Raw genomic sequence first — 55,361 nt, 5'->3', positions numbered from 1 at the left:
TAAACGATTTGATCGATTCAGATTAAAGGTGTTATTACACCATCAATATAAAAATATAGATGTTCGGGTCGCATAAATTAGGAGTGAGCTAAATGCTCACCCCAACATTTGACTTAGAACCCATTAATACGAACACGAACAATTAATTTGTTTTACTACTCGCATCAATAAAGGCTTTAAATAATTTTTGAGAATGTTCTTCTTGTGTAACTGCCATTTCTTCAGGGTGCCACTGAACCCCTATACAAAATGGATAATCTTTTAACTCTATCGCTTCAATAATTCCATCCGTTGCCTTTGCGGTAATGGAAAAAGATTCTGGAACGTCTTTAACTGATTGGTGATGGAACGAATTTACTGCTATTTTTTCTTTACCTATGATTTGGTGCAAATGACTATTTGACTTTATTTCAATATAGTGGGATGGTACATATCTACTTGCCCTTTGTTGATGAAGGATGGGCGTAGATTCATATTGGGAATTGATATCTTGATAAAGATTTCCTCCCATTGCGATATTCAACAATTGGATTCCACGACAAATACCGAAAATCGGTATTTTTCTTTCTAAAGCGACTTTAGTAAGTGTCATCTCCATTTGATCCCTTTCTAACATCACATGCCCTAAGTTTAAATGAGGCTCCTCATGAAAATAATGAGGGTGAACATCTACCCCACCCGTTAGTAATAAGCCATCGATTTTTGTAATAAATTGGGCCGCATCTTTTTCTACACCAAAGGGTAGCACAAATGGAATGCCACCTGCGTTTAAAATCGACTTCACATACGCTTCATTTATACAATACTGTCCATTGCTCTCCGTCATTGTCACACCAATAATCGGTTTCATCTAAGCACCTCCAGAATCAATCTATTACAAATAAAACTGTTATAGAATATTCTAGATAGGGTTAATTATCTCCTTTAAAAGGATTTATCTTTTCTGTTAAAGTACCTTCAAAATAAATAGATTAATTTACATTTAGACTTTGAACGAACATATAAATAGCGCCTACAAAAACACGCGGGCGCTATTAGATGATTAAGTAAAAGTGTAGCTATCAGCTATGTTTTAAACTATTAAAAAATCTAAGTTAAACTCTTAATATAATGGATTTTTTAAAAAAGTTTCTAAATCCATTTTTAAATTTTGCTTTACATCTTCATTTTCACAGTAGGTCGCATATGTTTTATAATATTTTATTAGCCCTTCATACATGGCTTTCATAAATGCTTTCTTTGGTAAGATAAAATCTTTACGAAATTCTAAGTCGTTAGGAAAAACTGATAATTCAAGTTGGGAGGGATTTTTTTTATCAGTGTTTAAAGAGATTGCTATTATTTCACCTTCAGGATGAAATACGTTAGCATATCCTTTTTCAAATGTTTCTTTTAATAAACTTTGGTAAGTTGCCCAAACATGGTCAATTAAAGAAAATATTGTTTGGCCAAAAATTTCACGACCGTTATATGTTACTTGAACGAACCCTCTAAATGGATATGGTGATTCTTCTATACTTGGGTTCATTAGCTTTCGAAGAATTTCTTCATTCTCCGGTTCATCAAATACATAGAAATTTTTCTCAATTTCATTTATTGGTTGTGGATCACTAAGCCAAGTGTCATAGCTTACCCAGGTTTTTACATTAAACAAGCATAATTCTCCTTCCTAATAAGGATTAACATAAGTTTTTTTAGGATAAATCTGTGTAACCCTTTTTGTGGTTCCATTAACCCCAATAACATAAGTTATATTATTATAAGTATAGTTAAATTGTTTAAATCCACTAGATGGTAACTTACTAGCATTTTGTTTTAAACCATTTAAAATATTTGTATCTAAACGTTGTATTGTCATTCCTTGATAAAAAAATGTTTGACTTGTTTTTCCCGGTGCCCAACTTCCATTCCAATGATTCATTGAATGGCGTTCTAAAAAATGTTTCATATCTGTTTTGGTAACACTGTAAGTTCTACCATTTGCTTTCACACTCTTTGTAGTATAATTCTTAACTGCATTTGCCGCAGCATTTTTAGGAGCAGGTACTAAAGTTTTAATAGTTTTACCTGCTGAATTTTTAAAATTGCTCTTGATACACCACTTACTATTGCTCTTGTAGCAATAACAGCAATTAATACACATAAAGGTCCACACATAGGTTGAATGTCTGGGATATTAGAAAATTCCGTTTCTTCTAATGCTAGTTCAGGATATATAATGTTATGTTTTGGTTTTTGTACCTCTAATTCTGATTCGACAAACTTAGTATTAATATCAATTGCTTCAATAGAATTATCCTTTATTTCTCCATCTGAAAATGTATTTGCACTGGAGTGGATAGGTCCGATTAAACTAAATATAAGGGTTATTACAGTTAATATGGAAATACTTTTTTTAAAGTTCATTTCATTAATCTCCCATTGATTATTAGTAGTATTAATGACATGTCAATTTTTTACACTCGAGCTATTTTTAGTCTAACATCCATTTACTGACATTATAACATTTATACAAAATTTACCATTAAAAAACCAAAATTATATCAAATTAGAACACGTTCTCATGGTTCCAATTTATATTTAAGTTAAAGAACTAAAGTATATTAAGCTGTTTCTTTTAAACTATAAAACCAGATTTTCAGAGCAAGCTTTAGTTTGGAGTAATCTTTAACTATAGTGGAACTAACTAACAATTATATTTTATTAACCGTACTAAATTCAAAATTGAACTATTATAATTCTTTATTTTAAATTTAACCATTATTCTTTCAAAAGGAGAATAATATACCACTTAACAATCAAGTCCCCATAGAAATAAACAGTAATAGCGGAAATAGCAATTGCCGGACCAAAAGGAAACGGAGTCTTTTTACCCTCTGCTCTTACTTTTAACGTTATAATCCCTATAATTAGTCCAATTATTGAAGCTAAAAACAATGTTAAAATCGTATTCTTCCATCCTAGAACAAGTCCAATTAAAAAGAAAAGTTTAATATCTCCCCCACCTATACCACCTTTTGACACAAATGCGATGAAGTAAAGCATCCCAAAACCTATAATGGCACCTACAACACTATCCCACCATGGATCAAGAGGCACTAATATTCTGCCTAAAATTAAAAAAGGTAAAAAGAAAAGGAGTATTTTATCAGGGATAATCATGTAAACAATGTCGGAAACAACAATAATGATTAATAGAGAGATAAATAGGAGAACTACTGCTAATTCCGAAGTAAAACCGATTTTGTATGTAGCCATCGTGAAGAGAATGCCAGTTAAAAGTTCAATCCATAAATAGAGCGGAGAAATTTTCGTACCACATGTCCGACATCTCCCTCTTAAACATAAGTATGAAACTACAGGTATTAAGTCGAGGGGTGTTAATCGCCGTTTACATTTTGAACAATGGGAAGGTGGTTCGACGATTGATTCATTTTTCGGGACTCTTAATCCTACTACATTGAAAAAGGAACCTAAAACAAGCCCGATGATGAATGGGAATACTACAAAACTAATTTCCATTTACAACACCTCTAAAACTTGTTGAATCAATATATGTTATAGCTGTTAATAATTTTAAAGTATATTTCATAAAATTGGAATTTTTGTTAATATGAAGATGATCGGAAGGAGGTAATTTTAATGCTAGTAGAAGTGGAATTTCCAAGCTTATTAACTATTGGTTTTACCTTTGTTCTATTCATTTTTGCATTATCTACTATCATGTTGTGGGTTAAAAACAGAAAAAATAGTATAGCATATGCTTTTATTTTATTACACTTATTGTTATTATCAATTAGTTTTTATTTCTTTATGAATGGCTTTAATTTAGAAATCGATCAATATCATCCAATGGCTTCAGAAGAAAACTCTGCTCAAATTGGAATGGCAAGTATCTTTTGGGCGATCAGTATGATTAGCCTATTAATCGCCATATTTCAATTTACACGTTATACGAAAAATCGTTAATTGAAACCAAAAACTTTCCCCTCTGTGACCACCCTTTACGAAGAAATTTTATATTAATTTCCTTCATAATTCAAAAACCCGGTATACATCAATGCATACCGGGTAGAGAAAATGACGATTAGTACATTTTCATATATTGTTCGCGTTCCCAAGGGTGAACAGCTGTACGGAACATATCAAATTCGATTTCTTTTGCTTCTCTAAAGTTCGCATAAATATGTTCACCTAGTGCACGTTTCACAACTTCATCGTTTTCTAATGCAACAAGTGCATCACTTAGTGAAGCTGGTAAGTTGTCAATACCATTTGCTTTACGCTCTTCTTCACTCATAATATAGATGTTACGGTTGATTGCAGCTGGTGGTGTCATTTTTTGACGAATACCTTCTAAACCAGATTCTAAAATTACAGCTAATGCTAAATAAGGGTTAGCAGAAGGGTCTACTGAACGTAATTCGATACGAGTCGATAAACCACGAGAAGCTGGTACACGAATTAAAGGTGAACGGTTTTGAGCTGACCAAGCTACGTAACATGGTGCTTCATAACCAGGTACTAAACGTTTATAAGAGTTTACAGTTGGATTTGTAATCGCTGTAAATCCTTGTACGTGAGCTAATACACCTGCCATGAATTGCATCGCCGTTTCAGATAAACCGATTTCAGCTTTTTCATCGAAGAACGCGTTTTCTTTTCCTCTGAATAAAGAAACGTTACAGTGCATACCAGAACCGTTTACACCGTAAAGTGGTTTTGGCATAAATGTCGCATGTAAACCGTGTTTACGAGCGATTGTTTTTACAACCAATTTGAATGTTTGGATGTTATCACATGCTTCTACAACATTTGCATATTTGAAGTCAATTTCGTGTTGTCCTGGAGCCACTTCATGGTGAGAAGCTTCAATTTCAAAGCCCATTTCTTCTAATTCTAATACGATATCACGACGGCAGTTCTCACCAAGGTCTGTTGGTGCTAAGTCGAAGTATCCACCATCATCATTTAATTCTAATGTTGGTTCACCTTTTTGATCTAATTTGAATAGGAAGAATTCTGGTTCTGGCCCTAAGTTAAAGCTAGTGAATCCTAGCTCTTCCATATTCGCTAATACACGTTTTAAGTTTGAACGTGGGTCACCAGCAAATGGTGTTCCATCTGGATTTACGATATCACAGATGAATCGTGCCACTTTCCCTTTTTCAGCAGTCCATGGGAATACCATGAATGTATCAAGATCAGGATATAAATACATATCTGATTCTTCAATTCGAACAAAACCTTCAATAGAAGAACCATCAAACATCATTTTGTTATCTAATGCTTTGTCTAATTGACTTACTGGAATTTCAACGTTTTTAATTGTTCCTAGAATGTCCGTAAATTGTAGACGAATATATTTTACTTCTTTTTCTTCTACAAGACGCTTAATATCATCTCTTGTATATTTTGCCACAGTATTCCACACTCCTACTTTTCCCTTATTTAGCAATTTTATTTTTTATAATTCACGCGTTTTTTTATTGATAGAAACGCGATAAATCCCCTTGTCGTAAAGAAGTTTTTTGATGACGTCCTGCCATACGCATTTCTTCGCGTAATATACGACGTAACTCTGAATCTGAAATTTCTTCTTTTGCTTTTACAGCTTGAACCGCAGGATTATTTTTCATTTCAAATACTTTCTTAATACCTGCCATGTTCACGCCTTGCTCTAACATATCTTTTATATCTAGAAGCGTATCGACATCATTTAAAGAAAACATTCTTCGATTCCCTTCCGTACGGTGTGGCTGAATTAAATCGTGTTCTTCATAGTAGCGAATTTGACGCGCTGACAGTTCGGTTAACTGCATAACCGTACCAATCGGTAAAAGCGGCATCGATCTTCGTAATTCACTTGATCTTCTTTCACTTCCCATTTAATTCACCTCCCTTACTACATATCATACCTTCAGTAAGGTAGCTTGTCAATTCTACGTTAGAAAAACTAACATTATAGAGAAAACAGGCAAAACTTCTTTCATTTTAGTTAGAATTTGCTTAAAATTGATTATTTTTAGTTTCTTTATAATGACACGAACTGTTAAAAAGAATGAAAAAATAGGTTAAAATACATAAAAATTTTTTTCATCATGTAAGTCATTTTAAAAAAATAGCCATAAAAAAAATGCAGAAACTATTGATATCAACGGTTTCTGCAGAATAACGTACCATTCTACATAAAAATGTGAGGTTTTTCTTAATAGCGGAATTTTTTAGAGGATAGTCCGATTTCAATGACAACATAAAGGAAATTTAAATATAACCTAAGGGCGAATAGAATAATTTCACTTTCCCGAATATAATGACTGCGCATTACATCAATTTCGTACACTGTGTAAAGTGCGAAAGCTAATACAAAAATACCCGCAACGACAAGGAAGAACGTACTGCTTACTGGAATGAATATATATATAAATCCAAAGACTACGAACACAATGAGAACAGTAAAAAAGTAAATTAGCACATCGGAAATAACGATGACAAATCGCATTCCGATTAAAGCAATTAATAAAAAAATAAGAATAGTACCTATAAATACCGAGACGACAAGTGCTGCACCAAGCCATTCAATTAAAATCACAAGAAATAAGAAATGGAGAACCCCCATTAAAAAGGGAATAATAAAAATAATGACACTCCCAAGCCGCATTATAAACGTAAAAACAATCATTCCAATACAAATAATTGATAAAAGAATAACGACTGATATCGGTAATAAAAGAGCAAACAATACGCCGACGACGGTAAGAATCCACATCAATATAAAAAGTTTTAAAATGAGGTCGTAGTTCCGATTTCTACTAATTTGCCCCATACACAACCCCAATCATGGAAAGTTTTATTAACACTATATTTTTCAAACGGAAAGTATATTAATAAATTCCTTAAAGTTTCCTCCTTATTTTAAGTGTTAAAATCAAAAAAATATCATCTACAGAATACTTCCTCTATTTCCAACTAAAAAAGACGACTTAAAATAAGCCGCCTTTCATTTATTATTTTAATTTTTGTACCGCACTACAAACAGCATATTTCACATGTTCGTAAGTAAGTCCACCTTGAATATAAGCTGTATATGGCGGTCGAATGGGTCCGTCTGCTGTTAACTCAATACTGGACCCTTGTACAAAGGTACCGGCTGCCATAATGACATCATCTTCATATCCTGGCATATAAGCTGGAACTGGTGCAAAGTGGGCATTAATTGGTGAAGCTGCTTGAATCTCCTGACAAAACGCTACCATTTGATCGGCCGTTTGGAAGGAAACTGATTGAATTAAATCCGTACGTTTCGCTGTAAAGTGAGGATACGTCGTCATGCCAATTTCCTCTAGCATTGCTGAAGTAAAGACAGCTCCTTTTAAACTTTGTGCTACTACATGTGGCGCTAAAAAGAATCCTTGGTAAAAGTCAGCTAACGTATTTAAAGAAGCACCTGCTTCTGCTCCAATACCTGGTGAAGTCATTCGATAAGCACATTTCTCTACTAAATCTGCACGACCTGCAATATACCCACCAATTTTTGCAAGACCGCCACCTGGATTTTTAATTAATGATCCTGCCATTAAATCCGCTCCTACTTCCGTAGGCTCCATTGCTTCTACAAATTCTCCATAGCAGTTGTCCACAAAAATGACCACATCAGACTTGATTTCGCGAATTTTTTGACACAATTCTTGAATTTCTTCTATTGTAAAGGAAGGACGTGTAGCATAACCTTTCGAACGTTGAATCGCGACCATTTTTGTTTTGTCACCAATCGCAGCTCCCACTCCTTCCCAATCGATAAATTGATCCTCAATTAAATCAACATGGGAATAACCGATGCCAAAATCCTTAAGGGAGCCTGTGTCTTTGTCTCCCCCATCGACAATCGATTGAAGGGTATCATACGGTTTTCCTGTAATGTAGACTAATTCATCTCCAGGTCTTAACACACCAAATAAACTTAACGTAATGGCGTGAGTACCTGAAATAATTTGACCCCGAACAATGGCAGCTTCTGCTCCAAATGTTTCTGCATAGACCCTTTCTAAATTATCCCGGCCTTCATCGTCATAGCCATAACCAGTCGATGGATGCAAATGAAAGTCACTTACTTGATGTTTTCGAAAAGCGGCCAATACTTTTTGTTGGTTATAAAATGCCATTTCATCGATTTTTTTATGAAATGGCTGTATTTTATCTTCCACTTTTTTTGCTAATTGCAACGTCTCTGGCTGCAATGTTGAAATAAATGCCATGTTTAAAACTCCGTTTCTTTTTACTGCAATAACTAAATATCCTATATCATCTTATCAATTCTCGGAAGCATTTCAACTATTTTAGAACGGATAGTAGAAAGAAACGTTCAATAACACCCTTTATAAAGTTTGTTTTCTATTAACCAAAAAATAAATCGAGGATATTGGAAGTAGTGGAAACCTGTTTATTATAAAATTCCGAATATCCACAGTTATTACAATAAACAACGATAAATTCATTCTTTTGGACATCAAACATTTTCGATAATCCTGTTCCCGTCATTGCTACTTCCTTTTTCCCTGCATCTTGACTACCACATTTTATACATCCATTTTTAGTCATGTATCGATTCCCCTTTCAAATTTAATTGATATACGACAATAAATGGAAATGGTTTCATATGTACTTTTATTTTACCTTTAAAAAGCTGGTTTCATGCTATCTCCATCCCAACCAATCATCCTATAATTCGAGGAAAAAAGATTTTCTTTAAATTAAAAATTTTCCCTTTACTATCCTCTATGAAACTGCTATTCTCAATGTTGCATGTTAAGTTAAGGAGGCAATTTTATGGCATGGGAAGTATTTAGTATCATTGGGACCATTGCCTTTGCAATTTCTGGTGCGATTGTAGCCATGGAAGAAGAATATGATCTTTTTGGTGTGTATTTACTAGGGATTGTCACAGCATTTGGTGGAGGAGCTGTTCGAAATTTATTAATTGGTTTGCCAGTTTCTACCCTTTGGAGCCAAGAAATGATGTTTCAAATTGCCATTGCAGCAATTACTATCTTTTTCCTTGTTCCACATCATTTAATTAAACATTGGAATCGTTGGGGCAATTTTACGGATGCAATCGGGTTGTCTGCCTTTGCCATTCAAGGCGCAATTTATGCCGTATCATTAGAACTTCCGATTAGTGCCGTCATTGTTGCAGCCGTTTTAACTGGTTCCGGTGGTGGAATTATTCGAGATTTATTAGCACGGAGAAAACCATTAGTACTTCGTGATGAAATATACGCTGTATGGGCAGCAGGTGCAGGTTTAATGATCGGGTTAGAATTAGTTGAAGGAGATCTTTTCCTATACGCTTTATTTGTCGTCATTACAACTTTACGTATACTATCTTATATGAAGCATTGGAGACTTCCAGTAAGGACTTTAAAAAAGACTGAAGAAAGCCCAACTTTTAAACTTTCAACAAATAACAAAGCACATAGATAATCTATTTAAATAAACGACCCCGTAAACTCAAGTGCACAGTTTACGGGGTTTATTTATTTAACATTGAAAAATTGGAATACCTATTATTTAAATTCTAATTCACCATCGTAGGCCATCATACCGCCTTCTAAGTTAACCACTTTGAAACCTTGGGATTCTAAATACTCCCCAGCATTGGCACTACGGACGCCACCTTTACAAACCATAATATATTCCTTTGATTTATCTAATTCAGGTGCACGTTCTGGAATAGAGCCTAGTGGAATATGAATTGCCCCTGGAATCATTCCATGTTCTACTTCAAAATCTTCGCGTACATCGATAATATTTAAATCTTCATTTGCATCTAATAAATCGATTAACTCATCCGTTGTCATTGTTTTCATCATTGAAACCTCCAAATTTAAAACTATTGTCATTATAATGAAAAATTAGGTTCCCCGCAATTTACTGGATTGTGATATGTAACTTGAATAAGAAAAAAACCGGCAAGTAATTAACTGCCGATTTTGTTACGATTGTCCTTCTCCTTCTGGCGTAAGTGAAACATGCTTAGAAGGTGTGAAAGTTGATATTGCGTGTTTATAAATTAGATGTTGTTTTCCGTCCACTTCTAATAAAACGGTAAAATTATCATAAGACTTCACTAACCCTTTTAGTTGGAAGCCATTTAATAAAAATACTGTAACAAATGTGTTGTTTTTCCGTAAATTATTTAGAAAAGTATCTTGAAGATTGATTGATTTCACGCCCAATACACCTCATCTATTTCTATTTTGGATAGTCATATAGTAATGTATTCGGCAACTCGACATTATTTTCCTTCTTCATTATTGAAAAATTTAGAATATTTTTCAATGGCATGCCAATCTGTTCCAATCCATTGAACATCCATTTTATTTCGGAAGTATGTTAATTGACGTTTGGCGTAGCGTCTCGAATTTTGTTTTAATTGTTCGATTGCCTCTGCTAACGTTATTCGCCCGTCCAAATAATCATAGAGCTCTTTATATCCAATAGCCTGAACAGATTGTACATTTCGGATTCCACGTTCCCACAATCCACGAACCTCTTCAAGCAACCCATTTTCCATCATAAGGTCAACCCTTAAATTAATGCGTTCATATAATTTTTCTCGATCCATGTCTATTCCAATGATTAAATGATTGTATAAAGGAATTGTCCCCCGATTATGTTCTTCGCTTGCCTTAGAAACACCGTGAAGTTCGATCATTTCTAATGCTCGAATAACACGGCGAGTGTTATTCGGATGGATTGTTTTCGCTGTTTCTGGATCTAGCTCGGCTAACTTAGCATGCATAGCATCGGGTCCAATTTCCATCAACTGATCATAATATTTTTTCCGCGCTTCTTCATCGACTTCTTCTTTCGTAAATTGAAAATCGTAAAGAACCGCTTGTACATAAAGGCCTGTTCCACCAACGATAATCGGTAACTTTCCACGCCCTTGTATTTCAGCGATTTTTTCTCGAACTAACGATTGATATTCCGCAACGGAAAAACTTTCTGTCGGCTCTTTAAAGCTCAATAAATGATGGGGAACACCTTCCATCTCTTCTTCCGTAACTTTGGCCGTCCCAATATCGAGTCCTTTATATATTTGCATCGAATCTCCGTTTATAATTTCGCCATTAAATGCCTTTGCCATTTTAATACTTAAAGCTGTTTTTCCTGAAGCAGTTGGGCCAACAATGGCCACTACTTCGATTGTGTCTTCCTTCATCTACTTAACCACCGTGTTATCACATGAAACACATGTTCATTATTTTTTTCCTTTAAAATTTCATGTCGCATCCCCTCAAAGAGATAGACGACAACATCCGTTAAACCAGCATTTTTAAGTTCCTTAGCAACTTTGAATACACCAGAACCACTACTACCAACGGGATCTTCACTTCCGCTTATTAAAAGTATCGGTAAGTCCTTTCGGATGTTCATGAGTTCCTTTTTCCGATGAATTAACAATAATCCATCGGTTAAGTCTACAAAAAATTGATTGGTCGGCACAAAGCCACAGTAAGGGTCTTGAATATATTTTTCTACTTCCTCATCATTATTACAAAGCCAATCATAAAGAGTTTTCGCATTCAATACATTCCGATTAAAACTACCGAAACTTAAATCATTCATTAATTGACTAGGCATATTTTTTCCCTTTACGACACAAAGGGATTTCGCAAGGGCATTTCCCAGTTTATGCACCGTAGTCGTCATTCCGGTACCACATAAAATGCATTTATCAATCATGCCGCTATAGAGCTGAATAAAACGACGAGCGATAAAAGACCCCATACTATGTCCAAAAAGTATCGTTTCTTGAACATTTTGGCCAACACTATAATGCTGAATGACTTCGAATACATCTTCGACTACACGATTGAACCCATTATCATCGCCAAAATAGCCAAGTTGTCCATTTAATTCAGCCGTTTGCCCATGACCGCGATGATCATGGGCTGTAACGAAATAACCTTGAGCTGCTAATGCTAAAGCAAAGGATTCATATCGACCTCCATGCTCTGCCATTCCATGCAAAATATGAAAATGTCCCTTCGGTTTGTTCTTCGGTTCAAATTTACGGACAAAAATTTTATGTCCATCATCCATTTGAAGAACTTCTGTTAGCTTTTCCAATCAAGTTTCACCCTATTTCATTGGATTTTTCGCATCTTCAATATATTGTTCTAGTTGCATTTTATAAAAGACTTTTTCACTGTCCGAATAGCCTAAAATGTTGCTCATAATTTCAATAATTTGTTCCCGATATTGCTCCACTAATTCAATATTGAAGAATAGATAGCCCGTTCTACGAATAAAGAAATCACTTGGTGTCATCGCCATTTCATAATAAATAGAATAAAGCAGTTCCGCATAGAGAGAAAGGGGAATTGTTATTTCACTCGTATTGACAGATTTCGCATATTGGAACACTTCATCGACATTTGTACCGTATCTTTCAACTAACTTTTTCGCTTCATCAAAAGGAATACCTAACTCAATTCCTGTTCTCGATTTGTTCGCTACATAATCTTTGAAATTGAAAGAATTTAAACCTTTTGCTCCCGATATTGATAATTCCTTCGTAACACATTCGGATGCATGTTTAAATTTATGGATTTTCACGATTTTATCGACAATTGTTTCGGCCATTTGTCGATAGCCCGTTAATTTCCCTCCCGCAACAGTTAAAAGACCACTTGGAGCGACCCAAATTTCATCTTTACGGGAAATTTCAGACGGATCCTTTCCTTCTTGGGAAATTAAAGGACGTACTCCAGCCCAAGTCGATTCGATGTCACTTGTATTAATTGTTACTTTCGGGAATATATAATGAATGGACTTAATTAAATACTCAATATCTTCTTTCGTTGCAACTGGCTGTACTAAATCATCTTCGAAAAATGTATCCGTCGTTCCTACATAAGTCTTACCATCTCGAGGAATGGCAAAAACCATACGGCCATCTTCTGTATCAAAATATACTGCTTGTTGTAATGGCAGTTTAGATTGATCGATTACAATATGAACCCCTTTAGTATGACGAATATTTTTCTTATTATGGATTTTATCCATTTTTCGCACTTCGTCTACCCATGGACCTGTCGCATTTACAATTTGGTGAGCATGGATTGTAATGCGTTCGCCCGTTATTTCATCTCGTACATTTGCCCCAACTATTTTTTTCTTTTTATATTCAAAATCCGTTACCCGTGCGTAGTTAAGACATACACATTGGTATTCTACTGCTTTTTTCAATACTTCCATCGTTAGTCGGGCATCATCTGTTTTATACTCAACGTAATATCCTGCACCGAGTAATCCTTCCGTTTTCAATAAAGGTACTTTATCAAGGGCTTCTTTTGATGAAAGCATTTTGCGGCGTTCTTCTTTACGTACTTGGGCTAACCGATCGTAAAGGGTAAGGGCAGCTCTAGTCGTCATTTTCCCTAAAGTTCCTTCTTTATAAAGCGGAAGCAACATCCACTCTGGACGTGTAACATGGACTCCATTTTCATAAACGATTTCCCGCTCACGGCCCACTTCCGCCACAAGTCCGACTTCCAATTGTTTTAAATATCTTAATCCTCCATGGACAAGCTTTGTAGAACGACTGGAAGTACCTGCTGCAAAATCTTGCATCTCTACAAGGGCAACAGACAGTCCACGGGAAGCAGCATCTAAGGCGATGCCTGCTCCTGTAATGCCACCGCCAATAACAAGAACATCAAAAGAATAACGATTTAATGTATTTAATATGTTCGAACGCTCTTTAAATGAAAACATGATGAATTCCCCTTTACAAAAGATTTGTTGATAAAACATATTTAATGATTTATAAAACTTGTATTTTATTCGATTATAACTAAATAGTATCCAATGTGAAATAACGCCTATTCACTATCTTGAAATAATCCGTTACTACATAACCCGTTTAAACATTTTCTCGACTTCATAAGTAGAAAAATGAATCATAACCGGTCGACCGTGGGGACATGTAAAAGGATTATCGGCTTTCCGTAAATCATTTAATAATACGACCATTTGCTCTTTCGTCAAATAGTAATTGGCTTTAATAGACTTCTTACAGCTCATCATAATGGCCGCATCTTCCCGAAGTTTTTTCACATCAGCTTTCCGTGTTTTTAACACTTGTTCAATCAATTCTTCAATAATTTCCTGCTCAAAGCCCTTTGGGAACCAAGTCGGGTGCTCCCGTACGACAAAGGAAGACTGTCCAAAGTCTTCTAAAAAGACACCGACTTCTTGCAAGGCTTGTAAATTTTCTTTTAAAATGATTGCTTCGTCTGCTGAATAATGGAAAGTTAAAGGAAGTAACAAAGATTGTCGTTCGTTTGGATTCACTTCCCCAACCTTTTCCCGGAAATATTCATATTTAATTCGCTCTTGGGCTGCATGCTGATCAATTAAATAAAAGCCATCTTCCATTTGGGCAACAATATAAGTACCGTGAATTTGCCCGACGATTTCCAGCTCTGGGAATGGTTCTTTCTTTTCCACTACTTCCTCATTAGAAGGTGGAGCTGATAGTTGTTCCTCTTGTTGAATCGGTGGTACTTCCCATTGTTCCTCAATTTCCGTCGGCTTCTCTACGAACAAGTCCTCTTCCGATTCTTCTTCATTTTGAAGAGGTTGTGTACTTTCTTTGACAATTGATTGTTCCCCATTCAGTTTGTCCACAATCGCGTTGATTTTAGCCTCATCAAAGGTAGGAGAAGGAGCCGGTTTCCAAAGATTCATTTGCTCAGTAGGAATGCGTACTGGTTTTTCTTTCTTTTCAGCAACCGGTACATGAATAGCCGAACGAATCGCTTTATTAATCGCCTCTTGAATGAGTGGTAGTAGCTCTTGTTCTTTACTTAATCGGATTTGTAATTTCGCCGGATGAACATTGACGTCCGTTAAATAGGGATCCCCTTCAATGTACAATACAACTAGCGGATAACGTTCAATCGGTAAATACGTATGATAGGCATCAACAATCGTTTTTTGCACTAAATAATGTTTTACCCATCTGCCGTTTACAAAGATGGACATATAATTTTTATTTGCCCGTGTCACTTCTGGTAAACTAGCGAATCCATGTACTTTATAGTCTTTCGATTCCGCGCTAAAGGGAATCATTTTTTTCGCATTTTGAACTCCATAAATTGCCGCAATGACTTGTTGGACATTCCCCCTACCATTCGTTTGAAGGAGCGTTCCACCATTATGTACAAGTTTAAAGGCAATTTCCGGATAGGCGAGGGCTAACCGGTTCATAAAATCAATGGAATGACCTAGCTCGGTTTGAATCGTTTTTAAATACTTTAAACGAGCCGGGGTATTATAAAATAATTGAGCTATCGTAATATCAGTACCTCTGCGGAAAGCGGTTGGTTTTTTGGAAACGACGTGGCCACCTTCCAATTGAATTTCTAACCCATTGTGTTCTCCATCGGATGTTTTCAACGTTACTTTCGACACAGAGGCAATGGATGCCAAAGCCTCTCCACGGAATCCTAACGTACGAATACGAAACAAATCTTGTTCCTTTGAAATTTTTGAAGTTGCATGGCGTGAGAAGGATTTTAATGCATCCTCCTCATCCATACCACTTCCATTATCCGTAACTTGAATGGAGGTTAACCCGGCTTCTTCAAGAAAAACTTCAATTGATGTACTTCCTGCATCAATGGCATTCTCGACTAATTCCTTTACAACAGACGACGGACGTTCTACTACTTCACCTGCCGCTATTTTATTCGATAACCATTCATCCATTATTTGAATTTTTCCCATGTTGAAGTACCTCCTTTTATTGCTTTCATCCGCATTAAAAAGAGTGCGAATTGATTTTATTTTTTACTTAATAACATTTGTTGTAGTTCATATAGAACATTCATTGCTTGAATTGGTGATGTTCCCATAATGTTCATTTTCTCAAGACGTTCCAAAACTTCTTGTTCTGCTTGCGTTAAAGAGTGACTTTCTTCCCTGTTGCCTGCATTCCCTTTTTCTTCTTCAAATAATGACAACTGAAGTCCATCTTCTACTGGCACGTCTTCGATAGATGCTACCACTTCTTGCCCCGAGTCTTTCGATTCGAATTGTTGGAGCAACACTCTTGCCCGTTCGATAATATCCTCTGGCATTTCAGCAAGTTGGGCTACGTGAACGCCATAACTTTTATCTGCAGCACCTTGTCGCACTTTATGTAAAAAGACTACTTTGCCGTCTTTTTCTGTAGCACTAACATGAACATTTTGAAGTCGTTGTAATTGTTGTTCAAGAGCCGTCAATTCATGATAATGGGTAGAAAATAACGTATTGGCACCAATTTTATCGTGAATATATTCCATCATCGATTGGGCTAAAGCCATTCCATCGTAGGTAGATGTTCCACGGCCAATTTCATCGAATAATAGTAAACTGTTCGCTGTTGCATTCGTGATGGCATGTTGCGATTCCAACATCTCCACCATAAAGGTTGATTGACCCGCAACTAAATCATCCGCTGCACCAATACGTGTGAAAATTTGATCCGTTATTGGCAAGTAAGCTTCATCAGCTGGAACATAACAACCCATTTGGGCTAATACAACGATTAACGCCACTTGACGCATGAAGGTACTTTTACCGGACATATTTGGCCCAGTAATTAACATCATGTTTTTATCCTCTGTTAAAATGCAATCGTTCGGTACATACATTTGTTTATTTAACATTTTTTCCACGACCGGATGACGACCACCAACAATTTTTAATGCCCGACCTTCATGGAAAGCAGGTTTGACAAATCGGTACTTTTCAGAAACGACAGCGAAACTTATATAAACATCTAATTCACTTATGCTAGAAGCTAAAGCTTGTACTCGAGGAATAAAGGATTTTAATTGCTCCCGTAGTTCTACAAATAAATCATATTCCAATGCTAAACTTTGTTCTTCTGCATTTAAAATGATTGCTTCTTTTTCTTTTAACTCTTCCGTAATATAACGTTCCGCATTCGCTAACGTCTGTTTTCTTTCATAACGGGATAAATCCGCATTCGCCACATTTGATTTTGTAATTTCAATATAATAACCAAAAACACGATTGTATCCAATTTTCAAGTTTTTAATGCCGGTGATTTCCCGTTCTTTTTGTTCTAGTTGGGCAATCCAATCTTTTCCGTTGCGAGCAGCAAAACGTAACTCATCGAGCTTATCATTATAGCCTTCCCGAATGACGTCCCCTTCTTTAATGGCAATCGGCGGATGATCGGTAATCGCTTTTGATAAAAGCTGTTCCACATCGGTACATTCATCAAGCTTTTCACCTAAACTGCTTAATGTTTCTTTTCCAGACTGAAGAAGTTGTTCTTTAATGAAGGGCACTTGGCGCAATGATTCACGAAGTTGTGCTAAATCTCGCCCCCCCACATTTCCAAAGGCAACCCGGCCAGCTAAACGTTCTAAATCATAGACTTTTTTCAACAATTCTCGTAGTTCATTACGAACAAAAAACTCATCTAGAAAATCTGTCACAATCGCTAGACGTCGTTCAATCCCATTACGATTCGCTAAAGGTTGGTGAAGCCATTGTTTTAACTTACGTCCCCCCATCGCTGTGACTGTTTCATCTAATAACCAAAGAAGTGTTCCCTTTTCGTCGCCACCACGAATTGATTGGAGGAGTTCTAAATTTCGTTGGGAATTTGTATCAATTCGTAAATGTTGCTTAGTCTCGGTATATGTAAATGGTTGAATATGGGATAAAGAACGCATTTGAGTACGTTCTACATATTGCAATAAATTTTTTGCTACACCATGTAAGTCTTTTGGCAAGTTAACAATGTATTTTCCGGACTTTTCCTCTGGCATTTCTTGTTTTTCTAATGAAAGAACAATCCCTAAGTTACTCGCTTGTTCAGCTAATAAAATTTGTAATTGCTCAGTCACAACAAGTTCACGAATATGTAAGGCCATTAATTGTTGAAGTAAAGCTTTTGAGCCGCCTTCTATAATAGCTGTGGCCGCTTCCCCAGTCGAAATATCTAAATAAGCAAGGGCAAATTGATTCTCTCCCAGTTGTTCCGCGCTCGCAATGAAATGATTAGACTTTCCGTCAATCGTTTTTCCTTCCATTAACGTACCTGGCGTAATCAGTTGAACAACTTCCCGCTTCACTACACCTTTCGCCTGTTTAGGATCCTCCGTTTGCTCACAGATGGCTACTTTATAACCTTTTGATACTAAAGTTTCAATATATCCTTTTGCCGAATGATGGGGTACACCACACATCGGAATTCGCTCTTTTGTTCCCGCATCTCTACTCGTTAACGTAATTTCTAAAATTTGCGATGCTTTAACGGCATCCTCAAAGAACATTTCATAAAAGTCACCGAGTCTATAAAAAAGAAAAGCATCTTCATATTCTGACTTGATTAATAAATATTGTTGGATCATTGGAGTATATGTCGTCATTTTGTTACCTCTCTATACTACTGTTTACTCTTAATGATTGGAAAAACATCTTGTTTTACTAGAAATAGCGAAAACGACATCTTTCCCATTCTAATTTTGTTTAAAATTTATTTTCTCCTTTAGTATAACAAAAATCTACTAACAATTAACGTTTCCCAATTTTAATTAAAGGAAACTTTATATTTGAAACATTAGAGGATACAAAACTTACGGCATTTTATAGATTGCTTGAAAATAAAGAAGAGCGCCGATGGGTTCTACTATTATTTAGTAGATGGCGCTCTCACTTTATTAATGAAATGATGACGATTCGTCACTTATTTTGTAGCCGCTGCTAGAAGAAGACGAGGATGAAGATGAACTGCTTGAGCTAGAACTTGAGCTGGAAGAAGAGCTTTCTTCTTCAAATGTCCATTCTTCTTCAACTTCAGTTGTATGAACAGAGACAACAACTTTTGTTTCACCGATCACTTCTACTAGGAATTCACGTTCAATGACGACATTGAAGCAATCACCATTTGGTGTAATGACCGCTTCGATACAGTTAGGTTGTTGTAATACACGTACATGACAGTCGTTTGAATCGATTACTTCTTCATCGCGGTAATGAAGTTTGATGCGATCTTTGTATTGAACTGTTTCAGTGTGTACAGCTGTTTTAGAGTGATTATTGTACGCGTACCACACGTTTACATCGAACTTACCTGAAACCTCTACATATTTCCCAACTTTCTTTGCATTGTAGTGGTGGTTAATAACCCAGCACCCTAAAATGCTTGTTGGAGTAAATGAAGGACGTAACACTTCACTACTTTCAACTCGTTTTTTACCTTTAGCGACAACCGCTTTTGTCACAATTTGACGCAAACGTTTCAACGCATTTTTCCTCCTTTACATCTTGTCGAACTATAGTATGCGGCTTCTGCCTAATTGGTGAAATGTCACGGATTCGTTTTACGATTATTTTTGAAGTAACGTTTTCTTGTCACATGTTACTGCTCCTTAGAAGTGCCGAAAAAAGTATTAAAGACTAGAGCTATCGCTTTTCTCAACAAACAGTGGGATATCTAAGGTATGCTTTTTTAGAAAACGTAAGTGTTATTGTACTTTGAACTTTCGAATCTTTTGCTGCTGACAATTTATAGTATTAAAGATGGGCAAATTGTGTTCCTAAAAAATTGGGTTGCCTAGGAAAGTTTTGGTGAGTAGTAAAAAAATGTGGTATGGACATCATGCATAAGAAAAACGCCTCAAAAATTGAGGCGTTTACTAAAAATATTATGAACAACTACCAGGTGTACTGTTGCGAACTTTTGAACCAGTTTCACCACGTAATAGATCTCCACCCGTTGATTCGATAATTTCGTTTGTTACGTTGTTAGCAATGGCATTTGATACTAATTGTAGTAAGCCGTTTACATCCATTTGGGATTGCTTAAACTGTTGAACAATTGGAAGCTCATCGATTTCTTCTTCGATTTTCGCAATTTTTTCTTCGATTAATTTTAATGCTTTTTCTTTTCCTAAGTGCTGGAAATTAACCGCTTGTTTTTGTAATGTTTTTAAGCTTGCAATTTTTTCACGAACATGTTGATTTTCGTTAATTTGCTCTTCAGCCTTTTTGAAAAATTCCACTTCTTCCGTGTTGGCAATCATATGGGCAATTTCTTTTGCTTTTTCTACGATTTCATCTTTTGTATAAAGCTTTGTTGTCATTATACTTCCACCTCATGTCGATTAACTACTTCTACAAACTCACCGCGTAGGGAGTAAGATTTCGCCTCGAGTATTTTTACTTTCACAATATGGCCAACTAATTCCTTTGGACCTGCGAAGTTTACCAATTTATTTCTTCTTGTATAACCGGCTAAAACGTCATCTCGTTTTTTACTGCTACCTTCAACTAACACTTCGACCGTTTGACCTTCGTATTTTTTTAATGCTGCAGAGGAAAATTCTTCAACAACTGCATTCAAACGTTGTAATCGTTCCTTTTTCACTTCTTGTGGAACGTTGTCGTTCATTTTAGCAGCTGGTGTCCCTTCCCGTGGAGAGTAAATATACGTAAAGGCTGTTTCAAATCCAACTTCACGATATAAATCGAGCGTTTCTTGGAATTGTTCTTCCGTTTCGTTTGGATAACCGACAATAATGTCTGTTGTAAGAGCAACATCTGGAATGGCAGCTTTAATTTTTTGTACTAATTGTAAGAAATGTTCACGAGTATATTTACGTGCCATAATTTTTAAAATTTCATTAGAACCCGATTGAACCGGTAAATGAATATGTTCTACTAAGTTCCCTTTTTTCGCTAATACTTCGATTAAATGATCATCAAAGTCTCGTGGATGACTCGTTGTGAAACGGATACGTGGAATATCAATTTTACGTAACTCGTCCATTAAATCACCAAGACCGTACTCTATATCTGTAAAGTCTTTTCCGTATGCATTTACGTTTTGACCTAACAACATGATTTCTTGATAGCCTTGGGCAGCTAACTCACGTACTTCTTGGATAATTTCTTCGGGACGACGACTACGTTCTTTCCCGCGGGTATAAGGAACGATACAATATGTACAGAACTTATCACAACCGTACATAATGTTAACCCAAGCTTTAATGGCACCGTTACGTTGTTTTGGAAGGTTTTCAATTACGTCCCCTTCTTTTGACCAAACTTCAATCACCATTTCCTTCGACATGTACGCTTCTTTTAAAATGTTTGGTAAACGGTGAATATTATGTGTTCCGAATACCATATCGACATGTTGATATGTTGTTAAAATTTTATTTACAACCGACTCTTCTTGTGACATACAACCACATACGCCGATTAACATTTCTGGATTTTGTCGTTTATATTTTACTAAGAAACCAAGTTCTCCAAATACTTTATTTTCAGCATTTTCACGGATTGCACAAGTGTTTAATAATACGACATCTGCTTCTTCAATTTTATCAGTTGGGTCATACCCTAGCTGCATGAAGATACCAGCCATTACTTCTGAGTCATGTTCGTTCATTTGGCATCCGTACGTACGAATAAAAAATTTACGACCTTCGCCCATTTTTAAGAACTCTTCATCAATGGCGAAATCTTTATGATATTTAACTTCTTCTTTCCCACGTTTTTTCGCATCTTTTAATGAAGGTGCCGTAATGACACGTTCGAAATATTTACTATAATCCTTTTCGGGCTTAGCATTTGTAGGTTTTGGTTGATTAACTTGCTGACTAGCTAGTCGTTGTTCCTCATTCATTGAATCTAGAAACTCCTTTCAAGATTGGTTTCGCACATTCGAATCCCATTTTAATATTATAACGAATTATAGCGAGAAAGAACAATATGGCGTATTAAAAGTTTTGAAATATTTTGATGAAGAAAAAGTTAAAAAGATGCATTTCTTCGGCTATAATTGAAGTTTTCAATTTCAAAATATCATTTGTCCAAACTTGCCTTAATTCGATTGAATAAAATCAATATATTGTTCCGGATTATTTTCTTTTAAAATGGCAAGGAAGGTAAAGCACAATTGGACCACGGACTGCCAATTCATTCGATAGCGCTCTTCAAACTGATGTTTCGGTAGTTGTAAAACATCTTTAAAAACAGTTTCAGGGTTCATATCTTTTCCTTCTAAATATTTTAAAAATGCTAAGAAAAGCTTATGATCCTGCAAAACAAGGGTTTTATCAGTTACTAATTTGTCAATTTTCTCAGCATCTTGCAAGGAATTGGCCTTACGAAACATCCTATGTAATTTCTCATTGTTCTTCTTTTGTTTAATAGAAATGAAATCGATAATATCATGCAATGGAAAGACCCTCTTTCCTCATAGGATAACTTTCATAATAGTTATGATAACTCATCTTTAACTTAACGTCATAGTGAAAGCATAAAAAAAGAGACTGATCAAATGTCATCAGTCTCTTTTACATTTAAGGTTTTATCACTTCATCTACAACTCGTTTGGAAGCATGGCCATCTTCCCATTCACAAAAACGGTTATAAAACTCATCAAAATTCGGTGGTAAGGCAAATCCATTAGCATCGAATTTTTGAATTTCTGAGATAACTTCTTCAGTCGTTTTCACGAGTGGACCTGGCGCCTTTTTCTCAAAATCGAAATAGAAACCGCGCAAACGATCTCGATAATCGTCTATATCATATACAAAGAAAATCATCGGTCGTTTCAAGTTCGCAAAGTCAAAGAAAACCGAAGAATAGTCAGTAATTAATAAATCCGACATCATATAAAGCTCTCGAATATCTTCGTGTTGTGAAAAATCATATACGAACCCTTCATAACCTGATAGTTCCAATTTCGATGCAACTAAATAATGGAGACGTAGTAAGATAATGTACTCATCACCTAACGCTTCTTTTAAACGGGCTAAATCTAATTCTAAATCGAATTTGTATTTTCCCTTTTCATAAAATTGATCATCCCGCCACGTAGGTGCATATAATATGATCTTTTTAGCAGTTGGTAAGCCATAACGTTTCTTCAAATCCCAAATATCTTTTTCATTGTTTGCTGTATATAAAAAGTCATTTCGCGGATATCCCGATTCTACCATCTTCCCTTTAAAAGCAAATGCGCGACGGAAAATTTCAGTCGAATACCGATTTGGTGAGATTAAATAATCCCAATTGGCACTTTCGTTTGTAAAGTTTTGTTTATACTTCTCTGTATCAGTACCAGGCATATGTACTTCTTCAATATCAACACCTAGTTTTTTTAATGGCGTCCCATGCCACGTTTGTAAATAGGTCGTATGTTTTGGTTTTGGAATCCAAGCAGGCATCCGGCTATTAGAAATCCAATATTTTGCCGTAGCCATCACTAAAAGCCATTTTACTGAAAACCGAGGGACTATTGTGACATCTTTCTCTCGGAAATTATGCATAAATCTTGGATCAACACTCCAGTACAATTCATAATCAGGATACGTTTCTTTAATATACTCATAGATAGCTCGTGGATTATCACTGTATTGTTTACCTAAAAAACTTTCAAAAATAATTCTTTTTTTCTTTGCAGGTAACAACCCGACAAATTGGAAAACTAACTTATATAAACTTTTAATTAATGATGAACCTTTGACTTTTTTTAAAAGTTGCTTCATAAAAAAACCTTCTTTTTACTAAACTCTCGTTTCAACATTGCTACGAGGTAATCTAGATATGCCTTTGCAATATATACTGCACTAATTTTTGTGTAGAAATTCCATCTGAATATTCATTCCATTTCTCATTAAATGCCTCATACATCCCTTCGTGGAAAGGATACGATTCGATTAATTCAATAATTTCTTTTGTATTATAAGCAATTGGTCCAGGTACAATATTTTCATACTTGTCCCACAATCCTGGATTTTCCATATAATTTTGCAAATCATAAGGATAGAAAATCATCGGTTTTTTCAAAAATGCAAATTCGAAAGGAATGGAAGAATAATCAGTAATTAAATAATCAGCTACTATTAATAATTGATTAATTGTTGCCTCTCTTGAAAAATCATACACAAAATTTTCCCGTCCAATTGTATCAAGCACTGTTAAATTTACTGACGGATGCATGCGAATCAATAAAACATAATCTTCCTGTAATTGACTTGCAAGCTTCTTAATATCTAGCTTCAACTGATTTGCCTCCGCATTTGGACGGTATGTTGGAGCATATAAAATAATTTTTTTCCCTTTAAAATGTGGGTACTTAGCATAAAACTTTTCACTTACCCTTTTATGCCGAGCCTTCTGAAAGAAGAAATCAGTACGCGGATACCCTAATGGTAAGAACTGATCCCCCTTCAACTGAAACGCTTCTTTAAAAATATCAGCGAATTTTTGTGAATTCACAACAACTTTATGGAATCTTTTGTATACTGATAAAATCCGTTTCTTTTCACGATCACTACGGTTTTGTACGGTTGGATCAAGGAAGCCAAAGTTTTTTACTGCACCCGCAGCATGCCATATTTGAATACATTCTACATTATCACGGAAATCAGCCACGGCTAAAAAGCCATAATAATTATCTACAACGACGGTTTTAGCTGTCATTAAATGATAAGCGGCTTTTAACTCGTGGAGTAATTTCCCTGATTCAATCAAATAAACAGGTCCATTTGTAGAAGTCATTAAACTTTCGTAACAGCTTTTTTTACAAAGAAATATGATTTCCCCTGAAAACCCTACCCTTTTCAACTCTTTATAAATATACTGATGATTATCTTTAAAGCTTGCAATTAACACAATTTTATTCTTTTGGCGGCAAAGTTTAAAAATCGCAAAACTACATTTATAGAAAAACAAATATATTGAAATTATTAATTCTCTCATCATTTATCGTCAAATCACTTTTTATATTTTTCATTACTTTTTCATAAAACGAAGTACTTTTTTAACCGATTCCTTCAGGAAGGAATTTTTATTGACTGTTAGACTTAAGTTTCCTTGAACTGTTCGATATAAAGTAAAGCTTTTACCATTCATGACAACACTAGAACTGTTGTTAACTGTATGGATTATTCGAATTCTTGCAGGTTTTTGAACTTTCTCGTTCCCATCTAATTTAAAATAAAAATCGTAAGTATCTTCCCCAGCGAATTCATCCGAATTCAGTTGGAACATAAAACGTTGCTCCTCAAAGGGATAAACATTATGACGATCAGAATCCGGTAAATATTTTAATTGACCAACAACGGATTCCCTTTTACTTTTTCTTCCTAATGCATAAACATGACCTTGAATTTCACTAGATGCCTTTGGAATCGTTAATTTCCCTTCCATATTCCATTGGTTTGCATAATTTATTGATGTCACAATCATTGTTGGTTTAAGCTCCGATGTAATATCATATTTCGTATTACCAATCGGAACAATAAAAGTATTGTTGATTTGCTTTACAAGTGGATTTGTTTCGCTATTTGTGAAAACTTGTGAAAACAATTCTAGTTCCTTAAACGACTTACTCATAATCATATCATAAATAATTTTTTCTTTTTTTGGTAACCGATTAGCAATTTTCGGTGGAATTTTATGAAGAAACGAATAAACCCTTTCTTCCCACTGTTTTCTTTCAGCGTAATCAGTCAATGTATATTTTATGGCATGTAATCTTACGACATCTAATAAACTTTTTAAATGATTCTCTTCAACAATGGACTGTGCTGCATTGATTTTTTCTAACCATAAGCGGTTTTCCTCCAATGCATCAAGGCGGTCCAATGTATTTTTTAGTTTCATTTGCTGTTGCGTAATGGATGAAGCACTTTCCTCATTTCGAACACGCCAATAATAGACATTTTCCGTAGTAATAGCTATTTTATTCGCTAACACAGCTGCTTTAAGAGTAAAATTTAAATCTTCATAATATTTCCCTACCGAAAATAACAATTGATGCGCTACTAAAAAATCTTTTTTCCAAAGCTTATTACAAGCAATGCTGTCTTGTAAAAGTTCAGGTTTATCTTTTAAATTCGTTACCTCTTTTGAATGATATAAGTTAAATTCTAAATGACGTATTGGTACATATTTTCGTTCTTCATTATAACGAAGCACTTTTCCTACTGCGAACTCAGCATCATACTTAACGATTTCATCTATCAATGACTGTAACGCATTTTTAGGAAGCTCATCATCAGAATCTAAAAAATAAATATATTTTCCGGTACTTAAAGAAATCCCTCTATTCCTTGTATACCCTAACCCATGATTTTCTTGATTATATAAAAGGAAGCGGGAATCCTCTTGGGCATATTTCGATAATATGAATTCACTTTCATCAGTTGAGCCATCATTTATCATGATAACTTCAAAAGATGGATAAGTTTGTTTTTTTATCGACTGTAAGCAACTATGTAAAAAAGGTGCTGCGTTATAAACCGGAACAACGATCGAAATTAATTCAGCCATATAATCACCCTATTTTTAAATGTAAATTCATAAGAAGAGGGTGTTCAATAATCGAAACACCCTCTTCAAGATTGTTTTATTTAAATACTTGTTCAATTACCCTTTTCGATGCCTGTCCATCTTCGATACCGCAATATGTTTTAGAGAACTGTTCTAATTTATTTTTATACGCATCCAACTGTTCTGGTTGGCGAATAAACTGAAGCACTTCCTCTAAATTCGTGCAAATAGGTCCAGGTGCATCTTCTTTCAGGTCGAAATACATTCCTCTATAGTATAAATACTCATCTAAATCGTAGCAATAGAAGATAATTGGTCGTTTTAGTACAGCATAGTCAAACATAACAGATGAATAATCAGTAATTAAAATATCAGTTATTAAATATAACTCCTGAATGTCTGAATAGGAAGATGCATTAATAATATGACCTGGCAATTGAATTTGTGAAATTTTTGAAGCAAGTAAGTAATGAAGTCGAAGTAAAACTATTGTATCGTCATTAATTTCTTTGCTTAATTTGTTAATATCACGCAATGTATCAAAATAAGAATTTTCATTCCAGTCTCTGAATGTTGGTGCATATAAAATGACTTTCTTCCCTTCTGGAATATTAAAGTGATTCTTTACCTTTTTCTTAATTTGTTCTGGTTGCTGAACTAATAGATCATTTCTTGGATATCCCGTTTCTAATACATTCCCCGTATATTTAAATGCTTTTTTAAATATTTTCGTACTATATGGGTTTGGTGAAATAAAGTAATTCCAATTTTTCGTTTGAGATTGTAATTTTTTCATTTCGGCAGGTGTTGCATTATCTTTATCGGCACCCATTTTCTTTAATGGCGTACCATGCCAAGTTTGTAAATAAATTTGCTCCTTTTTCTTCGGAGCAAGGTGCGATATCCCTTGATTATCAACCCAATATTTTGAACGGGTCATATAATAATAATGTTTTAAACTGCCCCGTTTTACCTTTGTGACATTCCCTTCAACTGGAAACTCATTTACGTTTTCACAAGACCAAATATATTTATAATTTTTGTTTGAATTTTTAAGTTCCTCATAAATATATTTCGGATTATCACTATATTGTTTCCCCATTTGGCTTTCAAATAGTACCCAATTTTTCTTCACAGGTAATTTGTACAGTAATTTTTTTACGGCTCGAGTTAATAATCCATTATTCTTTTTGTTCTTATTTCGTTTACTTCTAAACTTTCTTAGTCTCTTCCTCGTCTTCCAGTATATATCCGTTAATTCGGAGTGAGGACGATTTTTAATGCCAATCATATTTTTTTCATTAACAAAAGTTGAAATAGAATACTTGTTTGATTCAACCTTTATGTATTCCATTTTATTTAACATATCGTATTTCACTAATACTTCTTTTGCTTTGCCTAAAAAATTGATTGTTAAATAGAAGTAATAATTCCCTGGAAGAAGATTATGCAAATCAAATTCAATTCGACCATCTTTATTTTTTCCAAAGATTGAATGCTTTAATGATTTATTACGAAGTTCCCACTGATACAATACAACTTCTTTATCTTCAAAGGATTTTAAATCGACATTTGAATTGAACTTCAAGTTATTTTCTGATAGTTGCAAATCGTCAATTCCAATTTCAAATTTCGGGTTAGTCACCTTTAAAAACTTTTGATCTTCTTTAGGTACCATGTCCGATTTAAAATAATAAAAATCACCATTATGAGTAATTCTTAATTCTTTCGTTGGTAGATCGTGCAAATAATGAATGTAGTCTTCAAAGGCTGCTTGATCCCCTAAATATAATAAGTAGCATATGATTCTTAAATCTTCAGCCAACTTAATGAATTCATATTTATTAATATTTTCATGTAAATACTCTTGAATAAGTTGATGGAATTGTGCTTTGTAATCTTCATCAACATCAAGATAATCATTCACATATAACCGTAAATCATGTCTAAAGAATTTGTTGTTTTTATGGGATAAATAAATCGCATCGCCATTATCAATCATAAATTTATCTAAAAATCGATGGGAATTAATTCGATTAATAAAATTTTTAATATCTTGTCGTTGATTTGTGATGGATTTCACTTTTGCATTTTCAACAACACGCCAATAGTAAATTGGAACAGGAATAATGCTAATTGAATTTGCTAAAAAGTACGCCTGTCCTGTAAACAATACATCTTCATAATGTAAGCCTTCCTGGAATCGTAAATTGTTACGGTCTAAAAATTCACGTTTATAAATTTTGTTTACAGATAAACTGTCAAAAATAAGCTCTGGAAATTCCCTAACATTAATGTTCGTTCTTTCTCGAGAGTATATTTGGTTTTTATACCAAGTTTCATAATTGTTCGTACGAATTACTTGACCAGCAACGATATCCGAACCTGTTCTTTTTGCAGCATTTAGCATCACTTCACAAGCATTAGACGTGTACCAATCATCACCATCTAAAAACATGACATACTTCGAATCAGAATGAAGAATTCCTGTATTCCGTGGAACATTACATCCCCCACTGTTTGTTTCTAAATGAACCACTCTAAAATTCGGTTTATCTGCAATGTACTCTTCAATGATTTCACCAGTTCGATCTTTAGAACAATCGTTTACCACAACTACTTCGATGTCTTTTAAAGTCTGATGATATAAAGATTCTAAAGCTTCTTCTACATATAATTCATTATTATAAGCGATAACTACAACGGTTAATTCTGGTGTTTGTTTCTGTTCAAAATTACTCATGCTCAACACCTACTTCATCAAATAGTGCATACCACTGTTGTTTAATATAATTCCGTTCAAACTTTTGACTCTCAATGTAAGCATTTTTGGAATAGGCTTCATATTTATTAAAATCTTTTGCTAAACGAACCATATGGCGTGAAAATTGATCTGCATCTCCAACAGTAGCAAGTAAACCCGTTTCATATTCATTAATAATTTCCTTGATTCCAGGTGCGCAATCCGTCGAAATACAAGGCAAACTACATGATTGGGCTTCAATTAAAGTCATAGGTAAGCCTTCCGCTTTTGAACCAAGCAACAATATACTTGCTCGTTCGTAAACTTCTAAAGCATTTTCTGTACGCCCTTTTAGGAAAACTCGATCATGAAGGTTATAAATATCAATTAAAAGCTTTAAATTTTTATGATCAGGACCATCACCGTAAATTTCCAATTTCCATCCAGGCAGTTGATCCTTCACTTTATTAAAAGCTTCGATTAATAAATCATTTCCTTTATCTTCAATTAGTCGTCCTACAGAAATAAATGTTTTATTTTCCCACAGTTTTTTAGCATCTTGTTTTTTTCTATATGTTGTAGGATTATGTAATACTCCAACATTGGTAAATCCAAGACTTTCAAATTTAGTTGCATCCTTTTCCGTTAATAAAAGGAATTTTGCAGTTTGTTTATAATATTTTAGTATTCTTTTAAAACGATGGGAATTATAGGCTGCAGCAAAACTTTCATGGCTTTGACCAATGATTTTTATGTTCTTTCTATACATTAAGTTTTCTAACCATTGCATTCCCCAAACTTGAATGACAATAACATAGACCATTTCATCACCAAACTGGTCAAAAAACTTTTCTACTTTCAATCTAGATTTTATCAATTGTCTTCTTCGTTTCAGTTCTTTCGAAACTACTTTGAATTTAAATGATTTTAAATGGGGAAATAGTGCTTTTTCCATAGGCGCTCTATAGCCATCTTCATGTAATACGTTCACTTCTACTTGATCATTAAAATAACTAGGTTGATTTTGTTGTTCATTGATAGATAAAATTTTCACATTATGACCATCTGCAACAAAATCATTCGCTAGTATTGAAGCGACACGTTGAGCACCACCATGCCCGTTATATTCATTTAAAACAAAGACGATATTTTTCTTTTGCAAAATTAAACACTCCTGAATAATGCTATGTTCCATTACACCATTAGGCTGAAACAATTATATATAAATGTTTTGATTTAGTTACAATTTGAATAGATTTATCGTTTACCTGATATTCATTTAAATCATATTGGTCATTTTTCGAAGCCCAAACTTGATTTATGATTACATGTAATGGATCCCGATTCATTGAATATCGAATTTTACATTCATACTCCCCTTCAGACAATTCCGATAGATCAACCTTCGAAATAAATCGTGAATAGGTATAATTTTTCCCCAATGGATTAAATGATTGGTTTTCCGTTATTTCTTCTGTTGCTTTAAAAGTGATTGGGAAGTTTTTATATTCAAAAGTCTCTTTATGAACGAGATAAAGTTCTCCATCCACCTCATTACCTGACGGAGTTTCATAACCCCTAACAAAAGCGACACCATCAATCATTAAATAATTTCCTTCAAAATAGATTCGATTTACTTGTTCTTCAAGCTTATCAATATTGAAAATTTTCATTATTAATGATTGGTTATAATTTAGTAATTCATATTTGAATTGATGATTTATTTCTGGTTCAGATATAAAGTCTACATTTTCTGACCAAATTGGGAAACTAACTAATTTCCCGTCGTTATTTAGATGTCCCACTTCAAAAGTGAACTGTCCAGGTGAATAGAAAAGTAAATCTTCAAATATAGGGAGGGAAATGGTAAACTTCCCTTTTACTTGTCCATCAGCCATTCGATTTAAAAGGTATTTTTTCTTTTCTTTCGTACGTGCATTTTGGGTAACAAAATACCAATCTTTAATTTGATTTTCTTCATCATTATAAACATAGCCTGATAATTCGATGGAAAGTTGCCCCGCGTTATTCTTTAATTCAGCTGTTTCAAGGGAATGATGATAATTTAACTCCATTTTAATTTCTTCCATTGTTTTTCTACCAGACATAAACGAATGATAGTAAGAGGAAACTTGTTTGGATTCTCCGTAAGTAATTAAATTCCCTTCATGAATCCAAGCAGCTTTTGAACAGAAGGATTCCACTGCGTTATGGTCATGACTGACAAAAATGATCGTTTTCCCTAAGTCTTTAAACTCATTCATTTTATCCATACATTTTTGTCTAAACATCGAGTCCCCAACAGCTAATGCTTCATCAACGATTAAAATATCTGGATCAACGTTAACAGAAATAGCAAATCCAAGTTTAGAACGCATACCAGACGAATAATTTTTTACTGGTTGATTGATAAATTCTCCAAGTTCTGAAAACTCGATAATATCATCAACTTTACTCATCATTTCTTCTTTAGTGTATCCAAGTAAGGTTCCTTTCATAAAAATGTTTTCATATCCACTAAGCTCTGGGTCAATACCTGAGCTTACATCTAGGAAAACTAGAGAACCATTTACTTCAACAGAACCAGAAGTTGGATCCGTAATGCCAGTAATTATTTTTAATAATGTAGATTTACCGGAGCCATTTTTCCCAAGAACCCCGATAGACTCTCCTTTCGGAAAGTCTAAAGATACATTGTTTAAAGCTAAAAATTCTTTATGAAGATTTTTTTTCAAAAGGATTTCCTTCACAGGCCCCCATTTATCTTCATATAATTTATATTTTTTTATTATATTTTTCACACTTACTGCGATTTCCACAAAAATCCACCTCTCGAAGGAGAAAGTTACATTAAATCCAAGAATATTGGTTTCATTCGTTTATACAAATAGTTACCTAAAACAAATGAAACAAAAACAAATACCCAAAAATACAACGTATAACCTGGGTACTCCCAAAAACCAGTACTAAAGAAAATAGAGTCTCTATATCCCTGTACAATGTAGTGGAAAGGATTTAATTGGACTAAAAATTTTAAAGGACCTTCAATATTATCAACAGACCAAAGGATTGGAGTCATCCAAAATAAAAATACTAGGACTGTATCAATTAACTTACCAAAATCTTTACTTACCGCTACTAATGGCGCTGTAACAGATCCTATTCCGATTAATAACATAAAGGCTGCAAAATCAAAGTAAAGGATTTGTAGCCAATAAACAGAAATCGTTTTCAAGTAAAACACCATTACTACAAGAATAGTAGCCAATAAAATGAGGTGGATATAGTAAGAGTATAGGACATTAACAGCAGGCAAAACGGCTATAGGAAATGGCGTATTTTTTATAAGCCCTCGCTTTGAACGGAAGGAATTTTTTGATAACCGAAAGGCATCATTAATAAAAAACCAAGCAACTAATCCACAAGCAAGCCATGCGATAAAAGGTGCACCATCTACATTTTTCCCTACTTTTGCACCGATAGAAAATACAAACCAATACACAGCAATACGCAAAAGGGGATTAACTAATCCCCATAGAACTCCTAATAATGTTCCTGCGTATTCTTTCTTCATTTCTTGAAGTGCTAATGTGTGAACCAGGTTACGTTTTCCCCACATTAGTTTATATATATCGAACATAAGACTTCTCCTTTAAAGGGCAACTTCTTTCCAGTTAATTATTTATCTTCATAGCCAACTGGATTATTCACTTGCCATCTCCAAGAATCTTCACACATTTGTTGTAAAGTCTTCTCTGCTTTCCAGCCTAGTAATTTTTCGGCTTTAGCAGGATTAGCATAACATATAGCTACATCCCCCGCTCGACGATCAACAATTTCATAAGGGATGTCCTTTCCAGTTGCTGCTTCAAATGCATGAACTAATTCAAGTACACTATATCCAGTTCCAGTACCAAGATTAAATGTTTCAATACCATCGTTTTTATCTAGATATTCTAACGCTTTAATATGACCTAACACTAAATCCACTACATGAATATAATCACGAACGCCAGTACCATCGGAAGTATTATAGTCATTTCCATACACATTTAACTTTTCTCTTCTTCCGATAGCTACTTGGGTAATATAAGGCATTAAATTATTAGGGATACCAACAGGACTTTCTCCAATTCGACCACTTACATGGGCACCAATTGGATTAAAGTATCGAAGTAATGCGATTTTCCATGTTGAATCCGATTGATGTAAATCCCTTAAAATATCTTCTACCATTAATTTTGTACGACCATATGGATTTGTAACAGATAACGGGAATGACTCATCAATTGGAACTGTTTCAGGATAACCGTAAACTGTTGCCGACGAACTGAAAACTAGTTTTTTCACGTCGTTTTCCGCCATTACTTCCACTAAGTTAAGTGTTCCAGTTATATTATTTTGGTAATATTTCAATGGAATTTGAACTGATTCGCCTACAGCTTTTAATCCTGCAAAATGCATGACAGCTTCAAACTGATGTTTCTTAAATACTTCATCTAAAGATGCTCTATCCATTAAATCAATTTGATAAAAAGGAAATTCCTTCCCAGATAGTTCTTTTATACGATTTACCGCCTCTATATGACTATTTGATAAGTTGTCCACTATAACAATTTCATATCCGTGTCCTAATAGTTCTACAGCTGCATGACTTCCAATATAGCCTGCGCCACCTGTAACTAAGATTGTCATAAAAGATTCCCCTCACTTTTTATGTATTTATTATACCCAATAGTCAATTGCAGGTATAAGTTAAATAACAATAGATACTTTCAACAATATAAGCATTAATATGGAAATCCTCTTAAATTTCCTTGAACCTATCTATAATACCTTTTTTAAAAGGCTGATTCAACCCATCTTATATTAGTTCCTAAACGAAAAGTATGTATGAAAAGTTTCATCTGAAACTCACATATTATATTACTCTAAAATACAATATTTCTATTATGTTACTTTTATTTGACAGTATTATTAAACTATTACAAATGATACTGTTGCATGATATTATAGTTAAATAGTGAGGTGATGTTGTAAAAATTAAAATAGTAAAAAATATCTAGTAATTTGATGTAGGAGGACTTAAATGAGGAAGGTATTAACTATACTTACGACACTATTATTACTTGGATTTCCTTTTAATAATGTGCTCGCTTCCGAAACACTATCATCTAATACAGAATCAAGTAATAGTATTAGTGACCAAAATAGCGATGTAAGTATTGAAGATGTGGCGGATGTTTCTGAATCCGATGGTTCTGATACAACGGTAGAACCTAAAAATGATGTTGAAAAAGTTGAGGAAGAACCTAAAACAGAACCAACAACCGAAATAGAAAATCCTCAAACAGAAAATCAGGAGATTAATAATCCAACGACTCCCGAAACTACTAATGACGAAACTACAAACAATGTAGAAGCCCCAGTAGTAGAAGAACCTACTAAAGAAGAGACAACTAAAGAGATTGAGAGTAAAACGGATGTTAATTCAACCATTCAATCAACTAGTATTCAAACTTTTAGTGCTTCTCAAGTAACTGAAAGTACTACAAGTAAACTAGGTCGTATTTTAACGACTACTGCAAAAATTTATCCTACAATCGGTAACGATCAAACAGCTTTTGCAGCTGGAACTAAATACACGGATAAAGTTTTCTATATTAAAAAGCAAGCTACATATAATAAGACACTTTACTATTTAATTAGTACAGTTGCTAGTAGCACGACAGGTGTTATCGGATGGGTAAAAGCTAGTGACATGTGGGCACAAAACCATGTGGCTGTCGATCACAAATCCAAAACCTTTTACTTAAAAGGATCTGGTTGGGCTTATGCCCATGCTTGGGGTGCTGGCCAAGATACCATTTATAAAGATTTATCGGATTTTAAAAACCAAAAGTTCACCGTTAATTTAACTGAAAAAGTTGGTGATGCCATTTGGTACCGTGGTTATTTAGAAAATGGTCAAAAGGTTTGGATTCAAGCCTATAATGTAACAACTAAAGTTACGAATAGTGAAAGTGCCACTAGTAAATTAGGGCGTATTTTAAATACATCAGCTAATATTTATCCTACACTTGGTGTTGGTAAAACTGCTTTTACAGCTGGTACTAAATATACGGATAAAGTTTTCTATATTAAAAAGCAAGCTACATATAATGGTACGCTTTACTATTTAATTAGTACAATTGCTAGTAGCACGACAGGTGTTATCGGTTGGGTAAAAGCAAATGACATGTGGGCTCAAAACCATGTAGCGGTAGATCATAATTCCAAAACTTTCTATTTAAAAGGATCCGGTTGGGCATATGCCCATGCTTGGGGTGCTGGTCAAGATACGATTTATAAAGATTTAACGGAATTTAAAAACCAAAAGTTTACCGTTAATTTAACTGAAAAAGTTGGCGATGCCATTTGGTACCGTGGTTATTTAGAAAATGGTCAAAAAGTTTGGATTCAAGCCTATAATGTAACATCCACACAACCAATTAAAGAAACTAGTACAAGTAAACTTGGGCGAGTTTTAACTACATCAGCTAATATTTATCCGACTCTCGGCGTCGGTAGAACTGCTTTTACAGCTGGTACTAAGTATACAGATAAAGTTTTCTATATTAAAAAACAAGCTACCTATAATGGAACGCTTTACTATTTAATTAGTACAGTCGCTAGTAGCACGACAGGTGTTATCGGATGGGTAAAAGCTAGTGATATGTGGGCTCAAAATCATGTAGCAGTTGATCACAACGTTAAAAACTTCTACTTAAAAGGTACAGGATGGGCATATGCCCACGCTTGGGGTGCTGGTCAAGATGCCATTTATAAAGACCTTTCTTCCTTTAAAGGACAACTATTTGAAGTAAACTTAACGGAAAAAGTCGGCGATGCTATTTGGTATCGCGGTTATTTAGAAAATGGCCAAAAAGTTTGGATTCAAGCTTATAATGTTAATACAACGTATCAAAATAATACAAATTATTCTTTAACATTATCTGAAGCATTAGCTATTCAAATGAAAGCAAATCCTCAAACTGATAAGTATCGTAACGAACCTGCCTATGTAAGTACAGATTCTGTAAATATTACCGGCACGGTAAATGCAAATGTAAACTTAAGAACATCCGCAAGTTTAAAAGATAATTCAAACGTTAGTACAACAATTAGTAGTGGAACAACATTTAGAATTATCGGAACTGTTCAAGGTGATTCTTTCAACGGCAGTACTAAATGGTACAAAATTCAATACAATAGTAAAACATTGTATGTTCATAGTACTTTAGTAAATATCACATCTGCTGTGACAGAAAGTGCATTATATGTACGTGATTCAGGAAGCTATGAAAGCCATATCTATGATACGGTAAGTAAAGGTACTAGTTTAATTGTGTTAGATGTTGGCAATGAATGGTTAAAAATTCAATATACTACTTGGCGAAATGCAACAAGTTCAGATGTAAGTTATTATTTAAATCCGAAGAACTTTGTTAACGATGAAAAGCTAAGATTCCAATTTTTAGATTTATCCAAATCAAGTAGTGTTTCAGCATCCGTATTAAATACATTTCTTTCCGGTAAGGGAACGCTTAATAATATGGGGCAAGCATTTATTGATGCGGGTAAAAAATACAATGTAAATGAAATTTATTTACTATCCCATGCGTTGTTAGAAACAGGTCAAGGTACATCTCCATTAGCGAAAGGTTATAGTTACAATGGTGTTACTGTTTATAACATGTATGGAATCGGTGCATATGATGGTACCGCCCTTACTTCAGGTGCAAAATATGCATATGAGCATGGATGGACAACTCCTTATATAGCAATCGTAGAAGGAGCAAAATTCATTGCAGAACAGTATATTCACAGTTCAAATAATCAAAATACCCTATATAAAATGCGATGGAATCCAGAATACATGTCCCGCTACGGTGGTGCTAGCCATCAATATGCAACAGATATTGGTTGGGCAGTAAAACAAATTGACTCGATCTATAATATTTATAGACAATTAGATTCATATACTCTATACTTTGACATTCCAACGTATAAATAAATTAAAAACACTTTGAAATGATGAACTTCATCGTTTCAAAGTGTTTTCCATTTTAAAATGAAAATAAACCATTCAAATATCACACTGCCATTTTCATTTTACCCTTTATAAATAATAAAACTTTGTCTACGTTACTCATAATAAATGAGAATACTTTACTAATAATATACGAACCTATCCAACAACTTATGAAAACTATAATACTATATTCTAAAGTATAAATTATAAACATGTAATTATTTAAATTTGTTATTTTTTCAACTACACCCGAATCAATCCATAAAAAACTTCTCATATTCGTATGCTCGTGCAATAAATAAATACCAAATACATACTTAGAAATAGTGTTGATGACAGCTGATTTAATTTGAGTTTTTCTAAAGTATTGGAATAAAGCATAGGACATGATTAATACAATCGGCGAATTATAATTATACCATCTCCCAATATCTCCTTCAGTATTTGCAGCACTCATTACAATCATTGTATTAACAATAGCTAGTACTAAGTAGGATATTAAATACAAATTTTTATTGAGATCTTTTAAAATAAATTGATAGTTTCTAATGTAAGCGCCCACAATATAAAGATAAATAAAAAAAGGTACACCATATCCCTTTCCTATCCCTATTGAGGAGTTAGCATAGTAAAATTGCCAAGCACAACAAATTAGTGTTGTAATAACAATCAAATTAAGATGTTCTTTTTTACTTATAGTATTTAACAGTTTGTTTAAATATGGGGATAAGGCAAAAAGAACAAAATAGGCTGTAACAAACCAGTACTTACCAAATATTACTGCAAAAAGGGATTCTTTTAAACTAGTCATATTAAAGTCTGGGTAACCAAAAATACTTGTTATTGCAAAAATTAACGTAAAGAAAAAGCTTGTTTCAACAAACAACAATACAAGTTTTTTCAACTTAAAAGTTGATTGTGATAGAAAATACGCACTAATTAAGACATAAATATTAACAGCAATAATCGATAGTGAGCGTAAAAAATGGTATAACATTTCATTAAAACTAGATAACGTTGACGTATCTATATATTTTTGAATACCATGGGTTCCAATGTGTAAGATCATAATCATAAACATGGATACAATTCTTAATAATTCAAAATTCGATTCTCTTATAGGTTTGTTTTCGTTTTTCATTGTAAATTTCCTCCAAGGAAGAATTATATCAGAAAATTAAAAATGTACAATACAAAAATTATTTTTAAGCCATGAATACATTTTTTTCTGCATACTTATCCTTTTTTTCTAATAAAAAAACGTATTTTATACTTTTTGTATAAAATACGCTAAAATATAATATTATTTTCTTTCAAATATTACTTTAAACAAAAATTGGGGTAATACTAACATTCTTTTAAATCGTGTAGGTTGTTGAATTAGTCGATATAACCATTCTAAATGAAGGTCAATCCATGTTTGTGGTGCCCTTTTCACTTCCCCAGCCCACACATCGAAACTTCCTCCAACTCCCATAAATAAACCTTTTTTAAATTTGTCGATATGTTTTTCAATCCAAAATTCTTGTTTAGGAAAACCTAGACCTACAAATATTAAATCAGGTTCAAGTTCCACCATTTTGTTGACAATTTCTTCGTCATTAATATCAATATAACCATGTTGTTTCCCGACAATATTTAAATTTGGATGTTTCTTTTGAATATTCACATACGCTTTTTCAATTGTTGTGTCCTTTGCCCCAAGTAAGAAAACTTTTAAATTTTCTTTTTCCGCTTTTTTTAATAGTTCGCCCATTATATCAAAACCTGCAACTCGTTCTTTTAAAGGCTCATTAATAATTTTTGACGCAATTACAACACCGATTCCATCGGCTAATACGAAGTCAGCATGATTTAACGTTCTATAATATTTAGGATCTTTATTTGCTAATGAAACAAGTTCTGGATTAGCTGTTACAACAAATGTTTTCTCCTGTTCTTGTATTCTATTATCAAAAATATCGATGAATTCACCCATACTATTATTATGGAAATTTACATTTTGAATTTTTACTGTTGACATATTTGTCCTCCCATTTTCTAAATAACAGTCCAAAACGAATTTTCAATTGAAAATGGATTCATTATTAATCACTTACATTAGTAAATGAATGATTAAATTGTGTATTTAATGTAAAATTTATTATAACAAATTATTGGTTGTTAGTGAACAAATTTACGTTTCCACTTTATCCCTTTTTACGACATTTCAATTATATTTTTAAAATAATTTTTATACCAAAGTAATAATATTACAATATATCGATAATAAAAGATACATAATTAACCTTTATTTGATAATATTAAGCTGTTCAAAATATTACTATTCAGTAGCATAATGAACAGAATAGTATTTTGAATATAAATTATTTTAATTTGCAAGTACAAACGCAGTAATCATTATTTAAATTTCGTAACATAAATATTTAGTTCTTGTTAATGTGTTTTGCTTTATTTATGATATTATAAGATTATGTAAATTTGATTGTATATTAATTTAGCAAAATTGTAGAACTTAAAAATAGATGGAGGAACTTTAATGAAACGAGTAATTACTTACGGTACATTCGATCTTCTACATTCAGGACATATAAATATTCTTCGACGAGCAAAGGAACAAGGCGATTATTTAATCGTTGCGATTTCAACGGACGAGTTCAATGCATTAAAAGGAAAAAAAGCTTATTATACATTTGAACAACGAAAAATGATTTTAGAAGCGATTCGATATGTAGATTTAGTAATTCCTGAAAATACATGGGAACAAAAAATTGAGGACGTCCAAAAATACGATGTGGATGTATTCGTAATGGGCGATGATTGGGAAGGAAAATTCGACTTCCTAAAAGACTATTGTGAAGTTGTTTATTTACCAAGAACAGTTGGTATCTCAACTACGAAAATAAAAAAAGATCTAAAAGAAGTAGCAGGTAAAAAATAACAAAAAAGTTCCTAATCACTCGAATGATTAGGAGCTTTTTTTCATATAAATCTTACAAATTAGAATTTAAAGCAAATAGGACCGATTTGAATTATTGAAGAACCTTTGATTTATTTAAATAAGAAAGTAAGTGTTCCACAATTCTTTCCGATGCAAAACCATCTCCATAAGGATTAGAAGCTTGAGCCATTTCGTTATATGCGTTTTCATCCGTCAGTAATTCAGTAGCTAAACGGTAAATTGTTTCTTCATCTGTACCGGCTAGTTTTAATGTCCCTGCTGCTATTCCTTCTGGACGCTCAGTTGTATCACGTAACACGAGAACAGGCTTCCCTAAAGATGGGGCTTCTTCTTGCACACCACCAGAGTCGGTTAAAATCATATAGGATTGGGCAGCGAAATTATGGAAATCAAAAACTTCTAACGGCTCAATTAAATGAACTCGGGAATTGTCTCCTAAAATTTCATTAGCAATTTCTCGCACAACGGGATTCATATGAACCGGATAAACAACTTGTACATCATCCTGTTCTTCTAAAATTCGAACAATCGCTCGGAACATATTACGCATAGGTTCCCCTAGATTTTCACGACGGTGCGCGGTTAATAAAATCATACGATCGTTTCCGATTTTTTCTAAAACCGGGTGAGTGTATTCAGGACGAACGGTTGTTTTAAGAGCATCAATAGCTGTATTCCCTGTTACAAAGATGGATTCTTCAGGTTTGTTTTCCAGTAAAAGATTATGCTTTGATACTTCGGTAGGAGCAAAATGCAGATCCGCCATTACACCTGTTAACTGTCGATTCATTTCTTCAGGATATGGAGAATATTTATTACCTGTACGCAAACCTGCTTCCACATGGCCAATAGCAATTTGGTTGTAAAAAGCTGCTAAACTACCTACAAAAGTCGTTGCCGTATCACCATGCACTAAAACGACATCTGGTTTCGCTTCTTTCATAACGGCATCTAAACCTTGTAGAGCGTTTACGGCAACGTCTACTAACGTTTGTCGATCCTTCATAATATTTAAATCATAATCCGGGTCAATTTGAAAGGTCTCAAGTACTTGGTCAAGCATTTGACGATGTTGGGCAGTAACCGTTACGATGGAGTCAATTTGTTCGGGATGTTTTTGGAGTTCTAATACAAGGGGTGCCATTTTAATAGCCTCTGGACGGGTACCGAAAATAGTCATTACTTTATATTTTTTAGACATTATGTATCAACCTTTCAAAGCATATTTTATACTCAACAACAAAAGTTAGTGTCAATAGTTTTAGTAATCTGCATCCATTTGGTTTGACAATATGGATGCAGTTTAAAGAGGAAAAACTACTTTAATGAGAATGAAATTTTACTAATTTCATCATTTATAAAGACTTCATAAGTTTCATTTTGTAAGTAATAAGTGGAATCACTCATTTTTGAACTTGTTAAATCTATATTTCCAATTGCATCTAACTCAATGTTATTAATGACGATTTCATTTGCATTACCTTGATCATCAAAATGATATTCAACAAAATAAGCAGGATAAGATAGGATACTCTCCCCTAATCCATTTTCCGTTTCAACTGGTTCAGTACTCATTGAAGATTTAATTTGATCATAGTTTCCACCTAAAAAGGCAAAGAAATACATATATGAATCTGAGAATTCTGATGGAAATGCAGAAACAAAATCTTCTATTTGAAAACTAGATTCTTCAAAACTTTCTTCCAATAAAATAATATCACTCTGATTTACATATAATTCTTTGTCATCAAACGTAAATTTAAAATGTTCTCCAATTTGTTCAGTAATATATACTTTATCTCCAAAATTTAATGGAAAAGAAGCACTTGTTGAATCTATTGAATTATAAACATTTGTATCCTCTACAACTACAAAGCCATATTGACTAATCATCGAAGTTACTTCTTTCTTTTCTTCATTTTTTACCTTATCGCCTTCATTAATTGAATGTTGTTGTTCGTCTTTTAATAGACCGGTTAAAGTGTCTATAAAAGGAATTTTAAACATAAAGATTATCGTTATAAAAAGTGCAATTAATAAAACAAAGGTCTGGCCGATAAATGAAAAAGACCAATCTCGAGTTTTAGTAGATTTACGGGACAATCTCGATCTCGACCTAGAAGCTATGATTACATCTTCAGCTTTATATTGAGATTGAAGTTTTTCATAACGATATTGCTTTTTTTCTGTTTCAGATAGATTATTAAACCATTTAACAAATTGCCGATACTTTTCAATTACAATTTGAACTTCATCGAACATTTCAATTTGGCCATAATTCATCCAAATTACTTTATCACAAAAAGATTTCACTTGAGAAATCGAGTGACTGATGAATATAATTGTCTTCCCTTGTTTTTTAAACTCATTCATTTTATCAATACATTTTTGATAAAATGTTTGATCTCCTACGGAAAGAGCTTCATCGATAATTAAAATATCTGGATTTGTATGTACAGAAATAGCAAAACCTAGTTTAGATTTCATACCGCTAGAATAATTTTTAACAGGTTGATCTATAAATTTACCGATATCAGCAAACTCAATAATATCTGGAAGTATTTTTTTAATTTTCTCATTACTAAGACCATGCATTAAACATTTTAATCGAATATTTTCTCTACCTGATAATTGGTTATTTAATCCAACAGAAATAGCAATCAATGAAGTTTCTCCATTAATTTCTATTTCTCCAGATGTAGGAGGGATAATTTGAGCAATTAAATTGGATAAGGTAGATTTCCCCGCTCCATTTAACCCAACAACCCCTATAACATCACCTTCATAGATAGAGAAACTGACATTTTTTATAGCTTGAAAATCTTCATTTTTTTTCCTCGATGAAAACATTTCAAGAATTTTATCTGATTGTTTATTATATAAATTATAACTTTTTGATACATTTTTAAATATTACTTTAGGTCTCATTTTAAGACCTCCAATTACAAATAATCTACAAATTTATTTCGGAATTTTAAGTGCACAGTTGAACCAATCAATAGAATTATCACTGTTAAAATCCAGAAATAAATTGTATAGGTAATATCATCAAAAAACCATTCTCCACCAATTAAAGTATGTCTAAAACCTTCAATCAAATAATAAAAAGGGTTTAACTTTAATAATGTAACTAAAGGTTCTGTTAAAGCTTCAGAAGATTCTACATTCCAAACAATTGGTAGTAGGAAAAACATGATTCTCATTATTGCTTGGACAATATTTTGAACATCTCTTACTATTACGGCTAAAGAAGAAGTTAGTATTGTAATTGCATAAATTAAAACATACACACTAATTAGGTAGTACGGTAATTGAATAATATATAAACCGGAAAAATTACCGTAAATACTAATAATACATATTGTAGCAATTAATAAAATAAAAAAAGTAATAGAGTTACTAAACATTTTTATTGTTGGTAAAACACTTACTGGAAAATTCATTTTTGATACCATAGCTATTTTAGAATGAATACTATTAGAAGCTTGAGTCACAGTTGGTGAAATATATAACCAAGGTATAAGACCTGTTAATAACCAAAGGAAAAATGGAGTCTCTCCAACTGGAGAGCCTCCTCTAATTCCCAAACCAAAGACAAACCAATATACGCCTATTAGTATCAGAGGGTTTAGAAATTGCCAAATACGGCCTAAATAATGCATTTGATATTGGCTTTTTGTTTCATATAAACCAATACGAAATATTAATTGAAGATTAAGGATTTGTTCCTTAATAAGAGTTAAAATAGAACTCATTTAGAGACAGCAACCTTTTTTAATGCTTGATATAAGTTACCATAGTTTACATATTCAATATCTGTTGAAACTGTTTTCACTACATTTTTAGTATCAAATATTAATTTTTCATTCATCTCTATTAAATCGGTACCACTAAATTCTTTAAATTCATTGTGATCAGCTAAAATTAGTATTAAATCAGAATTATTAACTGCTTGTTTTAAGTTAGGTAATACCCAATCTAATTTGACATGCGGGTCGTAAGCACGTACTTCAAAATTCCCTTGTTCCTTTAACATTTCGTAAATTTCCATTGCCGGGCTTTCACGAATATCATCTACATTCCCTTTGTATGTTAATCCAAAGACCGTAATTACTTTTCCGCCACGATTAAACATTAATTTGTTTACATTTTCAACAACATATTCAGGCATCGAAACATTGATTTCACGTGATAAATTGATTAATTTTGCAGTTTCTGGTGCTTTAGCAACAATAAAGTATGGGTCTACCGCTAAACAATGTCCACCTACACCTGGTCCAGGTGTATGTAAATTAACTCGTGGATGTTTGTTTGCCATTTCAATAACCTCTAGTGCATTAATTTCAAGTTCTGTACATACTTTTGCTAGTTCATTTGCTAATGCAATATTAACATCACGGAAAGTATTTTCCATTAATTTAGACATTTCTGCAGTTTTAGCGTTCGTTTTAATAATTTCTCCTTGAACGAAAGTAGAATAAACTTTAGCTCCAGCTTCAGTACATGCAGTTGTAATTCCCCCTACAATGCGGTTGTTATGGATAAGTTCATGTAAAATTTGACCTGGTAATACACGTTCAGGACAATGAACAAGGAAAATATCTTCACCTACAGTAAATCCAGCAGCTTCTACTAACGGTTTTACTTCATCATCCATACTACGTGGAGCAATAGTAGATTCAACAATAATTACATTACCTTTTTCAACATATGGTAATACACTTTTGACACCACTCAATACATAAGATAGATCACAAGATTTATATTCATCGTTGTGATTCGGGGTTGGTACTGAGATAATGAAAGCATCGGCTTTTTCTGGTGTTAATGATGCTTTAAAAGTACCCTTTTCTATTACTTCCTCCAAAGCTTCTTGTAAACCTGGTTCCTCAATATGAATTTGTCCACTGTTTAAAGTGTCAATTACTGATTGTTTTACATCTACTCCTACTACTTCTACACCATGTTTTGCAAACATAATTGATGTTGGTAAACCAATATAGCCTAATCCGATGGTTGTTAATTTCATTTTTATGCCTCCAATAATTTATAATTATATATAAAATTGCAATACTGTTTCTCTAAGTTCAATTTTCATAAGATTATTAGCCTCATCTAATTCAACTTTTTTAAAACTATCTATTGCATTTTTCCCAAGCTTTACTACAGTTAAAAAATTCCCTGTTTTCATTTTTTTATTATATTGCAATTGACGCGTCGGAATAACACTACCAAATTTTTCTGCAATGATTGCAACAGGTGGATCAATAGAACCTTCTCGAATATCCAGAGAATCAATTGTATTAAATTGTTCTAACTCTATTTCATCGTTTTCGGAATATAGTAAAATCTTATTTTTTTCTTCCTTACCAATTTCTATGTGTGGAGCTAGATTAAATGTTTGAACAATATTTTTTAAGCCTTCTGATTTTGCACGATCAAGAATAATTAAAATATCAGGTTTAATAAACACTAATGTTCTTTCAAGAGATAAGTTATCATAACCACCATTAACACCACTTACAATGTCTAATTTTTCAGATGTATAAAAACTCTTTGTATAAATTTTTTTCATATCATCCATTGTTAAGTCATATTTATATTTTTTCCCTTTAAGATGTACGGTAGTATGAGCTTCAGGTGATAGTACATATCCACGTATCGGTGAATTACCATAACCATATTTACCTGTGTCCATAAAAATATCTTTTCCATTATAAAATAAAGTTATTGAAAGGTCGTCGTTATGTTTATGGGTAACTGTACCATATCCACTGACAAATGAAATCCAAGTAGAAAGTTTTGGGTCTTTTTTATTTTCAGATTGTAGAACACTTATTCCAGCAACCTGATCATGGAAACTATCAAATCTTTTCTCTATTTTGGCTTTCGCTTTTCCAGTATCACCAATCTGAGGTAATGAAAGATCTGGTTTAGCTAAATAGGCAAAATATTTTTCAGATTTACTCAAAATATTTAATACATCTTCGCCTAATGAAAGATTATTCTTATTTAAAAATGATTCTGTGGATTTGTATAAATTATAAACTATCGTATGATACTCAGGTGAATTTTCTAAATGAACACCATTATAACTATAGCTTGAATAAAAAGTATCTTTTAATCGCCAAATCCCTTTTTCAATCCATCTTGACGCCTCAGGATGACTAATACTATTACCTAATAAAATTAAAGCTCTATCCATCATTATTCCATGATTGTTTTTTCGGTAATGATCGTCTTTATATAAAAAAGTAGCATGACGTTCAATTAACGACACATATTTCTCTATATTAATATTTAAATGTCGTTTTGCTAATATTAGAAAATATACTAAATTATGGGCACGGTATGCAGTTGGGTGGTCATACCAAACCATTGTATTTTCAGGATTTGTTTCTTCGTACTTTATCCATGACTCAATTATTTCCTGTGCTTTTATTAAATACTTTAGATCATTTGATTTTTCATAAGCATTCAATAAAATACTAATACAATTTAATGCTTGTAAATAAAGCTGATACGTGCCAGGATTTGTATGGTGAGTATAATCCCAATTTATTCCTTCGCTAAAATCTAGAACATCTAACGATGAAAACACAACTATTTGGTTATTTAAAATTTTATTAGCGTTTTCAATTGTTGTACTATTAAAACTTGAAATTTTTATAATTTGCGTTGTATTTAAATCATTAAATTTAACTTTTTCTTCATCGTTATTTTGTACTTTAACCTTATCACTAGAATATTCATTTAAATATTTAAGGGTTTTTTCTTTAGACATAGGATTATGTCCTTCTTCTTCATTAAAATAAAATTCCAATCGAATTTTATCTTTAATAAGGTTACTATTTTCAGTATATAACGTTGATAAAAATGGCGTTAAATGCCTTTTAACATCATGCTCACACGCTAAATTTTGTAAATATAAAATCTTAGGTATATATCCTTGAGTTTTATAGAAATAAGGAATGTTAAGTCTATCCTGATAATTTTCTATTATCTCTTTACTAGACAACCCATTATAGGAGACAGAAAACATTTTATTTACATGTGATGAATAATAGTTAGGAACAATAGTTTGTGGATTATTTACTATTGCAAGGGATTCCTTAATTAGCCCAGCTAAATATAAAGACATGAATCCACCAGCAGAACTACCATAAAATATTATATTTTCAGCTTTTATTTTCATAAGTTTACTAATTTTAATAACAATTTCAGCAATTTCTTTTAAATAAAACTTCTCTTTAGTTCCTTGACACCAACCTAAATTAATTTGTCCGTGATATAAAGTAGGGTCATTATAAATTATAGTCGAACATTCAATTTCATTAACCCATGTTTTTCGTTGGAAAATTGGTAGTTCACTACGAGTATAATCAAATGCCCCATTACCCATACATATAAGAGAGTTTGTTCCCTTTAAGTTCATGAAGAATTCGTAAACTACATCATCTTTACTAATAGATAATATATAAGATTTCCCTTCAATTAGATGATTCAAGCCAATTTCATCGAAATTTATTTCAATGTTTTCAATATTATTGTTTGCCATATATTACTCCTCTAATTTAAACAACATTGAACTACAATTTGATTATATTCTTTTTTCTTATACAAACGTTCAAAAGTTGTTATAATTTTGTCTTCAATGACGATATATTCTTTGTATAGTTCATAAATTTTGTATAGAGTATCTATCGAACCTTCTAAATGCTGTTCTTCAATCATATTTAATCTTTTTAGGTACCAATTTTTAAAATAAAAATTAAACCGTTTCTCCATATAGACATTTATTAATCCGTGTTTTTTTAGGAAAGGTAAGCGTTCCTTCTCAAGTATATAAAATTTATTAAAAAATCTATCTGTAATTGTATTAGTAACTGATCCAGCAACTGCTGCATAATAAATATGAATAACTAAATCTATTACTTTAGTTTTTTTTGAATGTAACAATAATTCTTGGAAAAACAAAGTATCTTGACCACCAGCATTTTGAATCATTTTCAAATTGTTTTCTACTACTATAGATTTTTTGACAATCAAAGCTTGAATGCTCTGCGCTCTCATGTTTGTTTCTATTAATAATTTATGTGGTTTTTTTATTATACTTGAACCAATTGCTTCATTAACTGTTTTGTAATATAGGAAATTACCTTTCTTGGTATTGTCAAGTTTAATCATGTTACCAATAACTAAGTCTAATTCCGTATCTATTTTTAATTCTTCTAGTAATCTTGCATATCCATCATTAACAGCTTCATTATCGGGATCTAGATAAGTGATAAAATCAGCTGTAGCAAGCTCAGCCCCTTTATTTCGTGGACGTGATGCACTACCACTACCATTATCATTAAAATAGTATGCCCGTACATTTGGATAATGTTTTTCTAAGCGTTTAACTATTAATTTAGTAAATTCATCTGTCGAACCATCATCAATTATGATTATCTCCATCTCTTTAAAAATACTGCTTCTTTTCAAACTATTAAAACATTTATTTAATAGATATTTACCATTATTATAAACAGGTACTATTACTGATAATTCATATTTTTTAGGCTGCACTACATTTTTATTAACATTACTAGTCATATTAAATTCAAAACGGTCGATACTATAACCGTTTGGAAGCGGAGTTTCACCATTCATATTATTAAAATCTTTTAATTGAAATTTCGAAGACCAAAATACACTTCTATACTTATCTCCTATTTTTTCAACAAAGTCATGTTCAGTTTCTTCAATGAATTTCTCTCCATTATAATAACTTGATTTCGTTACATAATCGACATCTGTATATTTAAACGCATTTATCATATCTTCTAAATAAAATTCACCATACTCGTACTTGGAATTAAAAAAAGCTATTATTTCAAATTGCTCTTTTAGTTCTTGAGTAAACTCACTATAAGTAACAATATGTTTATATGGATATGTTTGTGATTCGAATTGTTGTTTTATTTGTTGGTTCATTTCATTAACAACAACTAAAACCCTGTGTTTTGGAAGTCTTCCTTTTTCACCAATACATAATAATAAATGATTGAAACGATGGAAAGTTGTATAAGATGACATAACATTTCTAATACCACCTACCTGGTGTTCGAATACTTCTTCATCAGTAAAACTATTTATTATATCTTTAACTTCAAGTGAATCATTAATTATAAATACATTAGGGAATAAGTTATTAACTCCTACACTATAATTGGATAATATAATATTACCTATTGCTTGTAGTTCATAAACACGATTAGCAAACATAGTATTACTATATTTAACAGAGTTTAAATTAATAGCCCAATTATATAGCTTATGAATTTTTTGTAAGTATTCATGACTAATGGAAGGTGATATATATTTTGCGTATTCTCTAGGGAAAAAGTAATCTGGATGATTTATTTCAAAGTTACGATCTATAATTTTCAAATTTCTACCTGCTTCAATAACACCATTAAAAATATCCTTCGTCTCTTTTTGTCTTTCAGGATATTTTGTTAACCAGGAACCTGCAAAAAATACATCATTACTTTTCTTTATAGTTCTCATACCTACAGGATTATGATAAAGAGGATTTACTCCAAATTCCAATACAAAAACATTTTCATTCTTACACTCTTCTTTATACCGCGGTATTATTTCTTCTGCAGTTGTAAAAATATAATCACAACGTTTTGCAATTTCAACAAATTTCTCATAATTTACTGGATCTTCTTTAGAATAAAACACTACTTTTTTATCAATTCCACGGAAAAATTCAATTATTTCGTACAATTCTTTTCTACGATTAGAATTTTCATTAGCCAAACCACGCCATTCTTTATTTAATCCTTTCCACGTTGTTACTATTAGAATAAAATCTAGTGCATGGGCAAGTTCTTTATAATTTTTGTTTGTTAAATAATGAAAATTTGCAACATCTTTAAAAGAATGATATAAAAATTCATCAGACACTATTCCTACATTTACTTCAAATTTTTTAAAATATCGACTTCCATTACTTTCAGGTATTTTTTTTAATAAAGGCAAAACTCTATTGAAGAAATCTTTATCACTTACTTCATCTCTATATTGTAAATATTCTTTAACATAAGCTTCTTCATCTATGGAATCAAGTTTTATACTTACATTTGATTCCAATGTGAAGAGTGCTAAATTACCATCTACTTTATCTTTTTCTTTTATTAACTGTGATAAATATTTTTTCTGCTTTTTAATATCTTTATCTAACTTTGCGATTTCGTTATCTATGTTTTCAATGCGTTTATCAATCTTTACTATTTCCATTATATTATTATCCTCTCATCATAATTCTTTTCTTGAATTTCCAATAAGCATAAGTTAATTTTCCAAGTTTTGAATTACGTAAAGCTTCATATTTTTTTACTAATTTTTTGTGAGAATTTAATAATTTTTTTTCTTTGATTAACATCGAAATAATTTTTTCACCTAAATCAATTTCTTTCTTTTTCTGCTCAATAATAATTTTTTGTAAAGACTCAACATTATTTTTTTGTTTTTTCAACTCTTTTTTTAGTTTTGCTAACTCATTTTCAAGCCGATTAATTTTCATTTGATCCGGTTCATTACGAACTAATGTTTTAGTAATAAAGCTCCACTTTTCCTTTGTTTTAAAATTACGAATAAAATATTTAACTTTAAATTCTCCATATTCATCTTCTAAACGAAGAATTAAGTTATTATTGCTGGAATACATTACCTTTTTATAGATTGAACCATTCAAATAAATATAGAATGCATATTCAATATCTTCACTATTTTCAATATTAAGAGAGAAGTAAAGTTCATTATTATTAATTTCAAAATTAACTAAATCAAAAATAAAGTCTTTATGTACTGTTAATGTTTTATTTGTATTAATTTCTAAAGTCTCATTATTTTCATTTCTAATTTCTAAAAAAACATTATATGTCTGTAATTCCTTATCTATCTCTTTTATCACATTACTTTTAACAATTAATTGGTTATTCTCCATTTTATATCTAGCAACTTCTTTATCAAATTGTTTTAAAACAATTTGTTTAGATATTTTTAAATAATTATCTTCGGTTCCTGAATTAGAACAAATCTCAAATTTAATATCACCATCACATGCAATTTTAATGTCCAATTCACCAACATCAATATCTTTTAATTCAATTTTTTCTTTTACATGTTGCATTATTCTTCCCCCTTCAATTAACAATTTTTATAGACATCTAACAATAACTTTTTTTCATTTTCCCAATTATATTTACTACTAGCTTTTATACTATTTTCACTTAAAGAATCTCTTAATTTTCTGTCTAATAACAATTGATTAACCGCTTTTGCAATTTCTTCTGGTTTATGAGCGTCGATACAAATACCTGTCTTATCGCCTTCTACTACTCGTTTAATTTCGGGAAAATCACAGGCTACTACAGGTACTCCTGCCATCATGTATTCAAATAGCTTATTAGAAGAGGCTGAATAATGATTAAAACAAATATTATTTAACACTTGAAAGCCTAAATAAGCATTTCTCGTATATTTCGGTAAATCTTTTAATGGTACTTTAGGAATAAACTTAACTTTTTCTTCTAGACCCATCTCGCTTACCATTTCTTCCAAATAGTGTTTAATTTTACCATCTCCGATTAAAACTACTGTACCCTCATTAAACATGGGAACAGCTTGTATCAATTTATCTAATCCACGCCCTACTTGAATTCCTCCTTGATACAGTAGAATCTTTTCCTCTGCAGGTAAATTTAGTAATGTATGTATATCAATTTTATCATTATCTTTAGATTGGTTAAAAAATGGGTAATTATGTAGAACATTAGGATAAAAACCATATAACTTTTCATTAAATGCAGCTCGTGTATCATTTTCTACTATCATGGAATTGATTTTTTTTATGAAGAAACTTTCTACAAATTTAATCGTCTTAGGATTATATCCTGTCCTACTTGTTTGAACTTCATGTGAATCGTATATAAGTTTTTTACGATGCAACCGCCATTTCGATGAAATATATGCTTGAGGTAGCGTATTCAAGTCGTTTGCATGGTATATGTCATATTTTGATCTATATGCTTTTGCAAGCATACGTAAAATTATATTCCCCTTAATTACAATTCCTTTAAGTTTTGTTTTTAAAAGCAATGCAACAAGCACTGTTATACCAATAATTATAACCGGAACATTAATTAGTAAATATAACCAAATAATTACCGAAATTAATAATAAAAATTTATTATCTAATATTTTTTTATAGACTTTTTGGAGTGCTATTAATGTAGTTGGATATCGTTTTACCCTATTAACTGTAAACTTTGGATTTACTTGCTCAAATAAAGGAAGTTCTTTATCATTTGGATCTTCAATACAGATTAGATCCACATGATAACCATCTTCTGATAGGGCGGTACATTCACGTAAAACCCTAGCATCGTTGGTGAAGTGATTCCATACAAACATACAAACATTTTTACTCATACATTTCCACCTTAGTAACTTTCGATTTCATTTTTTTGGAACTATTTTCGAACCGTCCAAATAAATTAATTAGTTCCAATATATTTTTTTCCCAATAGAAATGATTTCTTACTAATCGAATACTATTGGATTTCATTTCCATACGAGTGTTAGGATGATTTTTCAAATAGAGTATATGCTCCACTATTTCTTTCGCATCCCGACTTTCTGTTATATAACCAACATTATATTTTTCAATCAACTGTTTTGAAAAACCAGATACCGAAGCAATTAATGGCAATCCACTTGTCATATAATCTATTAATTTGCCCGGTAATACGGTATCAAAGACTTCATTTTTAGTTAAAGCTAAGATACCAACATCGTGTTGTCGATTCAAAACGAGACACTCTTCTCTTGTTGTAGGTGCAATAAAAGAAATGTGATTTAATTGTTGTTCTGCTACAAATTGCTTTAATTCTTCCCTTTTCATACCGTAGCCAACAATACTTAAATGCACTTTTTCCTTGTCTAATTCTTTTGCGAGTGATTTTAAAAAATCTACATCTTGAGCTAAACCAATATTCCCTGTATAAATTGCTTTAAACAGCTTATCATCATGTATTTCTTCATGAATTTCAAATTCGCGAGCTGCGTTTGGCAAAAATATAATATTTTCTTCAGGAATATTAGCAACTTGTTGAATATGTTTTGAAAAACGTGGACTATTCACAACAATAGCGTCTGACTTTTTATAAAGGAACTTCTCTACTCTTGTAAAAAACCAAAGAATTGGAGTGTAATTAAAAACACCTACCCCCTTAAGAGATTCAGGCCACAAATCCCGAATATCTAATACCATTTTTGCCCGATAGCGAAATTTTGCTATAACTCCTGCTATTCCTATAAAGATAGGTGGACTTGAAACAAATACGATGTCATATTTCCCTCTATTAAATAGTACAAAGAAAATCATTTTCAATGTAAATTCTAAATAAAATAACAGACGACTGATCATATTTAAAGAATATTTTCGCTTTTTCACAGTGACACGGTGTATATGTTGCGCTTCGTTTAAATTCATATCATTCCAAAAATCTTTGTTTTTATACAAATTTTGATTAGGATAAGATGCTACTGTAGTTAATACCGTTATCTCATATCCCTTTTCTTTTAACAGCTGATATATGTTTTTCATACGATTACTCGCACTACCGATTTCTGGATAAAAGTTTTGTGTTATCATTAACACTTTCGTCGACACATGAAGACATCCTTCCATATTGGCTCATTATATCTTACTTTTGATAGAGTTTAGACCTCGTGTAAGTTGATATTTAGCCATTTTTCAAATTATTATATCATAGACAGTGAATATATAGACCTACTTATTTTATCCTTTTCTAAATATTTGAAATGGTACATAATTTAACACTATTTGTATATCAATTTCCGTCTTAGAATAATAATTTATTGACATTTTAAGGAAGCATTATCTTTTATCGTATGATTAATTCCTCAATTACTATTTTTCCCCTTTTTTTTCAATAGCCAGTTTGTTTATAATCTAAGAATATACTGATAGTTATTAAAATTTCAATAACGTATATTACTTTTGATTATTTTGTCATATATCGTCTATTTTTTTATTTTCCTTATATTTTACCCTATTAATTGAGTATTCAACTTGATAATTAGTAAAATTTACAAGAATGAAACAACTTTGCAATAATTATTTATTTAATTAATAGTCTCATTGGCCGATATAATTCTAGAATACTGACCAAATTACTAAAATCACAAATTTTCCGCTTTAAAAATCACACCAATTTAAAGGAGAGTGTATGATGGAGAAATATAACAAAACCCTTATAAAGACAGGCGTGTCGAGTGTTTTACTTTCATCCGGTATATTGTTAGGGTCTAGTTTTGCTTCTGACCTTCCATTTTCATCAATTGAAGTAGAAGCTGCATCAACGACAACTTATACAACAACAGCTAACTTAAACTTACGATCTACAAATTCTACTAAAGGAAAAATTTTATTAACGATTCCGAAGGGGAAAGCTGTTAATTATATCTCGAAATCTGGAACTTGGTACAAAGTTTCATATAATGGAAAAACCGGTTGGGTTAGTTCGGAATATATTAAAATAACAAATTCTGTCGCTACTACTAAAACAACTTATACAACAACAGCTAATTTAAATTTACGTTCGACTAACTCTACTAAAGGAAGTATTTTATTAACGATTCCGAAAGGGAAAGCCGTTAATTATATCTCCAAATCTGGTGATTGGTATAAAGTCACATACAACGGGAAAACAGGTTGGGTTAGTTCCGAGTATATAAAAGTTACAACAACTAGCACTGGATCAACAAAACCTACTACTCCGTCTAAGCCAAGCACTAGTGTATCAACAACGAAATCAACTTATACTACTACAGCTAATTTAAATTTACGTTCGACTAACTCTACTAAAGGAAGTATTTTATTAACGATTCCAAAGGGGAAAGCCATTAACTATATTTCTAAGTCTGGTGATTGGTATAAAGTTACTTACAATGGGAAAACGGGCTGGGTTAGCTCGGAATACGTGAAAGTCGGAACTACTAATACTGGAACGTCGACTAAACCAACTACACCTTCTAAGCCAAGTACGAGTGAAACAGTAACGAAATCAACTTATACTACCACTGCTAATTTAAATTTACGTTCGACT

At 32.7% G+C, this 55,361-nt stretch carries 44 protein-coding genes and 1 pseudogene; 5 read left to right on the top strand and 40 right to left on the bottom strand.

What is annotated here, in order from left to right:
- Positions 1-142: 142 nt before the first annotated feature.
- From EC501_RS01425 to EC501_RS01405, 5 genes are all read right to left on the bottom strand, one after another.
- On the bottom strand, positions 143-850 hold the full coding sequence (locus EC501_RS01425) for a gamma-glutamyl-gamma-aminobutyrate hydrolase family protein (RefSeq protein WP_122970495.1): 708 nt from the start codon (positions 848-850) through the stop codon (positions 143-145).
- 252 nt (positions 851-1,102) lie between these two features.
- Positions 1,103-1,654: a hypothetical protein gene (locus tag EC501_RS01420; protein WP_122970494.1), complete on the bottom strand. Its 552-nt coding sequence runs from the start codon at positions 1,652-1,654 to the stop codon at positions 1,103-1,105.
- A gap of 15 nt (positions 1,655-1,669) precedes the next feature.
- Entirely contained in the window at positions 1,670-1,990 is a 321-nt protein-coding gene (locus EC501_RS01415; protein ID WP_122970493.1) for a hypothetical protein, read from the bottom strand.
- A 56-nt stretch (positions 1,991-2,046) separates the two neighbouring features.
- The gene (locus tag EC501_RS01410) at positions 2,047-2,406 is read right to left on the bottom strand and encodes a hypothetical protein (protein ID WP_122970492.1); all 360 of its coding nucleotides are present in this window, start codon (positions 2,404-2,406) and stop codon (positions 2,047-2,049) included.
- 354 nt (positions 2,407-2,760) lie between these two features.
- The gene (locus EC501_RS01405; protein ID WP_122970491.1) at positions 2,761-3,522 is read right to left on the bottom strand and encodes a prepilin peptidase; all 762 of its coding nucleotides are present in this window, start codon (positions 3,520-3,522) and stop codon (positions 2,761-2,763) included.
- 120 nt (positions 3,523-3,642) lie between these two features.
- On the opposite strand from EC501_RS01405, the gene EC501_RS01400 reads away from it, so the two are divergent.
- Positions 3,643-3,969, top strand: a complete 327-nt coding sequence (locus tag EC501_RS01400; RefSeq protein WP_122970490.1) for a hypothetical protein — start codon at positions 3,643-3,645, stop codon at positions 3,967-3,969.
- A gap of 118 nt (positions 3,970-4,087) precedes the next feature.
- On the opposite strand, the gene glnA is transcribed toward EC501_RS01400, so the two are convergent.
- The 5 genes from glnA to EC501_RS01375 all read right to left on the bottom strand — a co-directional run bounded on the left by glnA (position 4,088) and on the right by EC501_RS01375 (position 8,598).
- The gene (glnA, locus tag EC501_RS01395; protein WP_122970489.1) at positions 4,088-5,422 is read right to left on the bottom strand and encodes a type I glutamate--ammonia ligase; all 1,335 of its coding nucleotides are present in this window, start codon (positions 5,420-5,422) and stop codon (positions 4,088-4,090) included.
- A 64-nt stretch (positions 5,423-5,486) separates the two neighbouring features.
- Complete coding sequence (locus tag EC501_RS01390) at positions 5,487-5,888, bottom strand: MerR family transcriptional regulator (protein ID WP_122970488.1); 402 nt, start codon at positions 5,886-5,888, stop codon at positions 5,487-5,489.
- Between the two features lie 320 nt (positions 5,889-6,208).
- The gene (locus EC501_RS01385) at positions 6,209-6,826 is read right to left on the bottom strand and encodes a hypothetical protein (protein WP_122970487.1); all 618 of its coding nucleotides are present in this window, start codon (positions 6,824-6,826) and stop codon (positions 6,209-6,211) included.
- A 181-nt stretch (positions 6,827-7,007) separates the two neighbouring features.
- Positions 7,008-8,255 carry a methionine gamma-lyase family protein gene (locus EC501_RS01380; protein ID WP_122970486.1) on the bottom strand — a complete coding sequence of 416 codons (1,248 nt, stop codon included), beginning with the start codon at positions 8,253-8,255 and terminating at the stop codon, positions 7,008-7,010.
- A gap of 139 nt (positions 8,256-8,394) precedes the next feature.
- Complete coding sequence (locus EC501_RS01375; RefSeq protein WP_122970485.1) at positions 8,395-8,598, bottom strand: zinc ribbon domain-containing protein; 204 nt, start codon at positions 8,596-8,598, stop codon at positions 8,395-8,397.
- 228 nt (positions 8,599-8,826) lie between these two features.
- On the opposite strand from EC501_RS01375, the gene EC501_RS01370 reads away from it, so the two are divergent.
- Positions 8,827-9,480, top strand: a complete 654-nt coding sequence (locus EC501_RS01370; RefSeq protein ID WP_122970484.1) for a trimeric intracellular cation channel family protein — start codon at positions 8,827-8,829, stop codon at positions 9,478-9,480.
- A gap of 83 nt (positions 9,481-9,563) precedes the next feature.
- Here the strand turns inward: EC501_RS01370 and EC501_RS01365 are convergent, their stop codons facing one another.
- From EC501_RS01365 to galE, 19 genes and pseudogenes are all read right to left on the bottom strand, one after another.
- Positions 9,564-9,866: a rhodanese-like domain-containing protein gene (locus tag EC501_RS01365; protein WP_122970483.1), complete on the bottom strand. Its 303-nt coding sequence runs from the start codon at positions 9,864-9,866 to the stop codon at positions 9,564-9,566.
- A gap of 126 nt (positions 9,867-9,992) precedes the next feature.
- Positions 9,993-10,229: an RNA chaperone Hfq gene (gene hfq, locus EC501_RS01360; RefSeq protein WP_122970482.1), complete on the bottom strand. Its 237-nt coding sequence runs from the start codon at positions 10,227-10,229 to the stop codon at positions 9,993-9,995.
- A gap of 65 nt (positions 10,230-10,294) precedes the next feature.
- The gene (miaA, locus tag EC501_RS01355; RefSeq protein WP_122970481.1) at positions 10,295-11,224 is read right to left on the bottom strand and encodes a tRNA (adenosine(37)-N6)-dimethylallyltransferase MiaA; all 930 of its coding nucleotides are present in this window, start codon (positions 11,222-11,224) and stop codon (positions 10,295-10,297) included.
- Positions 11,221-12,135, bottom strand: coding sequence for an alpha/beta fold hydrolase (locus tag EC501_RS01350; RefSeq protein ID WP_241559243.1), 915 nt, complete (start codon positions 12,133-12,135; stop codon positions 11,221-11,223). Before EC501_RS01350 ends, miaA begins: the two co-directional genes overlap by 4 nt.
- Positions 12,136-12,147: 12 nt before the next feature.
- Positions 12,148-13,785, bottom strand: a complete 1,638-nt coding sequence (locus EC501_RS01345) for a glycerol-3-phosphate dehydrogenase/oxidase (RefSeq protein WP_122970480.1) — start codon at positions 13,783-13,785, stop codon at positions 12,148-12,150.
- A gap of 135 nt (positions 13,786-13,920) precedes the next feature.
- Positions 13,921-15,801: a DNA mismatch repair endonuclease MutL gene (gene mutL, locus EC501_RS01340; protein ID WP_122970479.1), complete on the bottom strand. Its 1,881-nt coding sequence runs from the start codon at positions 15,799-15,801 to the stop codon at positions 13,921-13,923.
- A 56-nt stretch (positions 15,802-15,857) separates the two neighbouring features.
- On the bottom strand, positions 15,858-18,467 hold the full coding sequence (mutS, locus tag EC501_RS01335) for a DNA mismatch repair protein MutS (RefSeq protein ID WP_122970478.1): 2,610 nt from the start codon (positions 18,465-18,467) through the stop codon (positions 15,858-15,860).
- Between the two features lie 291 nt (positions 18,468-18,758).
- Positions 18,759-19,343 (bottom strand): outer spore coat protein CotE, encoded by a 585-nt coding sequence (cotE, locus tag EC501_RS01330; protein ID WP_122970477.1) that lies wholly within the window; start codon positions 19,341-19,343, stop codon positions 18,759-18,761.
- A gap of 402 nt (positions 19,344-19,745) precedes the next feature.
- On the bottom strand, positions 19,746-20,183 hold the full coding sequence (locus EC501_RS01325) for a YlbF/YmcA family competence regulator (RefSeq protein WP_122970476.1): 438 nt from the start codon (positions 20,181-20,183) through the stop codon (positions 19,746-19,748).
- Positions 20,183-21,730: a tRNA (N6-isopentenyl adenosine(37)-C2)-methylthiotransferase MiaB gene (gene miaB / locus EC501_RS01320; RefSeq protein WP_122970475.1), complete on the bottom strand. Its 1,548-nt coding sequence runs from the start codon at positions 21,728-21,730 to the stop codon at positions 20,183-20,185. The genes EC501_RS01325 and miaB overlap by 1 nt, the downstream gene beginning before the upstream one ends.
- Positions 21,731-21,928: 198 nt before the next feature.
- A complete protein-coding gene (locus tag EC501_RS01315) occupies positions 21,929-22,285 on the bottom strand; it encodes a hypothetical protein (RefSeq protein ID WP_122970474.1) in 357 nt (118 codons plus the stop codon).
- Positions 22,286-22,409: 124 nt separating this feature from the next.
- Positions 22,410-23,597: pseudogene (locus EC501_RS01310) on the bottom strand (CDP-glycerol glycerophosphotransferase family protein); the annotation flags it as partial.
- 55 nt (positions 23,598-23,652) lie between these two features.
- The gene (locus EC501_RS01305; RefSeq protein WP_158599652.1) at positions 23,653-24,729 is read right to left on the bottom strand and encodes a CDP-glycerol glycerophosphotransferase family protein; all 1,077 of its coding nucleotides are present in this window, start codon (positions 24,727-24,729) and stop codon (positions 23,653-23,655) included.
- A 120-nt stretch (positions 24,730-24,849) separates the two neighbouring features.
- On the bottom strand, positions 24,850-26,391 hold the full coding sequence (locus EC501_RS01300) for a glycosyltransferase family 2 protein (RefSeq protein WP_122970471.1): 1,542 nt from the start codon (positions 26,389-26,391) through the stop codon (positions 24,850-24,852).
- Between the two features lie 76 nt (positions 26,392-26,467).
- A complete protein-coding gene (locus tag EC501_RS01295) occupies positions 26,468-29,134 on the bottom strand; it encodes a bifunctional glycosyltransferase/CDP-glycerol:glycerophosphate glycerophosphotransferase (RefSeq protein ID WP_122970470.1) in 2,667 nt (888 codons plus the stop codon).
- A complete protein-coding gene (locus EC501_RS01290) occupies positions 29,127-30,296 on the bottom strand; it encodes a glycosyltransferase (RefSeq protein ID WP_158599651.1) in 1,170 nt (389 codons plus the stop codon). Before EC501_RS01290 ends, EC501_RS01295 begins: the two co-directional genes overlap by 8 nt.
- Positions 30,297-30,336: 40 nt before the next feature.
- Positions 30,337-31,953 (bottom strand): ABC transporter ATP-binding protein, encoded by a 1,617-nt coding sequence (locus EC501_RS01285; RefSeq protein WP_158599650.1) that lies wholly within the window; start codon positions 31,951-31,953, stop codon positions 30,337-30,339.
- Positions 31,954-31,979: 26 nt separating this feature from the next.
- On the bottom strand, positions 31,980-32,774 hold the full coding sequence (locus tag EC501_RS01280; protein ID WP_122970467.1) for an ABC transporter permease: 795 nt from the start codon (positions 32,772-32,774) through the stop codon (positions 31,980-31,982).
- A 38-nt stretch (positions 32,775-32,812) separates the two neighbouring features.
- The gene (galE, locus tag EC501_RS01275) at positions 32,813-33,829 is read right to left on the bottom strand and encodes a UDP-glucose 4-epimerase GalE (RefSeq protein WP_122970466.1); all 1,017 of its coding nucleotides are present in this window, start codon (positions 33,827-33,829) and stop codon (positions 32,813-32,815) included.
- A 394-nt stretch (positions 33,830-34,223) separates the two neighbouring features.
- Between galE and EC501_RS01270 the strand changes: the two genes are divergently transcribed.
- Positions 34,224-37,190 carry an N-acetylglucosaminidase gene (locus EC501_RS01270; protein WP_241559242.1) on the top strand — a complete coding sequence of 989 codons (2,967 nt, stop codon included), beginning with the start codon at positions 34,224-34,226 and terminating at the stop codon, positions 37,188-37,190.
- Positions 37,191-37,269: 79 nt separating this feature from the next.
- On the opposite strand, the gene EC501_RS01265 is transcribed toward EC501_RS01270, so the two are convergent.
- Both EC501_RS01265 and EC501_RS01260 read right to left on the bottom strand, forming a co-directional pair.
- On the bottom strand, positions 37,270-38,349 hold the full coding sequence (locus EC501_RS01265) for an acyltransferase (RefSeq protein ID WP_122970465.1): 1,080 nt from the start codon (positions 38,347-38,349) through the stop codon (positions 37,270-37,272).
- A 162-nt stretch (positions 38,350-38,511) separates the two neighbouring features.
- Positions 38,512-39,231, bottom strand: a complete 720-nt coding sequence (locus EC501_RS01260) for a WecB/TagA/CpsF family glycosyltransferase (protein WP_122970464.1) — start codon at positions 39,229-39,231, stop codon at positions 38,512-38,514.
- Positions 39,232-39,747: 516 nt separating this feature from the next.
- Here EC501_RS01260 and tagD point away from each other — a divergent pair.
- Positions 39,748-40,149 carry a glycerol-3-phosphate cytidylyltransferase gene (gene tagD / locus EC501_RS01255; RefSeq protein WP_122970463.1) on the top strand — a complete coding sequence of 134 codons (402 nt, stop codon included), beginning with the start codon at positions 39,748-39,750 and terminating at the stop codon, positions 40,147-40,149.
- Between the two features lie 91 nt (positions 40,150-40,240).
- On the opposite strand, the gene wecB is transcribed toward tagD, so the two are convergent.
- The 9 genes from wecB to EC501_RS01210 form a co-directional block, all read right to left on the bottom strand.
- Positions 40,241-41,371, bottom strand: a complete 1,131-nt coding sequence (gene wecB / locus EC501_RS01250) for a non-hydrolyzing UDP-N-acetylglucosamine 2-epimerase (RefSeq protein ID WP_122970462.1) — start codon at positions 41,369-41,371, stop codon at positions 40,241-40,243.
- 116 nt (positions 41,372-41,487) lie between these two features.
- Entirely contained in the window at positions 41,488-43,098 is a 1,611-nt protein-coding gene (locus tag EC501_RS01245; RefSeq protein ID WP_122970461.1) for an ABC transporter ATP-binding protein, read from the bottom strand.
- A 14-nt stretch (positions 43,099-43,112) separates the two neighbouring features.
- Positions 43,113-43,925 carry an ABC transporter permease gene (locus EC501_RS01240; RefSeq protein WP_122970460.1) on the bottom strand — a complete coding sequence of 271 codons (813 nt, stop codon included), beginning with the start codon at positions 43,923-43,925 and terminating at the stop codon, positions 43,113-43,115.
- Positions 43,922-45,199, bottom strand: a complete 1,278-nt coding sequence (locus EC501_RS01235; RefSeq protein WP_122970459.1) for a nucleotide sugar dehydrogenase — start codon at positions 45,197-45,199, stop codon at positions 43,922-43,924. Before EC501_RS01235 ends, EC501_RS01240 begins: the two co-directional genes overlap by 4 nt.
- Before the next feature lie 24 nt (positions 45,200-45,223).
- Positions 45,224-47,728: a heparinase II/III domain-containing protein gene (locus tag EC501_RS01230; RefSeq protein WP_241559241.1), complete on the bottom strand. Its 2,505-nt coding sequence runs from the start codon at positions 47,726-47,728 to the stop codon at positions 45,224-45,226.
- Between the two features lie 11 nt (positions 47,729-47,739).
- Complete coding sequence (locus EC501_RS01225; RefSeq protein ID WP_122970458.1) at positions 47,740-50,463, bottom strand: glycosyltransferase; 2,724 nt, start codon at positions 50,461-50,463, stop codon at positions 47,740-47,742.
- A 7-nt stretch (positions 50,464-50,470) separates the two neighbouring features.
- On the bottom strand, positions 50,471-51,358 hold the full coding sequence (locus EC501_RS18590) for a hypothetical protein (RefSeq protein ID WP_241559240.1): 888 nt from the start codon (positions 51,356-51,358) through the stop codon (positions 50,471-50,473).
- Between the two features lie 17 nt (positions 51,359-51,375).
- Positions 51,376-52,659 carry a glycosyltransferase gene (locus tag EC501_RS01215; RefSeq protein ID WP_122970457.1) on the bottom strand — a complete coding sequence of 428 codons (1,284 nt, stop codon included), beginning with the start codon at positions 52,657-52,659 and terminating at the stop codon, positions 51,376-51,378.
- On the bottom strand, positions 52,652-53,902 hold the full coding sequence (locus EC501_RS01210) for a glycosyltransferase family 4 protein (protein ID WP_241559239.1): 1,251 nt from the start codon (positions 53,900-53,902) through the stop codon (positions 52,652-52,654). The genes EC501_RS01215 and EC501_RS01210 overlap by 8 nt, the downstream gene beginning before the upstream one ends.
- A 583-nt stretch (positions 53,903-54,485) precedes the next feature.
- Between EC501_RS01210 and EC501_RS01205 the strand changes: the two genes are divergently transcribed.
- Positions 54,486-55,361: SH3 domain-containing protein (locus EC501_RS01205; RefSeq protein ID WP_158599649.1), on the top strand; the 876-nt coding region annotated here is incomplete at its 3' end.

The organism is Lysinibacillus halotolerans (assembly GCF_003711845.1).
Taxonomy (GTDB): domain Bacteria; phylum Bacillota; class Bacilli; order Bacillales_A; family Planococcaceae; genus Ureibacillus; species Ureibacillus halotolerans.
The sequence above is the reverse complement of the archived record's forward strand: the minus strand, read 5'-3'. Positions and strand labels throughout refer to the sequence as shown.

Coding starts and splice junctions, on each gene's coding strand:
- EC501_RS01425 (WP_122970495.1), bottom strand. CDS start 850: ATGAAACCGATTATTGGTGTGACAATGACGGAGAGCAATGGACAGTAT.
- EC501_RS01410 (WP_122970492.1), bottom strand. CDS start 2,406: ATGAACTTTAAAAAAAGTATTTCCATATTAACTGTAATAACCCTTATA.
- EC501_RS01405 (WP_122970491.1), bottom strand. CDS start 3,522: ATGGAAATTAGTTTTGTAGTATTCCCATTCATCATCGGGCTTGTTTTA.
- EC501_RS01400 (WP_122970490.1), top strand. CDS start 3,643: ATGCTAGTAGAAGTGGAATTTCCAAGCTTATTAACTATTGGTTTTACC.
- EC501_RS01390 (WP_122970488.1), bottom strand. CDS start 5,888: ATGGGAAGTGAAAGAAGATCAAGTGAATTACGAAGATCGATGCCGCTT.
- EC501_RS01385 (WP_122970487.1), bottom strand. CDS start 6,826: ATGGGGCAAATTAGTAGAAATCGGAACTACGACCTCATTTTAAAACTT.
- EC501_RS01380 (WP_122970486.1), bottom strand. CDS start 8,255: ATGGCATTTATTTCAACATTGCAGCCAGAGACGTTGCAATTAGCAAAA.
- EC501_RS01375 (WP_122970485.1), bottom strand. CDS start 8,598: ATGACTAAAAATGGATGTATAAAATGTGGTAGTCAAGATGCAGGGAAA.
- EC501_RS01370 (WP_122970484.1), top strand. CDS start 8,827: ATGGCATGGGAAGTATTTAGTATCATTGGGACCATTGCCTTTGCAATT.
- EC501_RS01365 (WP_122970483.1), bottom strand. CDS start 9,866: ATGAAAACAATGACAACGGATGAGTTAATCGATTTATTAGATGCAAAT.
- miaA (WP_122970481.1), bottom strand. CDS start 11,224: ATGAAGGAAGACACAATCGAAGTAGTGGCCATTGTTGGCCCAACTGCT.
- EC501_RS01345 (WP_122970480.1), bottom strand. CDS start 13,785: ATGTTTTCATTTAAAGAGCGTTCGAACATATTAAATACATTAAATCGT.
- mutL (WP_122970479.1), bottom strand. CDS start 15,801: ATGGGAAAAATTCAAATAATGGATGAATGGTTATCGAATAAAATAGCG.
- mutS (WP_122970478.1), bottom strand. CDS start 18,467: ATGACGACATATACTCCAATGATCCAACAATATTTATTAATCAAGTCA.
- EC501_RS01325 (WP_122970476.1), bottom strand. CDS start 20,183: ATGACAACAAAGCTTTATACAAAAGATGAAATCGTAGAAAAAGCAAAA.
- miaB (WP_122970475.1), bottom strand. CDS start 21,730: ATGAATGAGGAACAACGACTAGCTAGTCAGCAAGTTAATCAACCAAAA.
- EC501_RS01300 (WP_122970471.1), bottom strand. CDS start 26,391: ATGGCTGAATTAATTTCGATCGTTGTTCCGGTTTATAACGCAGCACCT.
- EC501_RS01295 (WP_122970470.1), bottom strand. CDS start 29,134: ATGAGTAATTTTGAACAGAAACAAACACCAGAATTAACCGTTGTAGTT.
- EC501_RS01280 (WP_122970467.1), bottom strand. CDS start 32,774: ATGTTCGATATATATAAACTAATGTGGGGAAAACGTAACCTGGTTCAC.
- galE (WP_122970466.1), bottom strand. CDS start 33,829: ATGACAATCTTAGTTACAGGTGGCGCAGGCTATATTGGAAGTCATGCA.
- EC501_RS01270 (WP_241559242.1), top strand. CDS start 34,224: ATGAGGAAGGTATTAACTATACTTACGACACTATTATTACTTGGATTT.
- EC501_RS01265 (WP_122970465.1), bottom strand. CDS start 38,349: ATGAAAAACGAAAACAAACCTATAAGAGAATCGAATTTTGAATTATTA.
- EC501_RS01260 (WP_122970464.1), bottom strand. CDS start 39,231: ATGTCAACAGTAAAAATTCAAAATGTAAATTTCCATAATAATAGTATG.
- tagD (WP_122970463.1), top strand. CDS start 39,748: ATGAAACGAGTAATTACTTACGGTACATTCGATCTTCTACATTCAGGA.
- wecB (WP_122970462.1), bottom strand. CDS start 41,371: ATGTCTAAAAAATATAAAGTAATGACTATTTTCGGTACCCGTCCAGAG.
- EC501_RS01245 (WP_122970461.1), bottom strand. CDS start 43,098: ATGAGACCTAAAGTAATATTTAAAAATGTATCAAAAAGTTATAATTTA.
- EC501_RS01240 (WP_122970460.1), bottom strand. CDS start 43,925: ATGAGTTCTATTTTAACTCTTATTAAGGAACAAATCCTTAATCTTCAA.
- EC501_RS01235 (WP_122970459.1), bottom strand. CDS start 45,199: ATGAAATTAACAACCATCGGATTAGGCTATATTGGTTTACCAACATCA.
- EC501_RS01230 (WP_241559241.1), bottom strand. CDS start 47,728: ATGGCAAACAATAATATTGAAAACATTGAAATAAATTTCGATGAAATT.
- EC501_RS01225 (WP_122970458.1), bottom strand. CDS start 50,463: ATGGAAATAGTAAAGATTGATAAACGCATTGAAAACATAGATAACGAA.
- EC501_RS18590 (WP_241559240.1), bottom strand. CDS start 51,358: ATGCAACATGTAAAAGAAAAAATTGAATTAAAAGATATTGATGTTGGT.
- EC501_RS01215 (WP_122970457.1), bottom strand. CDS start 52,659: ATGAGTAAAAATGTTTGTATGTTTGTATGGAATCACTTCACCAACGAT.